Here is a 55,868-nt window from a genome sequence, read left to right as displayed (position 1 = left end):
GGCCCTGATCGACGGGATCGCGACGGCCATCATCGCGACGTCGATGCCCTCAAGGAAGATCGTTCCGCAGAGGACCAGCAACAGCGCCCAGGCGCGGGTGCCCATGAGCACACTCCAGGGACAGAGGGGTGGTCACGCGATCGGGCCGACCTCCCTCCAACGGGATACTTACGAGCCTGCCAGGGATGGCGGGTCCTGGACAGGGTCCCTGACACCGCTGGGCGCGTACAGGACAGAATCTGTCCTACTCGCGGGCTATAAGTGACCCCATGACCCAGATTCCGGAATCCCCGTCGGCTCCCGTCCCGCTGCACTGGAAGCTCGTCGTCGACTGCGCGAACCCGCAGGCGCAGGCCGACTTCTGGGCCGCCGCCCTGCACTACGAGGTCGAGGACAACAACGCGCTCATCGAACGGCTGCTGGAACTCGGGGCGGTGCCGCGCGAGGCGGTCGTCGAGTTCCACGCCCGCCTCGCCTTCCGTGACCTGGTCGCCGTACGGCATCCCGCGGACCCCTACGACCCCGACAGCGGGACCGGGCTCGGGCGGCGGCTGCTGTTCCAGCGGGTGCCTGAGGAGAAGACCGTGAAGAACCGGCTCCACCTCGATCTGCACGCCCCCGAGGGGCGGCGGGAGGCCGAGGTGGAGCGGCTGCGGGCGCTCGGGGCACGGGTGCAGCGGGAGGTGAAGGAGCCCTCCGGGCAGTGGACGGTCATGGAGGACCCGGAGGGGAACGAGTTCTGCGTCCAGTAGGGACCGGAGCCGAAAGGACGGTCAGAGGCGGGCGGCGCGTTCGGTGAGGCGGGTCATCCGGGTGCGGGCCGACTCCAGGCGCCCGGGTTCCTCCGCCGCCGGGCCGCCGTCCTCGGCGAGGGCCGACCACAGGGCGATCAGTTCGTCGCCCAGGCGCAGGCCCAGCTCCGGGTCGCGTACGGCCCGCCAGGCCGTGGCCGCGCTCAGGACGTTGCCGTAGGCGGCCTCGCGGTCGTGGGCGCGGTGGTGGATGCCGGCCACCTCCAGGGCGAGCGCGAACGCCCTGTCCGGTTCTCCTGCCAGGTAGGCGATGTAGGCGGCCAGTTCGCGCAGCCGCAGCACCTCCGGGTGCTCCGGGCCGAGGGTCCGGGACGCCTCGGCGACGGTGCGCTCGGCGAGCCGCGCGGCGTCCTCGGTACGGCCCTCCCGTACGGCCTCGTTGATCGCGGCGACGGGTTCGGCCAGGGGCCCCGCGGGGGACGGCTCGTCTCCCAGTACGGCTTCCGCGACGGCGTCGAAGCCGCGGACTCGGGTCGAGTTCTTGGGGGCCGGGGCCGGCTCCGGGGGCAGGTCGGTGGCCTGGAGGAGGGGGTGCGGCTTCGGCTTCGGCTGGGGGGTGCAGGGGGCGGGCGAGGGCGTCAGAGGGGTGCCGGGCTCGGCCGTGGCGGGCGGGTCCATTACGGGCGGGGGGCCGAAGACGCCGGTGGGCGGAGAGACGGTGCCGAGGGGGATCGGGTGGGCGTCGATGACGCAGGCGGGCGTCGGGGGCTCGGCGGGCACCTCCCACGGCTGTCCCGTCAGCGCGCTGGACCCGTCCAGGTTGATCTGCAGCGGTACGGCGTAACCGATCCGGCCGTCCAGGATCGTGGCCCGGACGGGGTGGCCCTCGGCGAGGGCGAGCCGATGAAGGTGGTTGAGGACGGCCTGCTGGATCTCCTGGCCCGGGGCCGCCGTGACCGTGACACCGCCGACCGAGGCGCCGCCGTGGCCGGTGGCGGGGACATGGACCTGGATCGGGGCCGCCGACGGCCCAGCCTGCTGTACCGGATTCTGCGCGCGGCTGAGTCGAGACATCGCTTCCTCACTGGCTGGCAACACCACCTACGACGAGTCTCTCCGCAGGCCCCCCGTGCACACGTCACCGCGACGTCACAGGCTCGTTCCAGCCTGCGGTCCGGATACCGACCCCGATACATGCGCTCGACAATTTATTGCGTACGCATATAATGCATGTGCAGTTTGTTCGCGCACGCCTGCAATCGTGGGCCTGCGACCGTCCGCGCCCCTGGGGGACCCATGACCCGCCGCTTCCTGTTCGTCCTGGGCAGCAGCCGCTCCGACGGCAACACCGAGCTGCTCGCCCGCCGCGCCGCCGAGCAGCTCCCGGAGGATGTCGAGCAGCAGTGGATCGATCTGTCCGAGCAGCCGCTGCCGGACTTCGAGGACCTGCGCCACGACAGCGACCACGTCCGGCCCACCGAGGGCAATGTCGGGCTGCTGTTCGACGCCACCGTCGCGGCGACCGACATCGTGATCGCCTCCCCGCTGTACTGGTACACGCTCTCCGCGCCCGCCAAGCGCTACCTCGACTACTGGTCCGGCTGGCTGCGCACCCCCGGCGTCGACTTCAAGAAGACGATGGCCGGGCGCACCCTGTGGGGCGTCACCGCGCTCTCCGACCACGAGCCGTCGGTCGCCGACCCGCTGATCGGGGCGCTGAACAACTCCGCCGCGTACATGGGGATGCGCTTCGGCGGGGTGCTGCTCGGCAACGGCAGCAAGCCCGGCGACGTACTGAACGACACCGGGGCGCTGACCCGGGCGAAGACCTTCTTCCAGGGGGAGGCGCCGCTCGCACGGTTCCCGTTCGAGGGTTGACCGGGGCTGCGGGGCTCAGGTGGTGATGTCCTTCGTCGTGAAGCGGGCCCAGGCCGCCGAGCCGAACACGGCCGCGTAGAGGGCCTGCAGGCCGAGGTTCTTCACCAGGTCGTCCCAGTACACCGGCTCGCGCATCAGGTCGGCGAAGGACAGCCAGTGGTGCGAGAACAGATACGGGTGGATGGCGTCGAGCTGGGGGATCTGGTCGAGGATCTGGACCGTGATCAGCAGGCCCACGGTCGTCGCCATCGCCGCGATGCCGCTGTTGGTGAGGGTGGAGACGAACAGGCCCAGTGCCGCCACCCCGGTCAGGGACGCGGCGACGACCAGGGCGATCAGCAGCGCGCGGCCCAGGCCCTCGGTGAAGCTGATCCGGGTGCCGGAGATCGTCGTCAGCTCGCCCAGCGGGAACAGCAGCGCGCCGACCGTGAGCGCCGAGACCGCGACCACCAGCGTGGCCAGCAGACAGAAGGCCATGGTGGTCGCGTACTTGGTGAGCAGCAGCCGGGTGCGGCCCGCGGGGGCGACCAGAAGGTAGCGCAGGGTGCCCGCGCCCGCCTCGCCGGCGATGGCGTCGCCCGCGATGACCCCCACGGCCATCGGCAGGAAGAACGGCAGGGTCGCGGCGAGGGCGGTGAACACCAGGAACAGGCCGTTGTTGGTGATCTGCGAGATGAACGCGGGTCCTTCGCCCGTACCGCCGCCCGCCGAGCCGCCGTCGCCGGTCTCGATCCGCACGGCGATGCCGACGAGGACGGGGACCGCCGCCAGGACGCCGAGGAGCGCCAGGGTGCGCCAGCGGCGGAGAGTGGTGCGGAGTTCGTTGAGCAGGAGGGAGCCGCGGCGGGCCAGGGGGATCCTCTGCTCGGTGCTCTCTTGAGTGGTGCGCGCGGTGCGCCCGGCGCTCTCCTGGGCCGTGCCCCCCGTGCCCTCCTGGGCGGGGTCCAGGTCAGCCCGCGACATCGAAGCCCTCCCCCGTCAGCGCCACGAACGCCTCCTCCAGCGAGGCCCGTTCCACGCCGAAGCCCCGGACGCGGACGCCCGCGGTCACCAGGGCGGCGTTCACCTCGGCGAGGTCGCGCTCCGGAGGTTCGGCGGTCACCCGGTCCTCGGTGACGACGACGTCCGCCGCGCCCTGTTCCTTCAGGACCCGTGCGGCGTCCGCCGGGTCCGGGGTCGTCACCACGAGGCGCCCCCGGGTTCCGGCCGCGAGGTCGGCCACCGCGCCCTGGGTGACGAGCCTGCCCTGCGCCATCACGGCCGCGTGGGTGCACACCTGCTCGATCTCGTCGAGGAGGTGGGAGGAGAGGAAGACGGTCGTGCCGTCGGAGGCCAGCTCCCGTATCAGGGACCGGATCTCGCGCATCCCCTGCGGGTCGAGGCCGTTGGTCGGCTCGTCCAGCACCAGCAGCCGGCGCGGCTGGAGCAGCGCCGCCGCGAGGCCGAGCCGCTGTTTCATGCCGAGCGAGTAGGCCTTGGCCTTCTTGCCCGCGGCGGCCGTCAGGCCCACCCGGTCCAGTGCGGCGGCGACGCGGGCGCGCCGGGTGCGCGGGTCGGCGATCGGGTCGGCGGCGTCGTAGCGCAGGAGGTTGTCGCGGCCGGAGAGGAAGCCGTAGAGCGCGGGGCCCTCGATCAGGGCGCCGACCTGCGGGAGGACGGCGAGGGTGGCGCGCGGCATGGGGCGGCCGAGTACCCGGGCGGTTCCGGAGGTGGGTTCGATCAGGCCCATCAGCATGCGGATGGTGGTGGTCTTGCCGGAGCCGTTGGGCCCGAGGAAGCCGAAGACGCTGCCCGCCGGGACGGTCAGATCGAGTCCGTCCACGGCGAGTTGTCCGCCGCGGTAGCGCTTGGTGAGCCCACGGGTGACGATCGCGCCGTCACCCGGCCCGGGTTCCCGCTCCGCGGCGGACGTGTCGGTCATGCGTGCCTTATTACCCGGCGTTGGCGGCCTTCACCAGCGCGTCCTTGGTGACGGCGCCGACGTAGACCTTGCCGTCGTCGGTGACCAGGGCGTTGACCAGGCGGGTCGTGAAGATCCGGCCCTCGCCGAACTTGCCCTTGGCCTTGTCGCCGAAGGAGTCGATGAAGTCGCCGAACGGGCCGAGGTCACCTTCGAGCTCGTCGCCGGACGGGATGCCCTCGCCGCCGGTCTCCAGGACGGCGACGGCGTTCCAGCCCTCGCCGATCACCCGCGGCTCGCCCTCGGGGAGGTCGCCCTCGGGGGTGTCGTGCCCGGGCGTCTTCCCGGGGGCCCTCCCGGCGCGCCCCTCCTCCACCGCCTCGTCCTCCTCTGTGATCTTCGCGCCCTTGGGCGGGGTGAAGTCGAAGGTCGAGGCGTCCGGCTTGGCGAAGCTGACCTGGGTGAAGCCGGCGTCGATCACCGCGGCGCCGCCGCTGGACGGGGTGAGCGTGAACTTCAGCGGCATACCGGTCCTGGCGTCCACGGCCACGGTGATCGCGCCGACCGTGGTACCGGACTGCTTGGGCTTGATCAGCAGGCGGTAGGCGTCCCGGCCCGCGACATGGGCGGTGCCGTCGACGGTGACGGACGTGGTGTCGTCGACCGCCTTCAGGGCCTCCTCGGCGAAGTCCTTGGGCGTGGCCGGGACCTCTTCCTCGTGCTTGCCGCTCTCCTCGGCGGTGCCGTGGAAGACCTCGTTGGTCTCGCTGTCGTAGCCCCAGACGTCCTTGCCGTTGTGGATGAGGCTGTACTCGCTGGCCTTGCCCAGCAGCGAGATCTTCTGCCGGTCGGGGCCGTCGGCGGCGACCCTGAGGGTGTGCGAGCCGCTGACCAGCTCGGTGAGCTTCGTGGACGGGTCGGCGGACGAACCGCCCTCCCCGGATCCCAGCGCCCCGGACGTCAGCGCGCTCTCCAGCCCGCCGAGGTCCGGCAGCCCCAGGTCGGTGCTGATCTTCACGGTCCCGGAGAGCTGCTCCACGTCGGACTCGGCGATCTTCTCGATGAGCTGTTCTGCGCTGATCTCCGGCAGGTCGGGGTCACCGGAGCTGGCGAGGGCGGGGACGAGACCGATGGTCGCCGCCGCCACTCCCACCACCGCGACCGGCACGACGTACCGCGCGGCCTTGCGCCGTCCGGAGCGCAGGTCGTCGTTCTCGTCCGCGGTGGTGGTGTCGTCGGATCCGTACGGTGCCATGTGTGCCTTACCTCCGTCGTCGGCGGCGGCCTGCCAACTCCCGTGCGTCCAGCCCGTAGCCGCCATTCTCACCCGAATCGGTGAGGAGTGGTGTTTTCCGTTGTCACCATCTGACCAAATCGGCAGCCGTGAATCGTCAGACCGCGGGCTCAACTCCGTGTACACCTGCGGTATGACACGAGAGGGCGGCGTCTCCCCCGACCCGTAGGGGTCGCGGCGGAGACACCGCCCTCATCGGTCCTGCGGGACGGGCGTCAGCCGGGCCGGTGCACCACGTCAGTCGGTCTGTGAGTTCAGTATCTGTGGCGCCGCGTCAGCCCGGCCGGTGCACCACGTCAGTCCGTCTGTACGTCCAGTTCCTGTGGCACCGCGTCAGCCCGCCCGGTGTACCACCGCGTCGCACAGCTCCATCAGCGCGGCCTTCGCGTCGCACTCGGGCAGCGGGGCGAGCGAGGCACGGGCGTCCTGCGCGTAGCGCACGGTGTCGCGCCGGGCCTGCTCCAGGGCCGGGTGGGCGCGCAGCGCGGCCAGCGCCTCCGCGTGCCGCGCGTCGTCGGTCAGGTCGGAGTCGAGCAGCTCGCACAGGGCGATGTCCTCCGCGAGGCCGAGCCGCTCGGCCCGCTCGCGCAGCCGCAGCACCGGCAGCGTGGGGATGCCCTCGCGCAGGTCGGTGCCCGGGGTCTTGCCTGACTCGTGCGAGTCGGAGGCGATGTCCAGCACGTCGTCCGCGAGCTGGAAGGCGACCCCGAGCCGCTCGCCGTACTGCGTGAGCACGTCCACCACGGTCTCGTCGGCGCCGGACATCATCGCGCCGAAGCGGCAGGACACGGCGACCAGGGAGCCCGTCTTGCCGGCCAGCACGTCGAGGTAGTGCTCGACCGGGTCGCGCCCGTCCTGCGGGCCCGCCGTCTCCAGGATCTGCCCGGTGACCAGCCGCTCGAACGCCTCGGCCTGCACCCGGACCGCCTCCGGACCGAGGTCGGCGAGGATGTGGGAGGCGCGGGCGAAGAGGAAGTCACCCGTGAGGACGGCGACGGAGTTGCCCCAGCGGGTGTTGGCACTGTCCACCCCGCGCCTGACCTCGGCCTCGTCCATCACGTCGTCGTGGTACAGCGTCGCCAGGTGGGTGAGCTCCACCACCACGGCCGACGGCACGATCCCCGGCGCGTACTGGTCCCCGAACTGCGCCGCGAGCATCACGAGCAGCGGCCGGAACCGCTTCCCGCCCGCGCGCACGAGGTGCTGGGCGGCCTCCGTGATGAAGGGGACCTCGCTCTTGGTGGCTTCGAGAAGGCCCTCCTCGACAGCCGCCAATCCGGCCTGGACATCGGCTTCCAGAGCCTGGTCCCGCACGCTCAGCCCGAACGGCCCGACGACGGTCACGAGGGGTCTCCTGTCTGCTGGTGTCTACCGGTGATTACGCGGTTTGTCGATAGGTCGCTGCCTTCACTCAAGTCAGCGTATCCGGTCAGGTTTCGATCACCGATGCCGCCCGCCCGTCCACGACGGGCGGTATGGGATCACGCCGGTTATGTTTTTGATCACCTGATAGGGACGGATATTCATCGATTTAGGTGGAAATCGATTTACTCGGCAGTAGTGGAGCACACCTCGAACCGAGGTCGACACGACCCCGCCCCGCGGACGATCACCCTGACAACGACGCGCACCACTCCAGAGGTTCCGCGCAGCGGGTTCCACAAAGCGCGTTCCGCTAACACCCCGCCGATAAAGCCTTATTGGGATTCATCAGCCCTATTGCCCGTTTTGCCCACTCTTGCGATCCGGGGTGACGTGACTCACCCGGGCGTGCTCGCGGGCGGCGCCCCGCAGTGGGCCGAATCCCTTCCCCTGTCGGCGAGTTGATCCTTGGCATACGCAAATCACAGCTCGCCCCAAACCCTCCGGGCGAAGATCAAATCCGTGAATATGTGAATCCGGTACTTGTTTCGGACATGTGCTCTCGCATACGTTCCCGGCCTGTCGGGCGGACGCCGAATCCTGCCGCCGCCCGGCTTCACCCGAGAGAACTTCGTACGGCAGGAGCGGGGGACCCAGGTAAGTCGCCGGGCCGGGCGTCTGCGGACGTGCCGGAACGGCTCGGGGTGAAGTCGCGCGCCTTCAGGGGCGTGCGGCCGGGCAGCTCCCGCCCGAACCCGACAGCTCACCTCGCAGGCGCCGGAGAGGAACTTCGCCATGCCCGCTGCCGCTCAGCGCCGCCCCCGCCGTATCGCCCGCAAGCTCGCCGTCCTCGGCACCGGAGCCGCCGTACTGGCGCTCCCGCTGCTCGGCGCCAACGCCGCCTCCGCGGCCACCCCGACCGCCACCACCGCCGCCTCGCTGGGGTACGCCAACAACCTCGACGGCTGGATCCGCGCGTCCCTGCAGGTCATGGCCGACCACGGGATCCCCGGCAGCTACAACGGCATCTACCGCAACATCATCCGGGAGTCCTCCGGCAACCAGTACGCGATCAACAACTGGGACTCCAACGCCGCCGCCGGCACCCCGTCCAAGGGTCTGCTCCAGGTGATCGACCCGACCTTCATGGCGTACCACGTGCCGGGCACCTCCTACGACCCGTACGACCCGGTCGCGAACATCACCGCCGCCTGCAACTACGCGGCGAAGCGCTACGGTTCGATCGACAACGTCTGGGGCGCGTACTAGCAGCCGCCGGGGGCTCGCCCAGGGGCGCGCTCCTGGGCCTTCTCAGGCCGCGGCCCCTTCCCTGAGCAGTCTTTCGAGGACGACGGCGATGCCGTCGTCCTCGTTCGACAGGGTGATCTCGTCGGCCACCGCCTTGAGTTCGGGGTGCGCGTTGGCCATCGCGACGCCGTGCGCGGCCCAGTCGAACATCGGGATGTCGTTCGGCATGTCACCGAAGGCGATCGTCCGCTCCGGACCCAGGCCGAGGTGGTCCGCGGCCAGCGCGAGCCCCGTCGCCTTGGTGATGCCGCATGGCTGGAGTTCGACGGTCCCCGGCCCCGACATGGTGACGGTCGCCAGCGAACCGACCACCGAACGCGCCGTCGCCGCCAACTCGTCGTCGGACAGCTCGGGATGGCGCAGCAGCACCTTGCTGATCGGCTCGCACCACAGGTCGTCCCGCCGTCCCACCCGCACCGCGGGCAGCGTGGGGTGCGGCATCAGGTACCCCGGCTCGATCAGCGTGAGCCCGTCGACGCCGTCCTGGTCGACCGCCGCGTACACCTCCCCCACCTCTGCCTCGATCTTGCCGAGCGCCGTCTCGGCCAGCTCCCGGTCCAGGGTGACCGACCACAGCAGACGGTCCGCGCCCGCGTCGTACACCTGCGCGCCCTGTCCGCACACCGCGAGCCCCCTGCTGCCCAGGTTGTCGAGGAGCGGGCGCACCCTGGGCGCCGGCCGGCCGGTCACCACCAGATGCCGGGCGCCGACGGCCGCCACGCTCGACAGCACGGCCAGCGTCCGGTCGGAGAGCGTGTCGTCGCCTCGGAGCAGCGTGCCGTCCAGGTCGGTGGCGATGAGTGAATATGCGATGGGTGCGGCCATGATCAGAGAATACGGACACCACGCGCCGCCGACTCAGCGCGAACCGGACGTCCCCGGCGCCCGCACAAGCCCCGCGCGCCCCTCCAACTCCCTTGCTGTCACCGGCATCTGGTGGAATGAGGGGATTACCGGGACGGACGGGGGCGATGGTGTTGGCGGGCCGGGACAGGGACTTCACGGAATATCTCCGTAACGCGGCACTGAATGTTATCCGGCGCTTTCCCGAGCGACTGGTTCCCGAGATCTACGCACTCTCCTTCCGTGTCTGGCGAGTTGACGACAACGGTCGCCGCCCGTACGTCGCCATCGGCTACAACACCGAGTCCCAGTACGAGCGTGAGCGGCGGCCGGAGGACCCCGGCGAGGCCCGCTGGAACTACGCCTGCTGGCTTCTGGACGGCTTCGAGACGCTGGGCAGCGCACCGGAGGACCCCGTGGGCGGTCCGCTGTACGAGGCCGAGGTCAGGCGGCTGGGGCTGTGGTTCGAGGAGGACCAGGAGGGCGAGGAGGTCGAGACCAGGCGCAAGCTGCTCCAGTTGCACTTCGACGACGCCGTCCTCGGCCTCGCCCGGCACCTCCACCAGAGCGGCGCCATCGCCTCCGTCCTCGGTCGTCCGCTGCCCGTCGTGATTTTCGACATGTATCGGCCGGGCTGGGAGGTCGAGGCCACCGAGGCGGCCAACCCGCCCGAGCTGATCGCGGACTTCCTCGCCTGGCAGCGGGCCCAGGAGGACCCCGACGCGTGATCGCCGCGCTCGGTGCGCTCTGCCCAGGACGGGCAACCCGCCCGTAACGTGTGGGGCGACGACACGGACCCGTGGCACGTACGAGAGCGAGGCAGCACCCATGCCCCCCTTTGATGTCCCCGAGGGCGACCCCTTCGGCCCGCACAACCTCCCCTACGGCGTCTTCTCCGTCCCCGGCGAGGACGGCGGCGCCCGCCGGGTCGGCGTACGGCTCGGTGACCATGTCCTCGACGCGGGCGCGGCGGCGCTGGCGCTGGGCTCTCCCTACGCCTCCCTGCTCGCCAGGCCCACCCTGAACCCGCTGCTGGCGGCGGGCCGCACCGCCTGGTCCGACGTGCGCCGCGCGCTGACCGGCTGGGTCACGGTGCCGTCCCACCGCGAGACCATCGAGCCCTTCTTCCACCCTGTGGCCGAGGTGACCCTGCACCTGCCCTTCGAGGTCGCCGACTACGTCGACTTCTACGCCTCCGAGAACCACGCCCGGAACGTCGGCCGGATCTTCCGCCCCGACGCGGAGGACTCCCTCACCCCGAACTGGAAGCACCTGCCCATCGGCTACCACGGCCGCTCGGGCACCGTCGTCGTCTCCGGCACGGACGTCGTACGGCCCTCCGGCCAGCGCAAGGCGCCCTCCGACCCGGCCCCCGTGTTCGGCCCCTCCGTGCGGCTGGACATCGAGGCGGAGGTCGGCTTCGTGGTGGGCGTGCCGACCCCGATGGGCAGCCCGGTCGCGCTCGCCGACTTCCGGGAGCACGTCTTCGGCCTCTGCCTGCTCAACGACTGGTCCGCGCGCGACCTCCAGGCCTGGGAGTACGTCCCGCTCGGCCCCTTCCTCGGCAAGTCCTTCGCTACCTCGGTGTCGGCCTGGATCACCCCGCTGGACGCCCTGGACGCGGCCCGGGTGGCGCCCCCGGAGCGCACCCACCCACTGCTTCCCTACCTGGACGACGCGGACGAGGAGCCCGGCGGCTACGACCTGCGTATCTCCGTCTCGCTCAACGGTCATGTGATCTCCGAGCCCCCCTTCTCGACGATGTACTGGACCGCCGCCCAGCAGCTGGCCCACCTGACGGTCAACGGCGCCTCCCTGCGCACCGGCGACCTCTACGGCTCCGGGACGGTCAGCGGTCCCACGGAGCGCGAGCGCGGCTCCCTGCTGGAGCTCACCTGGAACGGCCGCGACGCCCTGGAACTCCCCGACGGCACGCGCACCTTCCTGGAGGACGGCGACACCGTCACCATGACGGCCTGGGCCCCCGGGGCGGACGGCGCCCGGGTGGGGCTGGGCGAGGTGTCCGGGCGGATCGTGGCGGGCTGAGGTTCCCGGGGTGCCCCGCCCTGTCGGCGCGGCGCGTCAAGATCCCGTAGCCCGTGCGGAGTTCAACGGCCGCAGACATCTGCCGCGCGCCGCCCGTCGCCGTCATACTGTGCGGCGGACGGTGCGTCCGGCGCGTGCTCCGGACCGCCCGTCCACCGCACGCCCCGCGCCCGCCGTTGCCCCGACCAGGATCCGGAGCCCATGGCATGACCTTCTGCCTGCTCCTGCTGAGCGTCGTCGCCGTGACCGCCGCCGTGCCGGTGCCGCGGTCCCTGACCCGGGCGGTGTGGCCCGAGCGGGAACCGGTGGTCGCGCTGTGGGTGTGGCAGTGCCTGGTGGCGACCGTCCTGCTGTGCTGTCTGACCGCCCTGGTGCTGGGCGCCGCCGCCGTCTTCCACACGGTGCGCGACCATGTCTTCGCCCCCGCGCCACCGGCCGTGACCGCCGCGTACGACCTGTCCGCGGCCCCGGTCTGGGCCGTCGTCCTCACCGTGCTGCTGGCCTGCGGCGCCGCCTGGACAACGGCGATGCTCGCCCGCGAACTGGTCGAGGCCCGCCGCAGCCGCGGCCAGACCCGCGCCCACCTGCGCGAGCGCGCCCCGGAGCTGCCCGCCGGCCTGCCCGCCGCGCGGGGCCCGCTGCTGGTGCTGGAGGACGAGTACCCGGACGCCTGGTGGATGCCCGGAAGCCCGCCCCAGCTCATCGTCACCACGGGTGCCCTGCACCGTCTGACCGACCACCAGCTGGACGCCGTCCTCACCCATGAGCGGGGCCACGCCCGAGCCCGCCACGACTGGCTGCTGCACCTCTCCACCGCACTGGCCACCGGTTTCCCCCGAATCCCGCTGTTCGCCCACTTCTGCGACCAGACCCACCGCCTGGTCGAACTGGCCGCCGACGACACGGCCTCCCGCCGCTGCGGTCACCTGACCACGGCGCTGGCCCTGATCGAGCTGAACCAGCACCGGGGCGTCCTCTCCTGCTCCTCCAGCCACCGCCTCCTCGGTGAGCGCGTCGACCGCCTCCTGGCACCCCCGCCCCGCCTGACCCGGCACCGCAGAGCGATGACCACGGCCCTGGCGGCACTGACCCCGCTGGTGCCCCTGCTGATCACCTTCGCACCGGGGCTGACGGCGCTGGGGTAGGCGGCCTTACTGCCTCGGCCCCGCCTCAGGACAGCGGCTCGCGCGGCTCTACGCCCAGTCGTCCGGCTCCGGTTCCACGTCGGGCTCCTCCGGCCACTCCCCGGGGTCGTCCGAGGGCCCGTCCGAGAGCTCAGAGGCGGCAGTGCCCGGCGTCGCGGAGCCGGTCAGGCCCGCCAGGACCCCGATCACACCCTCGCCGTACGTCGCCAGCTTCTTCTCGCCCACCCCGCTGATACCGCCCAGCTCGCCCACGGTGGACGGCCACACGGTCACGATCTCTCTCAGCGTGGCGTCGTGGAAGATCACATAGGCCGGTACGCCCTGTTCCCGCGCCTGCTCCGCGCGCCAGGCGCGCAGTGCCTCGAAGGCCGGGAGCAGGTTCTCCGGCAGCTCCGCCGCGGCGGTCTTCGCCTTGCTCTTCCCGGCGGAACCGGACGAGGCGGACCGGGACGTCACCGGCTTGGGCGGCTCCTTGCGCAGCGGCACCTCCCGCTCGCGCCGCAGCACGGACCCGCTGCCCTCGGTCAGCACCAGGGTGCCGTAGTCCCCCTCGACCGCGAGCAGGCCCTGCGCGAGCAACTGCCGGATCACGCCCCGCCATTCGCCCTCGGTCAGCTCCTCACCGATACCGAAGACGGAGAGCTGGTCGTGGTCGAACTGGATCACCTTCGCGGTGCGCTTGCCGAGCAGGATGTCGACGATCTGCACCGCCCCGAACTTCTGCCCGCGTTCGCGCTGCAGGCGCACGACCGTCGACAGCACCTTCTGCGCGGCGACGGTGCCGTCCCAGGTCTCGGGCGGCGTGAGGCAGGTGTCGCAGTTGCCGCAGCCCGTGGGGTCTGCGTCCTGGCCGAAGTAGGCGAGGAGCTGGCCCCGTCGGCACTGTGCCGTCTCGCACAGCGCGAGCATCGCGTCGAGGTGGGCGGCGGCGCGCCGCCGGAAGGCCTCGTCGCCCTCGCCGGACTGGATCAGCTTGCGCTGCTGTATGACGTCGTTGAGGCCGTAGGCCATCCACGCCGTGGACGGCAGCCCGTCGCGTCCGGCCCGGCCGGTCTCCTGGTAGTAGCCCTCGACCGACTTCGGCAGGTCCAGGTGGGCGACGAACCGCACGTCCGGCTTGTCGATGCCCATGCCGAACGCGATCGTCGCCACGACGACCAGCCCGTCCTCGCGCAGGAAACGGGACTGGTGCGCGGCACGGGTCCCGGCGTCCAGGCCCGCGTGGTACGGCACCGCCTCGACGCCGTTGCGGCTGAGGAACTCCGCTGTCTTCTCGACGGAGTTGCGCGACAGGCAGTAGACGATGCCCGCGTCCCCGGCGTGCTCCTCGCGCAGGAAGGCCAGCAGCTGCTTCTTCGGGTCCGCCTTCGGCACGATCCGGTACTGGATGTTGGGCCGGTCGAAGCTCGCCACGAAGTGCCGGGCCGACGGCATGTTCAGCCGCTGGGTGATCTCCTGGTGCGTGGCCCGGGTGGCGGTCGCGGTGAGCGCGATCCGCGGGACGTCCGGCCAGCGCTCGCCGAGCACCGACAGCATCAGGTAGTCGGGGCGGAAGTCGTGGCCCCACTGGGAGACACAGTGCGCCTCGTCGATGGCGAACACCGAGATCTTGCCGCGCGAGAGCAGGTCCAGGGTGGTGTCCAGGCGCAGCCGCTCCGGGGCGAGGTAGAGCAGGTCCAGCTCCCCGGCCAGGAACTCGGCCTCCATCACGCGTCGCTCTTCGAAGTCCTGCGTGGAGTTGATGAATCCGGCCCGTACACCCAGCGCCCGCAGCGCGTCGACCTGATCCTGCATGAGCGCGATCAGCGGGGAGACCACGATACCCGTGCCGGGTCTGACCAGGGCCGGGATCTGGTAGCACAGCGACTTGCCGCCGCCGGTCGGCATGAGGACGACGGCGTCGCCGCCGGCCACCACATGCTCGATGACCGCCTCCTGCTCCCCCCGGAAGGCCTCGTAGCCGAAGATCTTGTGGAGCGTGGTCAGTGCCTCGCTCCCGGCTGTCGCTGTCATTGCACCGATCCCGCCCGTCCCGCCCATCGTCGTGCCCCCCGTACGTCGCTCCTCGACCACTGCGTCCACGATAGGGGTCCGCACCGACAGCGCCGGAGTTATCCACAGGCTCGTGGAATCACGTTCGGTAGTCATGCCAATGGCCCCTGTCATCTGGCAGCGCCCGGACGGCCGGGACATGCTCGGCGGGCGGGACACGCGCCGGCAGGGCAGGGGAGGTCCGCCCGGTTCCCGCCCTCTTCGTACGGGTGTGCCGTTCGGGCGCGCCCGTCCCCTTCGTGCGGGGTGCGCCGTTCGGGCGCGCCCTCCCCCTCAAGGAGTCACAGCATGGCCTCTCGCTCCCTCAAGGCCGTCCTCACCACCGCGCTGGCCGCGTCCTTCGCCCTGGCCGCCGTGCCCGGTCAGGCCGCCGCGGCGCCCGATCCGTTCGTCTGGACGGATCTGACCCCGACGTACAACGCGACCGGGAAGTACGCCTACGAGCCCTTCGCCGCGTCGGGCGGATACGAGCGGACCGACGAGTGCGTGCCGAACATGGGCTACCACTACGTCAACCCGGCGTACCTCAATTCCCTCGATCCGGCGACGCCCGCGGCGCTGCTGTACGAGGACGGCAAACACGGCAGGGAACTGTTCGCGGTGGAGTGGGTCGTCGAGGACAAGGGCCAGGCGACTCCCGAACTGTTCGGGCGGAAGTTCGACGAGGGCCAGCTGCCCGGTCACTTCACGCTCCACGCCTGGATCTACAAGCACAACCCGGACGGACTGCTGGAAGGCTTCAACCCCAAGGTGAAGTGCCCCAAGGCTTGACGGCCTGAAGGCCTGACCGTCCGAAGGACTGACCGTCCGAAGACCTGGCCGGACACGCATCAGGGCCCCGGCTCCCCTCTCGGGAACCGGGGCCCTGGTGCGACCCGCTCGCGTCAGCGCACGAACACCCCTGCGTCGCTCGCGAGCTCAAGGAAGTACTGCGGCGCCACACCGAGCACCACCGTGACCGCCACGCCGACCCCGATCGCGGTCATCGTCAGCGGCGACGGCACCGCCACGGTCGGGCCCTCGGGCCTCGGCTCGCTGAAGAACATCAGCACGATGACGCGGATGTAGAAGAACGCCGCGATCGCCGACGAGATCACACCGACCACGACCAGCGGGGCCGCCCCGCCCTCCGCCGCCGCCTTGAACACCGCGAACTTGCCCGCGAACCCGGAGGTCAGCGGGATGCCCGCGAAGGCCAGCAGGAAGACCGCGAACACGGCCGCCACCAGCGGCGAACGCCGGCCGAGCCCCGCCCACTTCGACAGGTGCGTCGCCTCGCCGCCCGCGTCCCGGACCAGGGTGACGACCGCGAAGGCGCCGATGGTCACGAAGGAGTAGGCGGCCAGGTAGAAGAGGACCGAGGAGATGCCCTCCGGCGTGGTGGCGATGACACCGGCGAGGATGAAGCCCGCGTGCGCGATCGACGAGTACGCCAGCAGCCGCTTGATGTCGGTCTGCGTGATCGCGACGATGGCGCCGCCCAGCATGGTGATGATCGCGACGGCCCACATCACCGGCCGCCAGTCCCAGCGCAGGCCGGGCAGCACCACGTACAGCACCCGCAGCAGCGCGCCGAACGCGGCCACCTTGGTCGCCGCCGCCATGAAGCCGGTCACCGGGGTCGGCGCACCCTGGTACACGTCCGGCGTCCACATGTGGAAGGGCACCGCGCCGACCTTGAACAGCAGGCCCATGACCAGCATGGCCGTGCCGATCAGGAGCAGCGCGTCATTGCCCATGGTGTCCGCCAGCGCCGGGTCGACGCTGGTCAGGGTGCCGTCGACGACCTGGGCGATGGTCGCGTAGGACACCGAGCCCGCGTAGCCGTACAGCAGCGCGATGCCGAACAGGGTGAACGCGGAGGCGAACGCGCCGAGCAGGAAGTACTTCACGGCCGCTTCCTGCGACATCAGCCGCTTGCGGCGGGCGAGTGCGCACATCAGGTACAGCGGCAGGGAGAAGACCTCCAGCGCGATGAACAGCGTCAGCAGATCGTTGGCCGCCGGGAAGACCAGCATGCCCGCGACCGCGAAGAGCAGCAGCGGGAACACCTCGGTGGTGGTGAACCCGGCCTTCACCGCGGCCTTCTCGCTGTCGCTGCCCGGCACGGAGCCGGCCTGTGCGGCGAAGGAGTCGACCCGGTTGCCGTGCGCCGCCGGATCCAGGCGCCGCTCGGCGAAGGTGAACAGGCCGACCAGACCGGCCAGCAGGATCGTGCCCTGGAGGAAGAGGGCGGGACCGTCGACGGCGATGGCGCCCATCGCCGCGATGCCCGCCTTCGTGGTGCCGTACCCGTCGGCCGCGAGCGCGACCACCGCGGCGAACGCGGCGACGAGCGCGACGGCGGAGACGAACACCTGGGCGTAGTAACGGGACTTGCGCGGGACGAGCGCCTCGATCAGCACGCCGACCACCGCCGCGCCGACGATGATCAGCGTGGGCGACAGCTGTCCGTATTCGATCTTCGGCGCGTCGATCTTCGAGATCGGATCGGCTGCGGTTGTCCACAGGCTGTGGACGGCTGATGCGCTCACTTGGCCGCCTCCACCTCGGGCTGGGGGTCCTTCTTCTGTACGTCGGACATGGTCTGCTCCACCGCCGGGTTGACGATGTCCGTGACGGGCTTCGGGTAGACGCCCAGGAAGATCAGCAGCACGACCAGCGGTGCGACGACCGCCAGCTCCCGCACCCTGAGGTCGGGCATCGCCGAGACCTCGGGCTTGACCGGGCCCGTCATCGTCCGCTGGTACAGCACCAGGGTGTAGAGCGCGGCGAGCACGATGCCGAAGGTGGCGATGATGCCGACCACCGGGTACCGCGTGTAGGTGCCGACCAGCACCAGGAACTCACTGACGAACGGGGCGAGTCCGGGCAGCGACAGCGTCGCCAGACCGCCGATCAGGAAGGTGCCGGCGAGCACCGGGGCGACCTTCTGCACCCCGCCGTAGTCCGCGATGAGCCGCGAGCCGCGCCGGGAGATCAGGAAGCCCGCCACCAGCATCAGCGCGGCCGTGGACAGGCCGTGGTTGACCATGTACAGCGTCGCGCCCGACTGGCCCTGGCTGGTCATCGCGAAGATGCCCATGATGATGAAGCCGAAGTGCGAGATCGACGCGTATGCCACCAGGCGCTTGATGTCGCGCTGGCCAACCGCCAGCAGCGCGCCGTAGATGATGCTGATCAGCGCGAGGACCAGGATGGCGGGCGTCGCCCACTTCGACGCCTCCGGGAACAGCCCGAGGCAGAAGCGGAGCATCGCGAAGGTGCCGACCTTGTCCACGACCGCGGTGATCAGCACGGCGACCGGGGCGGTGGCCTCGCCCATGGCGTTGGGCAGCCAGGTGTGCAGCGGCCACAGGGGCGCCTTCACCGCGAAGGCGAAGAAGAAGCCCAGGAACAGCCAGCGTTCGGTGCTGGTGGCCATGTCCAGCGAGCCGTTGGCGCGGGCCTCGGCGATCTCGGGGAGCGAGAAGTTCCCCGCGACCACGTACAGGCCGATCACCGCGGCCAGCATGATCAGACCGCCGGCCAGGTTGTAGAGGAGGAACTTCACCGCGGCGTACGACCGCTGGGTGGAGGCCGCCTCCTCGCCGTGCTCGTGGGCACGGTCCCCGAAGCCTCCGATGAGGAAGTACATCGGGATGAGCATGGCCTCGAAGAAGATGTAGAAGAGGAAGACGTCGGTGGCCTCGAAGGAGAGGATCACCATCGCCTCGACGGCCAGGATCAGGGCGAAGAAGCCCTGCGTCGGCCGCCACCGCTTGCTGCCGGTCTCCAGCGGGTCGGCGTCGTGCCAGCCCGCGAGGATCACGAACGGCATCAGCACCGCGGTCAGCGCGATCAGGGCGACCCCGATGCCGTCCACGCCGAGGTCGTAGCGGACCCCGAACTCACTGATCCAGGCATGGGATTCGGTGAGCTGGTAACGGTCGCCGTCCGGGTCGAAGCGGACCATGATCACGACGGCGAGCGCGAGCGTGGCGAGGGAGAAGAGCAGCGCCAGCCACTTGGCGGCGGTGCGCCGCGCGGCCGGCACGGCGGCCGTGGCGACCGCCCCGATCGCGGGGAGCGCCGCCGTCGCTGTCAGCAGGGGAAAGGACATCGGTATCAGACCGCCCTCATCAGCAGGGTCGCGGCGACCAGGAGTGCCGCACCGCCGAACATCGAGACCGCGTACGACCGCGCGTAGCCGTTCTGGAGCCTGCGCAGCCGTCCGGAGAGGCCGCCGACCGAGGCCGCCGTGCCGTTGACGACGCCGTCGACCAGGGTGTGGTCGACGTAGACCAGGGAGCGGGTGAGGTGCTCGCCGCCGCGGACCAGGACGACGTGGTTGAAGTCGTCCTGGAGCAGGTCGCGCCGGGCGGCCCGGGTGAGCAGCGACCCGCGCGGGGCGACGGCCGGCACCGGACGGCGCCCGTACTGGACGTACGCGACGGCCACGCCGATGACCATGACGGCCACCGTGGAAGAGGTGACCGCGGCCGCGCTGAGCGGGGAGTGGCCGTGCTCGAAGCCGGTGATGGGCTCCAGCCAGTTCACGAAGCGGTCGCCGATGCTGAACAGGGCGCCCGCGAAGACCGATCCGAAGGCCAGCACGATCATCGGGATGGTCATGGAGCTGGGCGACTCGTGCGGGTGCGGCTCGGCATGCTCGCCCTGGTGCTCGGCGGCCGGTTCCACGTTCGGCTCGGCCGGGGAGGCGGTCTCCCGGTTCCGCCAGCGCTCCTCACCGAAGAACGTCATCAGCATCACGCGCGTCATGTAGTACGCGGTGATCGCGGCGCCCAGCAGGGCGCAGCCGCCGAGGATCCAGCCCTCGGTGCCGCCCTTGGCGAACGCCGCCTCGATGATCTTGTCCTTGGAGAAGAAGCCGGACAGGCCCGGGAAGCCGATGATGGCGAGGTAGCCGAGACCGAAGGTGATGAAGGTGATCGGCATGTACTTGCGCAGGCCGCCGTACTTCCTCATGTCGACCTCGTCGTTCATGCCGTGCATGACCGAACCGGCGCCGAGGAAGAGCCCGGCCTTGAAGAAGCCGTGGGTCACCAGGTGCATGATCGCGAAGGCGTAGCCGATCGGGCCGAGGCCCGCGGCGAGGATCATGTAGCCGATCTGCGACATGGTCGAACCGGCCAGCGCCTTCTTGATGTCGTCCTTCGCGCAACCGACGATCGCACCGAACAGCAGCGTGACCGCGCCGACGATGGTGACGACCAGTTGCGCGTCCGGGGCGGCGTCGAAGATCGCGCCGGAGCGGACGATCAGGTAGACGCCCGCCGTCACCATGGTGGCCGCGTGGATCAGGGCCGAGACCGGGGTCGGGCCCTCCATCGCGTCCCCGAGCCAGGACTGCAGCGGCACTTGGGCGGACTTGCCGCAGGCGGCGAGCAGCAGCATCAGGCCGATGGCGGTGAGCGTGCCCTCGGAGGCGTCGCCCGCCACTCCGGGCGTCTCCTCGCTGCCGAGGAGCGGGCCGAAGGCGAAGGTCCCGAAGGTGGTGAACATGATCATGATCGCGATCGACAGACCCATGTCGCCGACGCGGTTGACCAGGAACGCCTTCTTCGCCGCGGTGGCGGCGCTGGGCTTGTGCTGCCAGAAGCCGATCAGCAGGTAGGAGGCGAGACCGACGCCCTCCCAGCCGACGTACAGCAGCAGGTAGTTGTCGGCGAGGACCAGCAGGAGCATCGCCGCGAGGAACAGGTTCAGATAACCGAAGAAACGGCGGCGGCGCTCGTCGTGCTCCATGTACCCGACCGAGTACAGGTGGATCAGCGAGCCGACACCGGTGATCAGCAGGACGAACGTCATCGACAGCTGGTCGAGGCGGAAGGCGATGTCCGCCTGGAAGCCCTCCACCGGGATCCAGCTGAACAGGTGCTGGGTCAGCGTCCGGTCGGTGGCGTCCTTGCCGAGCAGGTCGAAGAAGAGGACAGCGCCGAACACGAAGGACAGGGACGCCAGCAGCGTGCCGATCCAGTGCCCGACGGCGTCCAGGCGCCGGCCGCCGCACAGCAGGACCGCCGCTCCAAGCAGGGGCGCCGCGATGAGCAGCGCAATCAGGTTCTCCACGATTCAGCGACCCCTTACAGCTTCATCAGGCTGGCGTCGTCGACCGAGGCCGAGTGGCGGGAACGGAACAGCGACACGATGATCGCGAGCCCGACCACGACCTCCGCGGCGGCGACGACCATCGTGAAGAAGGCGATGATCTGGCCGTCGAGGTTGCCGTGCATCCGGGAGAAGGCGACCAGCGAGAGGTTGCAGGCGTTGAGCATCAGCTCGATGCACATGAACACCACGATCGCGTTGCGCCTGATCAGTACGCCGGTGGCGCCGATGGTGAACAACAGGGCCGCGAGATAGAGGTAGTTGACCGGATTCACTTGGCCGCCTCCCCACTGTTGGTGCGCTGCAGGCGTTCCTCGGCGCGCTGTTCCAGGGCCTTGAGGTCGTTGATCGCCTCGGTGGACACGTCCCGGACCTGGCCGCGCTCCCGCAGGGTCTTGCTGACGGTGAGCTCCGACGGGGTGCCGTCGGGCAGCAGGCCCGCGATGTCCACGGCGTTGTGCCGGGCGTAGACACCGGGCGCCGGGAGCGGCGGCAGGTGTGTGCCCTTGCGCACCCGCTCCTCGGCGAGCTCGCGCTGGGTCTTGGCGCGCTCGGTGCGCTCCCGGTGGGTGAGCACCATCGCGCCGACGGCGGCGGTGATGAGCAGGGCGCCGGTGATCTCGAAGGCGAAGACGTACTTGGTGAACAACAGGGCGGCCAGGCCCTCGACATTGCCGTTCGCGTTGGCCTGGGCGAGGCCGTTGAACTCCGACAGGGAGGCGTTGCCGATCCCGGCGAACAGCAGGACCGCGAAGCCGAGGCCGCACAGCAGGGCCAGCCAGCGCTGGCCCTTGATGGTCTCCTTCAGGGAGTCCGCCGCGGTCACGCCGACCAGCATCACCACGAACAGGAACAGCATCATGATCGCGCCGGTGTAGACGACGATCTGCACGATGCCCAGGAAGTAGGCGCCGTTGGCGAGGTAGAACACCGCCAGGATGATCATGGTCCCGGCGAGGCAGAGGGCGCTGTGCACGGCCTTCTTCATGAAGACGGTGCACAGGGCGCCGATCACCGCGATCGTGCCGAGGACCCAGAACTGGAACGCCTCTCCGGTGGAGGTGGAGTAGGCGGCGAGCTGCGCGCTCATGCCTGCACCTCCTCTTCCTCTGGCTTCTCGCCCTTGGAGACGGCCACTTGGCGCTCGGTGCCGGGCGCCGCCTCGGTCACCAGGCCCCGGTAGTAGTCCTGCTCGTCGGTGCCGGGGTAGATCGCGTGCGGCGTGTCCACCATGCCGTCCTCAAGACCGGCGAGCAGCTGCTCCTTGGTGTAGATGAGGTTGGCGCGGCTGGAGTCGGCCAGTTCGAACTCGTTGGTCATCGTGAGCGCGCGCGTGGGGCACGCCTCGATGCACAGGCCGCACAGGATGCAGCGGGCGTAGTTGATTTGGTAGACGCGGCCGTACCGCTCGCCGGGCGAGTAGCGCTCCTCGTCGGTGTTGTCCGCGCCCTCGACGTAGATCGCGTCGGCGGGGCAGGCCCAGGCGCACAGTTCACAGCCGACGCACTTCTCCAGACCGTCCGGATGGCGGTTGAGCTGGTGCCGTCCGTGGAAGCGCGGAGCGGTGGTCTTCTGCTGTTCCGGGTACTGCTCGGTCAGCCGCTTCTTGAACATGGCCTTGAAGGTCACGCCGAAGCCGGCCACCGGGTTCAGGAAACCGGGCTTGGTCTCCTTGGGCTCCTCAGCCATCGGACGCCTCCTTTCCATCCAGAGATCCGTCGTCACTCTGAGTATTCACCCCGCCACTGACAATGAGCTCCCGCTCCCGGCGCGAACGACGCCTGGGCACGGGGGGCAACTCCTGTCCGGGCAGCGGTGGCACGGGGAATCCGCCCGCCATCGGATCGAAGTCGGCGGCCGCGGCGGCCTTCTCCTCCTCCTTCGGCTTGCCGCGGAACATGTCCACGACGAAGGAGAGGACCAGCAGCACCAGGACGCCGCCGCCGATGTAGAGGGCGATGTCGGCGAAGTCGTAGTTCTCGTTGCGCAGTGTCCGCACGGTCGCCACGAGCATCAGCCAGACCACGGAGACCGGGATGAGGACCTTCCAGCCGAGCTTCATCAGCTGGTCGTAGCGGACCCGGGGCAGGGTGCCGCGCAGCCAGATGAAGAAGAACAACAGCAGTTGGACCTTGATCGTGAACCAGAGCAGCGGCCACCAGCCGTGGTTCGCGCCCTCCCAGAAGGTGGAGACGGGCCACGGAGCCCGCCAGCCGCCGAGGAAGAGCGTCACCGACACCGCCGAGACCGTCACCATGTTCACGTACTCGGCGAGCATGAACATCGCGAACTTGATCGACGAGTACTCGGTGTTGAAGCCGCCGACCAGGTCGCCCTCGGACTCCGGCATGTCGAAGGGGGCGCGGTTGGTCTCGCCGACCATCGTGACGACGTAGATGATGAAGGAGACCGGCAGCAGGATGATGTACCAGCGGTCCTGCTGCGCCTCGACGATCGCCGAGGTCGACATCGAGCCGGAGTAGAGGAAGACCGAGGCGAAGGCAGCGCCCATGGCGATCTCGTACGAGATCATCTGCGCGCAGGAGCGCAGGCCGCCGAGCAGCGGGTAGGTCGAGCCGGAGCTCCAGCCCGCCAGCACGATGCCGTAGATGCCGACCGAGGCGACCGCGAGGATGTAGAGCATCGCGATCGGCAGGTCGGTGAGCTGCATCGTGGTGCGGGTGCCGAAGATCGAGATCTCGTTGCCCGCGGGGCCGAAGGGGATCACCGCGATCGCCATGAAGGCCGGGATGGCCGCGACGATCGGCGCGAGGATGTAGACCACCTTGTCCGCGCGCTTGACGATGAGGTCTTCCTTCAGCATCAGCTTGATGCCGTCGGCGAGCGACTGGAGCATGCCCCAGGGGCCATGCCGGTTGGGGCCGATGCGCAGCTGCATCCAGGCGACGACCTTGCGCTCCCACACGATGGAGAACAGCACGGTCACCATCAGGAAGGCGAAGCAGAACACCGCCTTGATGACGACCAGCCACCAGGGGTCCTGGCCGAACATCGAGAGGTCTTCAGCGGCGAGGTACGGGCTCATGCCTCCACCTCCTTCGGGGCCTCGGACGTGGGCGTCGCCGGGCCGATGCGGACGAGGGTGCCGGGCCGCGCCCCGGTGTCGGAGGCGACGCCGCCGCCAGTGGAGTTCATCGGGAGCCACACCACACGGTCGGGCATCGCGGTGATCTGCAGCGGGAGTTCGACCGTCCCGGCGCTGCCGGTGACCGCGAGGACGTCGCCGTCCTTCACGCCCGCCTCGGCGGCGGTGGCGGCCGACACGCGCGCGTGGGCGGCGTGCCGGGTCCCGGCGAGCGCGTCCTCGCCGTCCTGGAGGCGGCCCTGGTCGAGCAGCAGGCGGTGCCCGGCCAGTACGGCCTCCCCGGCGGCGGGCCGCGGCAACGGCACACCGGTCTCCAGGGGTTCACCGGCCCGCGGGCCGTCCCAGGCGCCGAGCCGGTCCAGCTCGGCGCGCAGGGTCCGCAGATCCGGCAGGCCCAGGTGTACGTCCATGGCGTCGGCCAGCATCTGCAGGACGCGGGCGTCGGTCGGGGGCAGGCGGCGGGTCATCTGCTCGGGCTTGAGCGCGGCCTCGAACGGACGCAGCCTGCCCTCCCAGTTGAGGAAGGTGCCCGCCTTCTCCACCACTGCGGCGACCGGCAGGACCACGTCGGCGAGTTCGGTGACCTCGCTGGGCCGCAGCTCCAGCGAGACCAGGAACCCTGCCTCGGTGAGGGCCTCACGCCCGCGTGCCGGGTCGGGCAGGTCGGCGATCTCCACTCCGGCGACCACCAGGGCCTGGATCTCGCCGTTGGCGGCGGCCTCCACGATCTGGCTGGTGTCCCGGCCGAAGCGGTGCGGGAGTTCGGCGACGCCCCAGGCGGCGGCGACCTCCTCACGCGCGCGTGGATCGGTGGCGGGACGGCCGCCCGGCAGCAGCGAGGGCAGCGCCCCCGCTTCGATGGCGCCGCGTTCACCGGCCCGGCGCGGGATCCACACCAGCTGGGCGCCGGTCGCGGACGCGGCCCGTACCGCCGCGGTGAGACCGCCGGCCACCGCGGCCAGCCGTTCGCCGACCACGATGACCGCGCCCTCGGCGCGCAGCGCCTCCGCGGCCCGCGCGCCGTCCTCCTCCAGGCCGACCCCGCTCGCCAGCGCGTCCAGCCACTCGGTCTCGGTGCCGGGGGCGGCGGGGAGCAGCGTGCCGCCCGCCTTCTCCAGACCGCGCGTGGCGTGCGTGGCCAGCGAGAAGACCTTCTGGCCGTGCTTGCGCCAGGCCTTGCGCAGCCGCAGGAAGACGCCGGGCGCCTCCTCCTCGGCCTCGAACCCGGCGAGCAGGACCGCGGGCGCCTTCTCCAGGGCGGTGTAGCTGACGCCCGTGCCGTCCAGGTCGCGTCCGCGTCCGGCGACCCGGGCAGCCAGGAAGTCGGCTTCCTCGCCGCTGTGCACGCGCGCGCGGAAGTCGATGTCGTTCGAGTCGAGCGCCACGCGCGCGAACTTGCTGTACGCGTAGGCGTCCTCGACGGTGAGACGACCACCGGTGAGGACCGCGGCCCGGCCGCGCGAGGCGAGCAGTCCCTGCGCGGCGATCTGGAGGGCCTCCGGCCAGGACGCCGGGACCAGTTCGCCCTCGGGGTTGCGCACCAGCGGCGTCTCCAGCCGGTCGCGCATCTGCGCGTACCGGAAGGCGAAGCGGCCCTTGTCGCAGATCCACTCCTCGTTGACCTGCGGGTCGTTGGCCGCCAGGCGGCGCATGACCTTGCCGCGCCGGTGGTCGGTGCGGGTGGCGCAGCCGCCGGAGCAGTGCTCGCACACGCTCGGCGAGGACACCAGGTCGAAGGGGCGGGAGCGGAACCGGTAGGCGGCCGAGGTGAGCGCGCCGACCGGGCAGATCTGGATGGTGTTGCCGGAGAAGTACGACTCGAAGGGGTCGCCCTCACCGGTACCGACCTGCTGGAGCGCGCCCCGCTCGATCAGTTCGATCATCGGGTCGCCCGCGACCTGGTTGGAGAAGCGGGTGCAGCGGGCGCACAGCACGCACCGCTCGCGGTCGAGCAGCACCTGTGTGGAGATCGGCACGGGCTTCTCGTAGGTCCGCTTGCGTCCGTCGAAGCGGGACTCGGCCTGGCCGTGCGACATCGCCTGGTTCTGCAGCGGGCACTCACCGCCCTTGTCGCAGACCGGGCAGTCCAGCGGGTGGTTGATGAGCAGGAGCTCCATCACACCCTTCTGCGCCTTCTCCGCGACCGGAGAGGTCAGATGGGTCTTGACGACCATGCCGTCGGTGCAGGTGATGGTGCAGGACGCCATCGGCTTGCGCTGGCCCTCGACCTCGACGATGCACTGGCGGCAGGCGCCGGCCGGGTCGAGGAGCGGGTGGTCGCAGAAGCGCGGGATCTCGATGCCGAGCTGTTCGGCGGCCCGGATGACCAGGGTGCCCTTGGGCACGCTGATCTCCACGCCGTCGATGGTCAGCGTGACGAGATCTTCCGGCGGGACCGCCGCCTCGCCGCCTCCGGAGGGAGCGCTGGTGGTCACCGTCATGCGTTCACCTCCGTGTGCTTGTCCGCCCAGGCCGTGGACTTGGCCGGGTCGAAGGGGCAGCCGCGGCCCGTGATGTGCTGCTCGTACTCCTCGCGGAAGTACTTCAGCGAGGAGAAGATCGGCGAGGCGGCACCGTCGCCGAGGGCGCAGAAGGACTTGCCGTTGATGTTGTCGGCGATGTCGTAGAGCTTGTCGAGGTCGTTCATCGTGCCCTTGCCGGCCTCGATGTCCCGCATCAACTGCACCAGCCAGTAGGTGCCTTCACGGCAGGGTGTGCACTTGCCGCAGGACTCGTGGGCGTAGAACTCGGTCCACCGGGTGACGGCGCGTACGACGCAGGTCGTCTCGTCGAAGCACTGCAGCGCCTTGGTGCCGAGCATGGAACCGGCGGCGCCCACTCCCTCGTAGTCCAGCGGGACGTCGAGGTGCTCGTCGGTGAACATCGGCGTGGAGGAGCCGCCCGGCGTCCAGAACTTCAGCCGGTGGCCGGGCCGCATCCCGCCGCTCATGTCGAGCAACTGGCGCAGGGTGATGCCGAGCGGGGCCTCGTACTGGCCGGGGCTGGCGACGTGGCCGCTGAGCGAGTAGAGCGTGAAGCCCGGGGACTTCTCGCTGCCCATCGACCGGAACCAGTCCTTGCCCCGATTCAGGATCGCGGGAACCGACGCGATCGATTCGACGTTGTTCACCACAGTCGGGCAGGCGTAGAGGCCCGCGACAGCAGGGAAAGGAGGACGGAGCCGCGGTTGTCCACGGCGGCCTTCGAGCGAGTCGAGAAGTGCGGTCTCCTCACCGCAGATGTACGCCCCGGCGCCGGCGTGCACGGTGAGTTCGAGATCGAGGCCGCTGCCCAGAATGTTCTTGCCGAGGTAGCCGGCCGCGTAGGCCTCGCTCACGGCCGAGTGCAACCGCCGCAGCACGGGGACGACTTCACCACGCAGATAGATGAAGGCATGCGACGACCTGATGGCATAACACGCGATGACAATGCCCTCGATGAGGCTATGCGGGTTCGCGAACAGGAGCGGGATGTCCTTGCACGTCCCGGGCTCCGATTCGTCGGCGTTGACAACTAGATAGTGCGGTTTTCCATCTCCCTGGGGAATGAACTGCCACTTCATTCCGGTGGGGAATCCCGCGCCGCCGCGCCCGCGCAGTCCGGAGTCCTTCACATAGGCGATGAGGTCGTCCGGCGACATGGCGAGCGCCTTGCGGAGTCCCTCGTACCCCTCGTGCCTTCGGTAGACGTCCAGCGTCCAGGACCTGTCCTCGTCCCAGAAGGCCGACAGCACGGGTGCGAGCAGCTTCTCGGGGCTGGTGTCTTTCAGCTCGGGTGCCAAGGTCATCACTCCCCCTCCTCGGCGGCGGGCCCGGCCGGGTGTGCCGGGTCGGAGGCCGATGTGTCCTGCGGCGCGTCGTGCGAGCTCGTGTGCTCCGTCGGTGACGGCTCGGGCATCGCCCTGTCCTGCGGCTCCTCATGAGGTCCGCCGTCGCGCGGGTGCACCACCCGCGCGGGAGCGGTCTCCCCCTTGGCCAGCTTGAGGCCCACCAGCGAAGCGGGTCCCGCGCTTCCGGTGGCCTCGACTGCCCCGTCCCGCTCGTCGGGAAAGCCCGCCAGGATCCGGGCCGTCTCCTTGAAGGTGCACAGCGGCGCCCCGCGCGTGGGAGTCACCTGCTCTCCCGCGCGCAGGTCGTCGACCAGGCGCTTGGCGCTCTGCACGGTCTGGTTGTCGAAGAACTCCCAGTTGACCATCACGACCGGCGCGAAGTCGCAGGCCGCGTTGCACTCGATGTGCTCCAGGGTGACCTTGCCGTCGTCGGTGGTCCCGCCGTTGCCGACTCCGAGGTGCTCCTGGAGCGCCTCGAAGATCGCGTCGCCGCCCATCACCGCGCAGAGGGTGTTGGTGCAGACGCCGACCTGGTAGTCACCGCTCGGCCGCCGCCGGTACATCGTGTAGAAGGTGGCGACGGCGGTGACCTCGGCCGTGGTCAGGTTCAGCATGTCCGCGCAGAACTGCATTCCGGTGCGCGTGACATGGCCCTCCTCGGACTGCACCAGGTGCAGCATCGGAAGGAGCGCGGACCGGGAGTCGGGGTAGCGGGCGATGATCTCGCGCGCGTCCCGCTCCAGCCGGGCTCGTACGTCGTCCGGGTAGTCGGGCGCGGGCAGTTGGGGCATGCCCAGGCTGACGCCCTGCTCCGAAGAACTGGTGGTCACCGGTCGACGCCTCCCATCACGGGGTCGATGGACGCGACGGCGACGATGACGTCGGCGACCTGGCCGCCCTCGCACATCGCCGCCATGGCCTGAAGGTTGGTGAAGGACGGGTCACGGAAGTGGACCCGGTAGGGACGCGTGCCGCCGTCGGAGACCGCGTGCACGCCGAGTTCGCCCTTGGGGGACTCGACCGCCGCGTACGCCTGTCCCGGCGGAACGCGGAAGCCCTCGGTGACCAGCTTGAAGTGGTGGATCAGGGCCTCCATGGAGGTGCCCATGATCTTCTTGATGTGGTCGAGGGAGTTGCCGAGACCGTCGGGTCCGAGCGCGAGCTGCGCGGGCCAGGCGATCTTCTTGTCGGCGACCATGACCGGCCCGGGCTGCAGCCGGTCCAGGCACTGCTCGACGATCCTGAGCGACTGGCGCATCTCCTCCAGGCGGATCAGGAAGCGGCCGTAGGCGTCGCAGGTGTCCGCGGTCGGGACATCGAAGTCGAAGGTCTCGTAGCCGCAGTAGGGCGAGGTCTTGCGCAGGTCGTGCGGCAGGCCGGTGGAGCGCAGGATCGGGCCCGTCGCGCCGAGGGCCATGCAGCCGGCGAGGTCGAGGTAGCCGATGTCCTGCATGCGGGCCTTGAAGATGGGGTTCCCGGTGGCGAGCTTGTCGTACTCCGGGAGGTTCTTCTTCATCTTCTTCACGAACTCGCGGATCTGGTCCACCGCGCCGGGCGGCAGGTCCTGGGCGAGTCCGCCGGGCCGGATGTACGCGTGGTTCATCCTGAGGCCCGTGACCAGCTCGTAGATGTCGAGAATCATTTCACGATCACGGAATCCGTAGATCATGATCGTGGTCGCGCCGAGCTCCATGCCGCCGGTGGCGATGCAGACCAGGTGCGAGGAGAGGCGGTTGAGCTCCATCAGGAGCACCCGGATGAGGGTGGCGCGGTCGGGGACCTGGTCCTCGATGCCGAGGAGCTTCTCGACGGCGAGACAGTAGGCGGTCTCGTTGAAGAAGGACGTCAGGTAGTCCATGCGCGTCACGAACGTGGTGCCCTGCGTCCAGGTGCGGAATTCGAGGTTCTTCTCGATGCCGGTGTGCAGGTAGCCGATGCCGCAGCGGGCCTCGGTGACCGTCTCGCCCTCGATCTCCAGGATGAGCCGGAGCACCCCGTGGGTGGAGGGGTGCTGCGGGCCCATGTTGACGACGATGCGCTCGTCGTCGGCGCGGGCCGCGGACTGGACGACCTCGTCCCAGTCACCGCCGGTGACCGTGTAGACGGTGCCCTCGGTGGTCTCGCGCCCAGTGGCGTGCTGCGTGCTCATGAGTACGACCTCCGCTGGTCCGGAGCCGGGATCTGGGCGCCCTTGTACTCGACGGGGATGCCGCCGAGGGGGTAGTCCTTGCGCTGCGGATGGCCCTGCCAGTCGTCCGGCATCATGATCCGCGTCAGGGCCGGATGACCGTCGAAGACGATCCCGAAGAAGTCGTAGGTCTCGCGCTCGTGCCAGTCGTTGGTCGGGTACACGGAGACCAGCGACGGGATGCGGCGGTCGCTGTCGGGGGCGCTGACCTCCAGCCGGATCAGCCGGTTGTGGGTGATCGAGCGCAGGTGGTAGACGGCGTGCAGCTCGCGCCCCTTGTCGTGGGGGTAGTGGACGCCGCTCACCCCGGTGCACAGCTCGAAGCGCAGGGCCGGGTCGTCGCGCAGGGTGCGGGCGACGCGCACCAGGTGCTCGCGCTCGATGTGGAAGGTGAGTTCGTCGCGGTCGACGACCGTCTTCTCGATGGCGTTTTCGGGGAGGAGCCCCTGCTCCTCCAGGGCGCCCTCCAGCTCGTCGGCCACCTCGTCGAACCAGCCGCCGTAGGGGCGGCTCGCCGGTCCCGGGAGCCGGACCGAGCGGACGAGGCCGCCGTAGCCGGAGGTGTCGCCGCCGTTGTTGGCGCCGAACATGCCGCGCTGGACGCGGATCTCCTCGCCTCCCTCGCCGCGCTGGCCGGGAAGGTTGGAGGCCGCGAGGTCCTTCTCGGGGTTGACCCCGTTGGCGTCGCTCACCGCAGCAGCCCCTTCATCTCGATGGTGGGCAGGGCCTTGAGCGCCGCTTCCTCCGCCTCGCGGGCCGCTTCCTCCGCGTTCACGCCGAGCTTGGAGGACTGGATCTTCTGGTGGAGCTTGAGGATCGCGTCCATCAGCATCTCGGGGCGGGGCGGGCAGCCGGGCAGATAGATGTCGACGGGGACGATGTGGTCGACGCCCTGGACGATGGCGTAGTTGTTGAACATGCCGCCCGAGGAGGCGCAGACCCCCATGGAGATCACCCACTTGGGGTTCGGCATCTGGTCGTAGACCTGCCGCAGCACCGGCGCCATCTTCTGGCTGACCCGGCCGGCGACGATCATGAGGTCCGCCTGCCGCGGTGAGCCGCGGAAGACCTCCATGCCGAAGCGCGCCAGGTCGTAGCGGCCGGCGCCGGTGGTCATCATCTCGATGGCACAGCAGGCGAGGCCGAAGGTGGCGGGGAAGACCGACGCCTTGCGCACCCAGCCCGCGGCCTGCTCGACGGTGGTCAGCAGGAAGCCGCTCGGCAGCTTTTCTTCGAGTCCCATGAGTTAAAGGCCCCTCAGTCCCATTCCAGGCCGCCGCGCCGCCATACGTACGCGTACGCGACGAAGACGGTGAGCACGAAGAGCAGCATCTCCACGAGCCCGAAAATCCCCAGGGCGTCGAAGGTGACGGCCCAGGGGTAGAGGAAGACGATCTCGATATCGAAGATGATGAAGAGCATCGCCGTCAGGTAGTACTTGATGGGGAAGCGCCCGCCGCCGGCCGGCGTGGGGGTCGGCTCGATTCCGCACTCATAGGCTTCGAGCTTGGCCCGGTTGTACCGCTTCGGACCGATCAGCGTGGCCATGACCACGGAGAAGATCGCAAAGCCTGCCCCGAGGGCTCCCAGTACGAGGATGGGCGCATACGCGTTCACCGCTCCTCGCTCCTCTCAGTCGGCACTGACTGCTGGCGGTTGCATCGGACTCGCCACCTGCGTCCCACCCGTCACTCGAATCCAGCTCGTCCCGACCAAGATCGAGAACATGTGAAGCAGGTCACAAGCCCAACTGCCTCGCATCTTATGCCCGCCGCTCTGTGATCTGCGACACGGGGTATTGCACAAGCTTTGTGATCTCCACCACCTGACGAAGGATCATGAAGTCGGATGAGTGGTGATCTTCGTACGCGAGGCATCCAAGTGATCACCACAGGTGACATTTCCGCTCGTCATCGCAGCTCGGAGGGGTCGTCTCAATATCAAGAGACTTCCTCTGCATGCAAATTGGAGATGGACGCGGGGCCCTGCTAGTGAGCCGCGTTCACACATCAGAGGGAGACCCGGGGTGCGGTGTGGACGCGTGCACGCGTTCACGAGCGGCACGGACCGGTCCGCGCGAATGGGGCGCATCGGTTCACGCGAAAGGGACGCATCGGTTCACACGCGCGGGACGCGGCCGTTCCCGTAACCGTTGCGTGACCTCCGCCACATCCATGAGAGGCCGAGGAGAAGCGGGCTTGGCCACCTGACCCAACCAGTGGTAGGCGCGGGGCAATTCGGGCGAACCGATGAAAGCCCGTGATCACGGGCGGGTTGGCGGGCGTCCGCAATGTCCGTTACGGCGTCAATAAAGGCCGAGACGCGCGGGATTCGAGGGGCCGATTGAACAACTGTGGCGCAGGACACGTTTCTTGAAGGTATGGAGGAGCCCCTGATACCGGTTGTTCTCATGTCCCACACCGCTCACATACGCAGCCACCGGAAGCCCCGCCGCACCGGGTCCACGACCCTCGCGATGCGCGCTGGAGTTGCCGGTGGCGTCCTCAGCATGGCAGCGGCGGGTGCGTCGGCCACCGCGAACGCGGCCGAGCCGGTGACGCAGACCATCGAACTGCCCACCCTGACGGCCGACCTGGCCGCTCAGGTCGCGGAGTCGGCGGACGCCACGCAGCAGGCCGCGGCCGGCTACGAGCTCCAGGCCGAGCGCGACGCGGCCGCCGCGGCGGCCGCGAAGGAGGCCAAGGCGGACCTCGCCGAGGCCAAGAAGAAGGCGGAGGCCAAGAAGAAGGCCGCCGAGGAGGCCCGCAAGGAGGCCGCCGAGCGCGCCACCCGGACCGCGGAGCGGGCCACCCTCTCCACCACCAGCACGACCGCCTCGACCACGACCGCCCCCGCGAGCGGCAGCGTCGGCACGGTCATCGCCTTCCTCAAGGCCCAGCTGGGCGACGCCTACGTCATGGGCGCCACCGGCCCCAACGCGTGGGACTGCTCCTCCCTGGTGCAGGCCGCCTTCAAGCAGGTCGGCGTGGACCTCCCGCGCGTCTCCCAGGACCAGTCGATGGCCGGCACCGAGGTCTCGCTGTCCAACCTCCAGGTCGGCGACATCCTCTACTGGGGTGCCAAGGGCTCGGCGTACCACGTGGGTGTGTACGTGGGGAACGGCCAGTACCTGGACGCCGCCAACCCGTCCAAGGGCGTGGTCATTCAGGACCTTTCCGGCTATCCCGCCACGGGCGCCGTGCGCGTACTCTGACGCACGGCCCATATCGGGCACAACCGTACGGACGGGGCCGCAGCCGCTCGGGGGCAGCGGCCCCGTCCGGCGTTCTCCTGAACGCCCGGTGTTTCCCCGCACGGCAGGCCCGTCCACTTGCCGACGACTGCGAGCTTGCGGCCCATCAGGTCAGGGTCGATTTGCGGCTGTTCGTCTACGACTGTCCGGACGACGACGGCGCCCGGCGCGTCGGGGACATCGTCAATCCGGTGCTGGAACGGCTTGAGGCGCCCCACAGGCGGCCGCTGGACGAGGGTGAGGGGTGTCTGTCGGTCCCGGGCGCCGTCATGCCCGTACCGCGCCCTGACCGCGCCGCGGTGCGGGGCGTGGACACGGGCGACGCCCCCGCTCGTCATCATCGAGGGCACCGGCCAGCGGCCCGGCGGGAGGAGGTGTTCGCCCGCCGGGCCGCCAACATCCGGGCACTGAGCGCCTGAGCAGCAGCCGGTAGCGGGCCAACCTGCTCAGGCCGCTTCAGGCCGTTTCAGGGCACTTCGGGCCGTTTCAGGCCTTCGGGGCCACCTTGCTCAGGCCGTTGATGATCCGGTCCATGGCGTCGCCGCCGGTCGGGTCGGTGAGGTTCGCCAGGAGCTTGAGGGTGAACTTCATCAGCATCGGGTGGGTGAGGCCGCGCTGGGTCGCGATCTTCATGACCTTCGGGTTGCCGATGAGCTTCACGAAGGCGCGGCCCAGCGTGTAGTAGCCGCCGTAGGTGTCCTTGAGCACGCGCGGGTAGCGCTGGAGGGCCAGTTCGCGGCTCGCGGGCGTGGGCCGCGCGTGCGCCTGGACGATGACGTCGGCGGCGATCTGGCCGGACTCCATGGCGTAGGCGATGCCCTCACCGTTGAAGGGGTTCACCAGGCCGCCGGCGTCGCCGACGAGCAGCAGGCCCTTGGTGTAGTGGGGCTGCCGGTTGAAGGCCATGGGGAGGGCGGCGCCGCGGATCGGGCCGGTCATGTGCTCGGGGGTGTAGCCCCACTCCTCCGGCATCGAGGCGCACCAGGCCTTGAGGACCTCGCGCCAGTCCAGCTCCTTGAAGGAGTCGGAGGTGTTGAGCACGCCGAGGCCCACGTTGGAGGTGCCGTCGCCCATGCCGAAGATCCAGCCGTAGCCGGGCAGCAGCCGGTCCTCGCCGGGGCCGCGCCGGTCCCACAGCTCCAGCCAGGACTCCAGGTAGTCGTCGTCGTGGCGCGGGGACTCGAAGTAGGTGCGTACGGCGACGCCCATGGGGCGGTCCTCGCGGCGGTGCAGGCCCATCGCCAGGGACAGGCGCGAGGAGTTGCCGTCGGCGGCGACCACGAGCGGCGCGTGGAAGGTGACCTCACGCTTGTCCTCGCCGAGCTTGGCGTGGACGCCGGTGATGCGGCCGGTGCGCTCGTCCACGATCGGGGCGCCGACGTTGCAGCGCTCGTGGAGGCGGGCGCCCGCCTTCTGGGCCTGGCGGGCGAGTTGCTCGTCGAAGTCGTCGCGCTTGCGGACCAGGCCGTAGTCCGGGAAGGACGCGAGGTCAGGCCAGTCGAGCTGGAGCCGGACACCGCCGCCGATGATCCTGAGGCCCTTGTTGCGCAGCCAGCCGGCCTCCTCGGAGATGTCGATGCCCATCGCGACGAGCTGCTTGACCGCGCGGGGGGTGAGGCCGTCACCGCACACCTTCTCCCGCGGGAACTCGGTCTTCTCCAGCAGGAGCACGTCGAGCCCGGCCTTGGCCAGGTGGTACGCGGTGGTGGAGCCGGCTGGCCCCGCGCCCACGACGATCACATCGGCGGTGTTGTCGGAGAGGAGGGGCTCGGTCACGGCGGGATCTCCCCAGAGTTCGAAATCTGCGTGCCGACCGGCACAGGACATGGGCAGTCTATGAGGCAGTAGTGATCACCGGCTGAAGGGCTGCCCCGTGAACCGAGCTCTCCCCGCAGTACGGCTGCGCGTACCCACCGACGAGGACGCGGTGGTCTGGCACCGGATCTTCGACGACCCGGATGTCATGGAGTTCCACGGCGGCAAGTCCGCGGAACTGTCCGTCTACGAGGAGCTCACCGCCCGTCAGCGGCGGCACGACGCCGAGCGCGGGTTCTGCCTGTGGTCCGTGCTGGACGAGTCCGGTGAGGTCGTCGGCTTCACCGGCGCCCAGCCCTGGGAGCGCGACTGGGGTCCCACGGGCGAGATAGAGATCGGCTGGCGCCTCGCGCGGGCGCACTGGGGCAAGGGGATCGTCACGGCGGCGGCGCAGATGACGCTGGAGCGGGTGCGTGCGGCGGGGGTGCCCGGGGTCGTGGCCATGGTGGACGCGGGCAACAGCCGTTCGATCGCGGTGACCCGGCGCCTGGGCATGCGGCTCGCGGAGGTCTTCACGACCCCGACGGCCGGGCGGCAGGGGCACTGCTACCGGCTGGAGCTGACAAGCGGAGCAGCGTGACCCACTTTCACTACGCACAGTAACTGACTGTCACAGAAAGACACTTGACGCTTCCGGGTGGTACCGGGTGGGGGTTACCCTGCCGGTACCGCTGGGGGTGACGTCTGTGTACAAACCGCCCAAGAATTCACACGTGCGCGTGCCACGGCTCGTGGGGCTGATGGCGGTGGACGCGCGCCAGTCGGCCGAGGCGCAGGGCGTGCTGCTGGCTTCTCCCGACCGGCCCGACGTCCATCTCGCCGTCGTCGACTACGTCGTACGGCAGTACCCCCCGCCCGGCGTCGAGGTCCCGCGCGGGGCCGTGGTCACCGTGTGGTTCGACTTCGGGGAGGGCGAGGGCGGCGGAGGGGTACGCGAGCCGCGTCCCACGCGGCCCCCGCGCGGGGGGCTGCAACGGGAACTCGACGAGCCCGGAGGGCATGCGTACGCGGCGTTCGTGGGGTTCGGCACCCGCTGAACCCCGAGACCGGGCCTCAGCTCTCCTTGAAGCCCCGGTGCAGGGCGACCACGCCGCCGGTCAGGTTCCGCCAGGCCACCTTCGACCAGCCCGCCTTCTGCAGGCGCTCGGCCAGCGCTGGCTGGTCGGGCCAGGCGCGGATGGATTCGGCGAGGTAGACGTACGCCTCCGGGTTGGAGGACACCGCGCGGGCCACCGGCGGCAGGGCGCGCATCAGGTACTCGGTGTAGACGGTCCGGAAGGGCGCCCAGGTCGGGTGGGAGAACTCGCAGATGACCACCCGGCCACCGGGCTTGGTCACCCGGTGCATCTCACGCAGGGCGGCGTCGAAGTCCTGCACATTGCGCAGGCCGAAGGAGATGGTGACGGCGTCGAAGGTGTCGTCGCGGAACGGCAGCTTCGTCGCGTCCCCGGCGGTCAGCGGCAGCCAGGGGTGCTTGCGCTTGCCGACCTGGAGCATGCCGAGGGAGAAGTCGCAGGGCACGACATAGGCGCCGGTGCGCGCGAAGGGCAGGGAGGAGGTGGCGGTGCCGGCGGCGAGGTCGAGGACCTTCTGTGCGGGGCGGGCGTCGACCGCCTTGGCGACCTCCTTGCGCCACACCCGGTCCTGGCCGAGCGACAGCACGTCATTGGTCAGGTCGTACCGTTCCGCGACGTCGTCGAACATCGAGGCGACTTCGTGCGGCTGCTTGTTCAGGGAAGCGCGGGTCACGCGCCCATTCTTGCAGTACGCCGAGCCCGACCCCGCAGGGCCTACCGGCGCCGGTACACCAGTCGGCCGCCCAGCACGGTGGCCACGCAGGTGCCCGCGCCCTCGGCGGTGAGCGCGTCGGCGTCGGGCACGTCGAAGGCGGCGAGGTCGGCCGGGCCGCCCACGGTGAGCGGACCGTGGACGGTGTGGGGAAGGCCGTGGCCGTCGGCGAAGGGGTCCAGGTGCGCCGGGTCCGCCGTCGACGGTCCCGCGGGCACCTCGCGCAGCCCGGACCGTACGACGGACTGCCGTACCGCGTCCGGGAAGGGGCCGCCGACATGGGTGGTGCCGTGGGCGAGCATCCGTTGCAGGCCGCGGCGCACGCTGCCCGCCATCCGGGCGGTGTCCGGGGCGAGTTCGTCCAGCGCGGGCCCGCTGATGGGCGCCGTGCCCAGCTCGTCGGCCTCGCGCGGGTCGGGGTGGTAGCAGCGGGTCAGCAGCCACCGCCCGTGCAACTGCCGCAGCCCGGGAGTGAGCACGCCGGGCCAGCGGCGCGTGCGGGCGCCGGGGTGGGCGGCGGCCAGCTTCTCGTACGGCCCGACGGCGGCGACGCGGTCGCCGTCCACGAGAACCGCCCCGTCCGGCACCGGTTCCGCGCCGACGGGCAGCACCAGGGGCGCCGTGTGCAGGGTGAGCATCTAGTTGGCGGCGAGGATCTTCAGTTCGGGGTGGGCCGTGCCGCCCTCGATCGCGGTCGAGGAGATGTGGGACATCACGCGGGTGTCGACGGGGTCGTTCGCCGGGTCGTCGTGCACCAGGAGGTGCTCGTACGTCGTCGAGCGCTGCGCCGGGACCCGCCCCGCGGAACGGATCATGTCGATCATTTCCTGCAGGTTGGAGCGGTGCTTGGCACCGGCCGCCGAGACGACGTTCTCCTCCAGCATGACCGAGCCGAGGTCGTCGGCGCCGTAGTGCAGCGTCAGCTGGCCCGCGTCCTGGCCGGTGGTCAGCCAGGAGCCCTGGATGTGGGCGATGTTGTCCATGAAGAGCCGGGCGATCGCAATCATCCGCAGGTACTCGAAGATCGTGGCCTGCGTCCGGCCCTTCAGGTGGTTGTTCATGGGCTGGTACAGGTACGGGATGAAGGCCCGGAAGCCGCCCGTGCGGTCCTGCACGTCACGGATCATCCGCAGGTGCTCGATCCGCTCGGCGTTGGTCTCGCCGGTGCCCATCAGCATGGTGGAGGTGGACTCCACGCCCAGGTTGTGGGCGGTCTCCATGATCTCCAGCCAGCGCTCGCCGGACTCCTTCAGCGGCGCGATGGCCTTGCGGGGCCGCTCGGGCAGCAGCTCGGCGCCCGCGCCCGCGAAGGAGTCGAGGCCGGCCGCGTGGATGCGCCGGATCGCCTCCTCGACGCTGACCTTGGAGATCCGGGCCATGTGCTCGACCTCGCTCGCCCCCAGGCTGTGGATGACGAGCTGCGGGAACTCCTTCTTGATGGCCGCGAAGTGCTTCTCGTAGTACTCCACGCCGTAGTCCGGGTGATGCCCGCCCTGGAACATGATCTGAGTGCCGCCGAGTTCGACGGTCTCCGCGCAGCGGCGCAGGATGTCGTCGAGGTCGCGCGTCCAGCCCTTGTCCTTGGCCGTCGGCGGGGCGTAGAAGGCGCAGAACTTGCACGCCGTGACGCACACGTTCGTGTAGTTGATGTTCCGCTCGATGATGTACGTCGCGATGTGCTCGGTGCCCGCGTAGCGACGGCGGCGTACGGCGTCGGCGGCGGCGCCCAGCGCGTGCAGCGGGGCGTCGCGGTAGAGGTCGAGCGCCTCCTCCGGCGTGATGCGCCCGCCCGCGGCGGCTCGGTCGAGGACGGACTGGAGGTCGGCCTTCTCGGTCACCGGCGGCGTCCCTTTCGTCAAGGAATCGAGGGGTGCGCGCGTAGCGCTCTTTATAAGGGTGGTGGTGGGAGACGGGTGGGCGGACTGATCCAGCCTACGCCAGGCGCATCTACGGACCGACGTCAGGCCGTACGGGCCTCCCCTCCAGCCGGACGTCAGGCTGTACAGGCCTCCCCTCCAGCCGGACGTCAGGCCGTGTACGCCCCGATCAGCAGCCCCAGGAAGGCTCCGGAGATCAGGAACGGCCCGAACGGGATCGCCGTCTTGCGCCCCGCCTTGCGTACGACGACCAGCGCACCCCCGTACAGCGCCCCCAGCAGGAAGCCCGCGAAGGTGCCGAGCATCAGCGTGGACCAGCCGTACCAGCCGAGGGCCGCGCCCAGGCCGAGGGCGAGTTTGACGTCGCCGAAGCCCATGCCGGAGGGGTTGATCAGGAAGAGCACGAAGTAGCCGCCGCCGAGCGCGAGGGCCCCGTACAACGCCGTCAGCCACTCCCCCGCGTGCTCCGGGACCAGCACGACCACGCCGAGCAGGGCGAGGGCGGCGGCCGCGAGCGGCAGGGTCAGAGGGTCCGGGAGGCGGTGGACGCGGAAGTCGACGTACGCGAGCAGTACGCCGACGGGGGCGAGGAGCAGCCAGACGCCCAGTTCGGGGCGGGTGCCGGTGGCCGCGGCGAGGGCGGCGCAGACCAGGGCGGCGGCGAGGGAGAGAGGGGCGGCGCCGGGGCCGTAGGACCCCGTGCCGCAGGTGGGGCAGTGCGCGCGGCCGAGCCAGCCGCGTACCGGATGCCCCTGCGGGCAGGCCTCCCGCCAGGGCTCACCGGCCGGTGCCGAGAAGCGGTAGGCGGCGCGGGGCAGGTACGCGCCCGCCGCCGCACCCCACAGTGCGGCGGCGAGAACGAGGAGCAGGTCGGTCATCCCGCGGCGACCGCGCCGTCGCGCCAGGCGGGCAGCAGTTCGTCGAGGAGCGCCTCGGTGCGCGGCGGCAGACCGCGCGCGCCGCTGCGGTGGACGAGGTCGGCGGCCAGCGCCTGGAGGCGGGCGGTGTCGCCGGTGGAGTGGGTGGCGCGCAGCAGTTCGTGCCACAGCCGCTCGTCGGCGGGCGCGGAGTTCAGGGCCGCGTTCAGCGCCTCGATGGCCTTCTCGGCGCGGTCCTTCTCCAGGTGGAACGCGGACAGCGCGAGCCCGATGTCGGCGACCAGCAGGGGGAGTTGGGCGTCGACGATCTCGTGGGTGAGCCAGCGGTAGCGGCCCTCGGGACGGTCGGCGAGCAGCGGTCCGCGTACCAGGACCAGCGCGTCGGTGAGCAGACGCCCGCGCACGGCACGGCTGTTGACGCCCCGGCCCTGCGTGGCCTCGTGGTACAGCGAGCGCAGCACGTCGAGGTCGGAGACGACCGACTTGGCGAGCGTGAGCCGCCCGGTGGCGTCGGTGCGCAGTCGCGGGCTACCGTCCGGGTCGGTGCCGAGCCAGGCGCGCAGCCGCTCCAGCAGCGCGTCGCGCACGTCCGCGGTGACCCCGCGCGGCCACAGCGCGGAGGACAGCACCCGCGGGTGCACGCCCTCGCGGTGCAGCAGGAGCAGCGCGAGGGCCTCGTGCAGCAGCGCGCTGCGCTCGCCGTCCGGGGTGTCGAGGCCGATGATCTCGTACGGGCCGACGAGCCGGGCGTAGACCGCGGGCCGCCCCTGCTCGCTGATGTCGACGAGGAACGGCGGGGTGGTGGTCGGCCCGTCCGGGTCCTGGTCGGGGTCGGCCTGGACGAACAGCTCGACGACGGCCTGCTGTTGCTGGACCGGCAGGAGCTGGGCCTCAAGTTCCAGCCCGAGCAGCGGGGCGAGCAGCTTGCCCTCGCCGGTGATCTCCATCTCCCAGGCGGCGCCGGGCAGATCACCGCTCTCGGTGCCGACGAGGTAGCCGATGCCGAGACGGCTGGCGTCGGCGGCGAGTTCGGCGAGCCTGGTGGCGTCCTCGGATGAGGGCTCGGCGGCGAGCAGGACGAGGTGCGGGGCCCAACGGGTGTGCTGGGCGGGTCCGGTACGGCCGGTCAGCACCGAGTCGTGACCGGCGGCCCCGAGCGCGCCGCGCCGCTGCCGGGTCTCGGCCTCCATGGTCTCGATCAGGTCGTCGATGCCGTCGAGGTGGCGCAGCCGGTTGGGGGCGAGCGGGGTGAGGTCCTGGCCGAAGCCGACGAGGGTGATGGTCATCCGGTCCGACCAGCCGTTGGTGGCGAGTTCGGCGGCGACGGAGGCGAACACGGCCGCCCGGTCGGCCTCACGGCCGGACAGGGAGACGATGCCGGGCACGGACTCCAGGTTCAGCAGCAGCCGGGAGTCGTCCATGGTGCCGAGGCTGACCAGTCCGGGGTACGGGGCGGCGGTGTCGGTGTCCTCGTAGCTCTCGGCGTCGGCGCGGGCCAGCATCCAGAACGTCTGGTCCTGGCCGAGCTGCCAGGGCGCGGGCGGCTTTCCGGCGGGCTGGGCGAGCTGGAGGTGCAGGTCGCCGTTGGTGAGCCAGGCCGCGTACACGGTGGGCAGCGGCCGGGACTCCTCGGCGAGGGACGCGGCGAGCCCGCGCAGGGAACGGTCCAGCAGGCGTACGCCGTCGGGGTCCGCGCCGACCAGGAGGGCGTCCTGGACGTCGGCGGCATCGCCGGTCGGGGTCGGCGGCTCCATGCCGCGCCGCCCGCCGACGGAACCGAGCGCCGACTGCCACAGCGCCTGACGGCGCCTTCGGCCGAGCGCGCCGAGGAGGCCGGCGGCGAGGAGGGGGGCGGTGAGGAGGGCTTCGGGGAGGCCGAAGGAGGACTCGGCGTCGGCCTCGGCGGCCGGGGTGGCGCTGGGGACCGGTCGCTCCAGGTCGGCGTGCCGGTCGGGGCCGGGGCGCTGCTCGGGGAGGGAGACGCGGGCGTCGTCGCCGCCTTGTTCCTGACCGCCCTGTTCCTGACCGCCCTGCTCGTGCGCGTCGCCGTCGTCGGTCTTGGCGTAGTCGTGGATCTGCTGCTGGAGTTCGGGGGAGACGTTGGGTGCCTCGTCGGGCATCTCGACGAGGTCGCCGCCGCGCGCGTCGCCGGGCATCTCCATGATCCAGCCCGGCCGGATGAGGCTGGCCTCGGAGAGCCGTGAACCGTCGGGCTGCACGCGGTCCTTGTTGAGCTCGTAGATCTCCTTGTACCGGCGGCCGTCGCCGAGGTGCCGTTCGGCGATCTCCCACAGGGAGTCGTGGTGGCGGCCCTCGGGCGGCTGGATCCGGTAGTACTTCGTGTCCCCGTCCTTGGCGGTGCTCGGCGCGGCGGCCTCGGCGTGCGCGGCCTGCTCGGCGAGGGCGCTCGCGGAGGCGGCGGCCTGCTCCTGCTGCTGCGCGAACAGCCCGGCGCCCGGAGTCTGCTCGGCGGCGGCGACAGTGCCGCGCTGGTTGCCCTCCAGGCTCTGCCCGAACTGGGACAGCCCCGGCGTGAGGCTGGCCGCCGTGGCGCCGACCAGCAGCAGCGCGGCGACGAGCTGCCGGGCGAGCAACTGGCTGGGCCCGGCCCCGGGCACCCGCCCCGGCACGCCCACGCCGGACAGCGCGGCCTTCATCTCGACGATCACGCAGGCGGTGAACTGGGCCCAGGCCAGCCAGACGAAGAAGGTGAGGATGCGCAGGAAGGTCCCGACGCTCAGCTCACTGGTCAGCCACTCCTGTGGATCCCAGGTGCTGGGCACGGGCCATCCCAGGTACAGCGCCAGCGCGCCCGGCACCCCGACGACCAGCACGACCAGCGCGACGAACGCGAGGAACGCCTTGACGAAGTCCCCGGCCGTACGCCGGGGCAGCCGCACGGGCTGCGGGGTCCGGTTCCGCGGGGTGGCCGGGCTTCCCGTCGAGCTTGAGCGTCGCGCCATGGGAGGTGTCCTGAGGTGTGTGGGCCGTCGGCTTCGTCGGGGTGGAGGTGGGTGAGAGGTACTGAGACTTTCTGAGACTACAGAGATCCTATGAAGTGTCCGGGGGCCGGTCGAAGGGCGGAGCGGGAGTGAGGGCCGGAAGCACTGCGCGGACACCCATCAACCACCGAAAAAGCCGGACTTGCCCGACACTTCGGCAGAGCCCGGCGACACCCCTCACATTCCTCACACATTCCCCTGATGCCACACCGCCGGATCCAGTACGGCGGACACACACCCGTGCCCCTTCGCGACGGTCAGGTCGGGCTGTTCCAGCCGGCGGGTGATGCGCTCCGCGTCGAACTCCCCGAACTCGAAGACGAAGTACTGCTCAATCGCGAGGCGATCCAATGGAAAGCCATCCAAATCCACCGCCGAATTCGCCCGGTCCGCGCCTTGGCAGAGCACCGAGACGAAGAGCGGGAAGTGCTCCGCCTCCAGCAGCCGATCGGCGCCCTCGATGACGACGGCGACCCCCACTCCCCCCGTCACCGCACCACACAGATCGTCCAGGCAGTCCACCATGGCGTCCCAGTTACACCCGAAATATGCGGGGAATTGGAGCAGTTCGGCGAATGTCCCGTACACGCCGATCTCGGTCATGAGGCCGACGGAGTCCACCCGCCGGACCCGCCCGCCCTCGCCTCCAACTCGCCCAAGCGCCGACAGACCTCCGGCGCACCGGAGGGGGCGCACATCACCCAGCCATTCACGTCGTTCACGGTTCCGCCCTCAGTCCAACCCGAGTTCCGCCTTGGCGGACGCATAGAGCCTGTCCAGCTTGCCGATCAGACCGTTTCGCGTGTTCTGCCCCAGGAATCTGGGCCGCCGCCCCCGATGTTCAGCGGTGAACCGGTCCATGCTCCGCATCGCAAGCTGGTGGGTACGGGACAGTTCGGCCAGCGCTGCCGCGCGGGTCGGGTCATCCAGCGGCAGGCCGCCGTCCCGGTGTCGCTCCACGATGCTCCGGAACTGCTTCTTGGCGTCTGCGAGGTTCATCCGTCCAGCGCCTACCGTATGCCTTCGACCAGCTTCTCCAACGCCTCGTGCCCCGAGCCGGCCAGCCACACGACACTGTCCATACCGACGTGGACCGCACCGTTCGGGGCCATGCCCAGATACAGATTGCGGCGGTCGGTCTCCCCGATCGGGTACAGGTCCACTCCCGCCTCTGCGCTCAGTACGTCGAAGATCTCGTCGTCCCACTCGGCGACGGTCGGGTCGAGGGTGAATCCCATCCGAGCCATCGTCCTTCCAGGGCCCCGTTCCACGCTCGCCAGCCCGCCGAACTCGGTGAGGAAGCGGCGGGCCGCCTCATGGATCTCGAAGCCGCCGTGCTCGCGGAGCGCGGCCTCCCAGCCTGCCGTGGACACCGTACGGCCCGGGTACCAGCCCACCTCACGCAGCACACGGTCCGTCTCCGCGGACCATCGCTTCCGGTGGGCCCCTCTGCCGTCGCCCCCGGTCACGAGCGACGCCGTCGGCGCAGTTTCCTCCACGCCTCCTCCGCCGCGTCCATGACGGCCAGCCGCCACCCCTCCAATTTGTCCGTCACCGTCGTGCGGACCCACTGCCACTTGAACCACGGCGGAAGATCCCGGAACGGCACGTACGCCAAGGTGTCCCGAACCGCGTGGTCGGCGAAGCCACCCATGCCCTCCGCGCGCAGGACGGCGTAAAGCTCCGGCGTCAGGCGGCCGTTGAGGCGGGCCACGTGTGCGGCGGCCGTGAACGGAAAGTCGCGTTGGGAGCGGTTCAGTACCTCCAGCGCCCGCACAATCCGCGGTGAGGCCGCCTCTGGGGAGCAGTTGAGCGCCAGCCCGATGACCGCCGCACCCAACGCCCGCTCACCGCGCTCGAACGCCGCGTCGACCTCGGCGGGGTCGTTGACGGCCAGCAGGCCCTCGCCGGTCTCCCAGTCCCACGCCCTGTCGTCAGCCATCAAGCACCAAACTCTCCAGTGCGTGGGCGTAGGCCCGGAGCATCTCCTTGCCTTGCGGCGGTGTCGGGGAGTCCGGCCGCAGGACGCCCGGCACATGGGCGACCCGCCACATCCGAAAGGCATCCCGGACCGCCTGCTCACCGTCGCGGCCCAGCAGCACACCCCCGCCCCGCACAGCGTCCACGATCAAGGTCGGCGCCTTCCCCAAGCCGGGGCCGCGCACCGTGGCCGTACCCACCAACGCGTCCATGAGGGACGTCAATTGCAGGTCCCGCCCATCCGCACCATGCGCCGCAGCACAGCAGGATCACCGGTGTCCGGCGGATAGCTCTCGATACAGCCCGAGTACATCATCAGGTACTCGGGCATCACCTCGCGGCCCTCGTGCCACCCGCCCTGCCGCTCGAAGACGGACATCGTGTCGGCGGAGAAGTCCCCCACGGCGCGGACCGATTCGAGGATGCCGTCCACCTCGGCCCGACGGGCGGCCACGAAGCCCTCCAGCGACACACCTCTCAAGGACCCGGATGCGGTCAGCGCGGCCAGTTCCAGGACGCCCCACAGCGACCCGAAGATGTCGTACGCGAGCCCCTTAACAGAGACCGGCTTATGTACTCCCCTCAAGTCAACAACCGTCCGATCCACCCCCTCCTTCGAGGAGCGTCTCCAGCAACCCGTCGTAATCCCGGAAGCCTGCCTTGCCGCTTTCCGGGGCATCCGACTCAGGTCGGAGGATGCCCGGCAGATGGGCGACCCGCCACATCCGGAAGACGTCCGCCGGGGCACTGCGGCCCGTGGCATCGGCCAGTTCTGAGGCGATGCCAAGAACTTCGGCGACCTTGGGCGCCCCTTGCCTTGGATCCGTTCCCGCGGCGACCGCGGCGGTGATCAGCGCCTGCAAAAAGAGGGTGAGCTGTAGATCAGCCGCCATACGGCACATGCGCCGCACCATCGGTGGTTCCTCAAGCCGCTCCAGGGGTTGCGGCACGCCCGTGATCCCCCCGGACCACAGCAGCAGGAACGCCGCGGGCACTTCGTGGTCCCGGAACCGCCCCAACTCGTCGACGATCCGCATCGCGTCGTCGCTGAATCCGCAGACGGACCGGATGCCTTCCATCAGGAGCTCGACGTCCGTCCGCCGGCGGACCAGATAGTCGCCCACGGAGACATCCGCGAGCCGCCAGGTGCCGGTGGAATTCACTGCCCCCACTTCCACCACCCCGCCGAGCGGCCCGAAGACCGCGCGCGCGTGCATCGTTTCCGACATGGGAGAGACCTGCTCAGGCATACCGTAGAGCCTCATACCTTCTGACTAGAACTGGCCCCATCATGTGCTGCCGCCTGCTCACACATCGCCACCCAGCAGCGCGCCCGCACCCCGCACGGCACGGACGATCAGCGTCGGCGACTCCTTCAGGCCTGGGCCGCGCACGGTGGCGGTTGCCGTCAACGCGTCCATGAGAGCGGTCAGTTGCTGGTCGCCACCCATGCGCACCATGCGCCGCAGCACGATGGGGTCATCGGTGTCGGGTGGGTAGTTCTCGATGCAGCCCGAGTGCACCATCAAGTACTCGGGCGTCACCTCGCGGCTGGTGTTCCACCCGCCCTGGCGCTCGAAGACGGACATCGTGTCGTCGGAGAAGTCGCCCACTCGACGGACCGGCTCAAGGACTTCATCCACCTCGTCCCGGTGAGCAGCAACAAGGTCCGCCACACACGCGTCTTTCAAGGAGCTACCGGATTCCCTCAACCAGCTTCTCCAGCGCCTCGTCCCCCGCGTCCGCCAGCCACGAGACGCTGTCCATCCCGACGTACACAGCGCCGTTGGGAGCCATACCCAGGTACAGATTGCGGCGATCGGCCTCCCCGATCGGGTACAGATCGACTCCGGCTTCCTCACTCAGTACGTCGAAGATCTCGTCGTCCCACTCGGCGACGGTCGGGTCGAGGGTGAACCCCATCCGAGCCATCGTCTTCCCAGGCCCCCGTTCCGCGCTCGCCAGCCCACCGAACTCGGCGAGGAAGGCGCGGGCCGCCTCATGCATCTCGAAACCGCCGTGCTCGCGGAGCGTGGCCTCCCAGCCTGCCGTGGACACCTCTCGGCCCGGGTACCAACCGGCCTCGCGCAGCACCCGATCCGTCTCCGCGGACCATCGCTGCTCGTGCGTCTGAGCCATCGTTACGTCACCGCCCTGATTCCGAATTGATCAAGCACATGCTGGCATGAGGAGCACGGCGCTTTCGGCGTGCCGTGTCGTGGATTGCCGGTTGCGCGCACCTCCACGGCTGCGCTGACACCGCCTCGCGGATCGACTCCCGCGTTCATGGCCCTCGACAGCGCTTCCGGCTCTGCGCAACGCCCGTGCTGGTTGCCCCCCGCGCGGAGGTGCTGCGGAACCCGGTCGTACGCGGCCTGCACATCGGGGTGCAGATTGTGGTTGCCGCCGCCCTTGATGCTCGCACCGGTGAACGTCCCATGTCCTGGCACGGTAAGTCCACTGGCCACCGTCGGTCTCGTCTGCTTGCTCGCCCCGGGTCGGGACTGTTCCAGATCCGCGCGCCATCTCGCGGCGTCACTGGCTTCCTGATCACACGACGGCGCGAGTCCGAACGGGTCGACTGCGGTGAACGGATTCGCCACGTATACGCGGGGGTTCGGTCCCGGCGAAAGACCGAGGGGGTCCAAAGACGCGTACTGGCCGGTTTCCGGGTCGTAGTGCCGTTGATAGTTGTAGTTGAGCGAGGTCTCAGGGTCGTGATACTGGCCCGGGAATCGCAGTGGGCAGCGCTCGTCGGCCGCTCCTGACTCATCAAGTGACGTACCCCAGACGGTCGTTCGAGCCCGCCAGGCAAGTTCACCGTCCTCGGCGACCATCTCGGTAGGAGTTCCCACCAGGTCGGTCACGATGGAGTAGAACGCCTTGTCGATCCACTCTTGCGGTCTGTCCCGGGCAGGAACCCTCTCAATCTGGGTGACCGGGCTGAAGCGGTCCGCTTCCCAGTCCCATACCGTGCACCTGGGGGCCGAGTCGCCAGTCCGCGATATCTGCTCAGCCAGCACAAACCCGTCCCAGACGAACGTCACCTCTTCCGCCACGGTGACGCCGTCGGGCGCCAGACGCTGCTTGGCGATGCGGCGGCCGAACGGGTCGTACTGGTACGTCCATCGAGTGCCGTCGGGGGTTGTGACACCGACGAGCCGGTCCTGACTGTCCCAGCTGTAGCGCCACACATCGGGCTTGCGGGAAAGGCGCTTCATCCGCTTGACCACCACGCGCCCCTGGGCGTCGTGTTCATAGCTGATGCGGCCGACGGCGCTGGCGGAGGCCGCCTGGGGTTCAGCAGCGGGGCCGGGACCCCACTGCCCGTCCGTGATATTGCCGGCGGTGTCGTAGGTGTACCGCTCTGTCCAGGTCTCAGCGCGAACGCCGGTCACTCGTCCCGTACTGTCGCTGTCCACGGAGCGGTGGCCGTTGAGCAGGTCGCTGATCGCCGCGACGGTGCCGTCCTGCTCGTAGTGGTACGCACGGTGCTGAATGTGTCGCGTCACGAGTCCCGTGGGAGCGTCCACGCCCGAGGACCCTGCTGCGACGGTCTGCGACCGCAGCCTGCCGACCTCGTCCCAGCTCTGGTTCAGGACAACAGCGCCGATGCGGCGCTCGACCTCCCGCCCTGAACCGTCGTAGGCGAAGGCCACCGTGCGTCCCGCCGTCCGCAGGAGCACCGGCCTGTCACAGCCGTCGTACTCCCAGACGCTCTCGGCGTTGGAGGAGGTCACGCGACGCGTACGCCTGCCGAGCGCGTCGTAAGTGGAGCGCACGGTACGTCCATTGCAGGTCTCCGCAAGTACGCGCCCCCGGCCGTCCCGCTCGTAAACCAACTCGACGTCTGCACTGCTTACCCGGCGCAGGTGACCAGCGACGTCGTAGGCGTAGCTCGTCACTCCTTCTGGAGTGCGGCACTCAGTGACATTGTCCAGGGCGTCACGGACGTACTCAATGGACTCACCCGCGCCGTTGGTCCGGCCGACGAGACGTCCCACGGCGTCGAACCTGTAACTTTCTATGCGGCCCGTGAAGTCCTGTTCGCGAATGAGGCGGTCGGCGGCGTCGTAGAAGTAGCGCCATGTCTCGCCCCGCTGGTTGGTGACGGAGATGAGTCGGAGCTGGCCGTCGTACCCGAACTCCAGCCGCGACCCGTCAGGGTCGGTGCGGGCCACGAGTTGGTCGAAGGCTCCGTACTCGAATCGCACCGTGCGTCCGCGCCCGTCGATGTGCTCGACGAGGTTCCCTTCCCCGTCGTAGACGCGCCGCTGCCTGGTCCCGTCCGGCAGAGTGCGCCAGCTCGGCCTGCCCTCCGGCGTCCAGCCGAGTCGTGTGACCAGGCCATTCGGGTCCGTGTGCGCGATGACTCTGCCGAAGGCGTCGCGCCGGTACCGGGTGGTCCTGCCCTCGGCGTCGGTAGCCGCCACCGGCAGGCCGGCGCCGTCGGGCTCCAGTCGCGCCGTACGCCCGGCTGCGTCCGTGACCGCCGTGAGCGCGCCGATCTCGTTGTAGGAGTAGGTGATCCGGCCACCCGTCGGATCGGTCTCCGTGACCAGGTTCCCCCGAGCGTCGTACTCCATCCGCCAAACGTGGCCATCGGCCTGAGTCACCGACACGGGTTGTCCGTACGCGTTGTTCCGCGCCTGCTCCCGGGCACCGTCGGGCCGTACGACGGCGGTCGGTGCCCCCTGCTCGTCGTACTCATAGCGCGTTGTCCGCCCCAGCGCGTCCGTGCGCGCGAGCAGCCGGTTGTAGCGGTCCCACTCGAAAGAGGTCGTGTGACCGAGCGGATCGGTCTTGGCGACGAGCTGGAACAGAGTGTTGTATCGGTACACCGTCGTATGCCCGAGTGCGTCCGTGTAGCGCGTTTCGAGGTTCACGTCGGCGTACTCGACCGTGCAGGAGAGGCTGCCGTCGTCGCCCTCGCCCGCGATGCAGCGGTCCAGGGCGTCGTAGGTGAAGCGGTACGAGTATCCGTTGCGGTCGGTCCAGGACGTGATGCGGCCGCGGGCGTCGTACGTCAGGCTCCAGGGCTGCCCGCTCGAATCGCAGATCTCGTTGAGGTTGCCATGGGAGTCGTAACCGAAACGGCGCAGGACCGTGCCGTCGGGGCCATCGTCCGTGTTGCGGAGCCGAAGGCGGACGACACGGCCCTGGTCGGTGTCGACGTGCACGAAGCGCCCCGCCGAGTCACGCACAGCGATCGGGGTGCCGACGTCGTCACGGTCGAAGTCGATGCGCAGGCCGTTCCGGTCGGTGATCGCGGCGAGGGGGAGGGTGAACGCCTCGTCTGCGGCCGCCGGCTTCCGACGGGGGGCGAAGTGGCGGGTGAGGCCGGTGAGAGGGTCGGTGATCCTGATGGGGGCACCCGCGTCCCCATCCCAGTCGAGCTCCAGGCGTGGGCCCTCCAAGGGGAGGACGGAGGTGCCCGGCTTGGGCACTGGATAGAAGAGGATCGTGCCGTCCTCGGCGGCGAAAGCGGCGCCCTCCTCGTCCAGTTCCAAGCGCTCGTCCAGGGTGGAGGCCCAGGACGGTCCGAAGAAGCGGCCGTACGGGTAGGAGGAGAGGTGGGTGCGACGCAGGACAAGGGGCAGCAGGCCCGGCAGATCGACGTCCGACTCCTCCATCAGCATATCGCCGGAGATCATGTCGATGGGGTCGCCGTTCTTGCAGCGGCCCTTGGCAGGCTTGCTGTGCTTGGCGGCGTCGTCAGCCTCTCGACGCAGCCCCTTGCCCAGCCCCTTGCCCATGGCCTTCAGGCCACCCTTGCCGAGCACCTTCGCACCCGCCGCGAGCTTGCCGAGGGTGGTCAGGCCCTTCATACCGGGTATGCAATCCATCGCGGCGAAGGCGACGTCCATGAGACCGGCTTGGCCTTTGGAATATTTATAGAGGGTGTCGGCGAGGACGATTAGCCCGGCAACCACGACAATCGCGACAAGGATCGGTCCACCGATGATCATGGCGATCACGCCGACCACGGCCACGACGACCTTGCAGACCGCGACGATCGTGTCCCAGTTGTCCACGAACCAGTCGCCCACCTCCTCCCACCACGACCGGTTCTGGATGCCCGCGTCCGACGCCTCGTCGATCTTCGACTTCGCCGTGCGCGCGGCCTCCTGGCGCATCTTGCGGGCGTCCTCGGCCATCTTCTTCGCCGCGTCGAGGGCGTCCTTGGCGTCGGATACGTCGCCGCGGGCGTTGGACTGGGCGGTCTCGGCGTGCTGGACGTCACGGGTGGCCGCGCGGACCTTCGCCTCGTCCGGCTTGTCGGTGGACTTGCTGCCCGTGGGGTCGTCCTTGTACTTGTCGGCCTCCTTCGTGGCCCGCCCCACCCACGAATCCGCCTTCGCCAGACGGGACTTGGCCGCCGACAGATCCGCCTGCGCCTCCCGGCCCCGGGCCAGCGCGCGGTCCGCCAGCGCCTGCGCGCGCTCCAGCTTCGGCCAGTAGTCCGCCAGCGCGTCTCCGCACATCTCGTAGGACTTCTTGAGCTTCTTCAGGTTCTTGGGGACGTCGGCGAAGTCCTCCTTGAACACGTCCGCCGACTTGCCAGCCCACTCCGCGAGCGTCGACTCCCCCGCCATCCCCTTGACGATGCGCAGCGCGTCGGAGACGTCGTCGGCGAAGTCGTGGAGTTTCTTGGCCAGTTGGCGCACCTGTTGCGGGTCACCCGGCACCGGGTCCTTGTCCAGATCCAGCACATGCCAGTCCGTAGGCCGATGCCCCGCCATACCGCAACCCCCGTCACGTGTGCATCAACAACAACAGCGTATGCACACGCGAACTTACCAGCGTACGAACGGCGGTTCGGGAAATCGGCTCCCTGTACTCCGCTACGCCATCGCTCCGTTACTCCGTGAAGCGGAACGTCCTACCCCGTGAAGCGGAACGTCGATGTGATCGCGTCGAAGATGTCGAAGAAGGAGTCCGCCAGGTCCAGCACCTGGCTGCTTCCGGCCACCAGCGCCACCTTGCCCGCCTGGCCCGGCACCGGGATGAACGTCTGCATCAGCACCGCCCGGACCGTCCGCTTCAGCGCGTCGTCCGGGATCGTGATGTCCTCGATGCCGTACGTCCGCGCCGCCGGCCCCACGCCCGGAATGTCGACCGTGGTCACCTTCCGCCAGGAGTCGCCCTCCTTCTTCGCCTCCTTCACGGCGAGTTGGCCGGCCATCACCACGGGGTCCGTCGACAGCGGCTCCCCGGAGGACGATCGGCCCGAGACCAGCGACACCGTCACCGAGCCCGTGATCGGGGTGTCACCGCCGAAGCTCTCCGCCATGCAACCGCAGTACAGCGCGCCCGACTTCCACGCGTCCGCCGCCGCCTTGCGCAGGAAGTCCAGGTACGCGTCGCGGTACTTGGCCAGCTCCGGGTGCGCCTGCACGCGTTCGTTCACCATCCGGCGGATCGAGTCGTCCCGGGACTCGGGGCGTACGTCGAACTCCCACCACGACTCCGGAACGTTGATCCGGAAGCCGCCGCGCTCAATGGTGAGCGCCTCCATGTAGCGGGCCATGACGTCGACCTTGCCCCTTCGTCCGAGGTACCGTGCCGATCAGCCTACGAGCAACAGTCGGGGGACGGACACATGGGCAAGGGCAAGAGCGATCTCTCACTGCCGCTGACCGAGCTGGAGGACTACGGGCGGCGCCTGCGGTCCATCAAGACGCGGATGAACCACACCAAGAAGATGTTCGAGTCCTACGAGGACGACATCGGCGACGGCACCGTCAACGGCGCCCTCTCCGACTTCGAGTCCAACTGGGAGGACGGCCGCGAGGACATCGGCCAGCAGCTCGACGCCCTCGCGAGCATGTCCGACGCCGTGGTCCGCGAGTTCAAGAAGCTCGACGACGAACTGGCCAAGCAGGTCAACGACGCCATGAAGACCGAGGACAAGCGGGGGAAGAAGGGGGGCGGGGGCAACAAGGCGTGACAGTCATGAGGGGAGCCGCCAAGGCTCACCCCACGGCTCACCCCACCTCGTTCTCCGCCACCGCCTGGCCCTTCACCACCACGTCCCCGCCGAAGAACATCCCCGTGAACACCGGCGAGTACGTCAGCTGGACCTCCACCTGCACCTGGTTCACGTCCGCCGTCACGCAGTGCGTCGCCGCGATGTCCGGGCCGTTCATGTCCATCTCGGCCGCGAACTCCTTGACCCGCGCGTCGCAGTTCTGGAAGTTGATCGGCGCGGGGCCGCCCTCGTTGTCGTAGAGGGCTTCCTTGTCGATGTCCTGGGCGGCGTAGCGGGCCGCCTGCTCCGCGATGTCGGCGGCGCGTTCGCGCTTGGAGATGGACAGGCCGCCGTCGATCACGAAGGCCGACAGGGAGAGGAAGACCAGCGCGAAGATGATCACTGCGCCGGCGCCGGAGCCCCGGTCGTCCATACGGGCCCGCAGGCCCTTGAGCCAGACCCTCACGCCGACCTCCGGAACGGGTCCAGCGGGGAGCTGAAGGTGGCGTCCATCGTCGGGTCGATGTCCAGGCCCAGCGTGGCCAGACCGCGTACCCGGCAGCTGACCTGCACGCTGAACATGGGGTCCACCTCCGGGTCGAAGCCCGTGCTGGTCTGCGTCACGGTGACCGGCCCCGCGCACACGCCCTCCAGGCTCGCGGCCGCCGCCTTGCGGGCCTCGGTCATCGCCGTGGCGTGGTCCTTCTGGATGGAGCCCGCGCGGGCCGCGTCCCGGGCGGCGCCGTCCAGGGCACCGCGTCCGTCGACGAGCTGGCCGAAGGCCACCAGTACCAGGATGAACAGCATCATCACCGGGGCCAGGATGACCACTTCCACGGTGGACAGACCCCGGTCGTCGGCCGTACGCACGGCGTCCTCCATCACCCCTCCTCCGGCACGAACCGCTCCACCGGCCCCGCCGACTGCGCGTGCACCGTGAGGTTCAGGCCGGGGAACACCGACGGCACCCGGGCCGTGACCTCCACGCCCACCGTGTTCGGCTCCGGCTGGAGCATGGTCACGTTGGGCGAGAGCACCAGGGACGGGCCGAGCTGCTCGATGTAGCTGTCGACGACCGTACGGGCCTCGCCGCGCCAGGCGCCCGGCTGGGCGTCCGCCGTGGCGCGGGCCTTGCGCGCCCCGGCCTGGGCGGCGGCCTGGGCGACGTGGTCGGCGAAGAAGTACAGCGCGAACTGCACCGTTGCGAAGATCATGAAGAACAGCACGGGGGTGAGCAGCACGAACTCGATCGCGGTCATGCCGGAGTCACCGCGGGCGCCGGCCCCGTCCCGGACCGCCCGCCATCGGCTCCGCGCCCATCTGCGCATACGTCCCCGCACCCCCGTACCAGACCCCGGACTCAGCAGGTGCCGGACGCGGTGGCGCCCTCGATGCAGTCCTCCACGTTCTCCGCGCCGGACTCCAGCGCGCGGTTGATGATCGCGGCGACCACGCCGACGATGGCCACCACGACGGCGGAGATGATGACCCACTCCACGGCCGAGGCACCGCGGTCGAGCTCGCCCGAGCGGGCGCGCTGGACGCGGCCCTGGAGGAAGGTGACGAGGAAGTCCACCGCCGGGATCCCGGTGCGGAAGTTCCGTTCGGTCATGGTCAGTTGTCCTTTCGAAGGGTAGGTCGGCGTCAGACCTGGAACACGCGCATGGCGGCCGGATAGATCAGGAACACCAGGAACCCGGCGCACAGCAGCAGCTGCGCGACGAGCATCGACTGGGACTTCTCGCCCGCGCTGCCCTCGATCTCGGCGAGTTCGCGGTGGCGCATGGTCTCGGCGCGGGAGGCCAGGGACTCGCGGACCTTGGCGCCGTCGTCGGCGACCAGGGCGAGCGAGGCGGACAGGTCCTTCAGCTCCTCCACCCCCAGCTCCTCACCGAGCGAGCCCAGCGCCTGCCACTGGCTGATACCGGTGATACGGGCGTCGGCGAGGGCGTTGCGGATGCGCTGGTTGGCCCAGCCGTCCGAGACGTCCGCCGCCGCCATCAGGGCCTCCGGCAGACCGCGTCCGCCGGCCAGGCTCATCGACACCAGGTCCAGGTAGGCACCGATCACCCGGCGCAGGTCGCGCCGCTTCTCGGCGGCGTCCCGGCGTACCTCCACATCGGGGAGGAAGAAGAACAGGACCGCGAAGAGCAGGGCCAGCCAGACCGGGATGATCGGGCTGCTGCCGAAGCCGAGCGTCCACACCACGGCGAACAGGAACGGCCCGAAGAACAGTCCGGTGACACCGAGCAGCACCTTCGTCGCCAGGAACTTCTCCCAGCTGCGCTCCAGCACCGCCAGGTCGGCCCGCAGCGAACGCTGCTCCCAGCCCTGCTGGAGGTACAACTCGGCGACCCGGCGCCCGACTTCGGCACGGGTGGAGGCGAACCGGCCGGTGTTCTCCTGCGTGGTGCGCGCCGACTCGTAGGCGGCGCCCCGGGCGCGCATCGCGTCGATCCGGGCGACCTGCGAGACCGCGCTGCGCTTGGTCGGCATCAGGGCCCGGACCAGGGCGTAGACGCCGAGGCCGAAGACGGCGCCGACGGCGATCGGCAGAGTCACGTCACTCATCGGCGTGCCCCTCCTCCGTCTGGAACGTCACGTCACTCATCGGCGGGCCCTCCGGCCGGAACGTCACGTCACTCATCGGCGTGCCCCTTCCTCCGGCTGGAACGGCGACTGCTGCGGCTCGCCCGCCGCGGGGGTGCGCGGCCGGACGAACTGGACCGACGACTCGTCGCGGACCAGGAAGCGTTCGGGCGTCTCGATGGTGGACAGCTTGCGCAGCCACAGGAAGCCGAGCGCGAACAGGCCGCACACGCATGCAAGAACGAGCTGGCCGACCGGGTCGCCGTACGGTTCGACGAACTCCCGGTTGAAGATGGACAGTCCGAGCACGAAGGCGACGGAGACCGCGACGACGATCTGCACCGAGCGCCGGGTGGAGGCGCGTTGGGCCATCACGCGCTGGCGCATGTCGACCTCCTCGCGGGCCGACTTGGCGAGCGCGCCGAGCACCTGGCGCAGACCGGGGCCGCGCAGACGGGCGTTGAGCATCAGGGCGGCGACGATGATGTCGGCGGAGGCGTCGTCGATCTCGTCGGCGAGCTGTTGCAGCGCCTCGGGCAGCGGGGTGCGCGCCCGCAGCCGGTCCACCAGGGCGTCCAGGTGGGGTCGCAGCACCGGGGCGGCGGCCCGCGCGGAGGCGGGGATGGCCTGCTCCAGGCCGACGGCGCCGGCGATGGTGTCGCGCAGCGACTCCGTCCAGGAGGCCAGCGCCTCGACCCGCTTCATGGCGGCCCGCTCCTCGGCGGCCCCGCCGAAGAGCCGGTCCCAGAAGAAGACGAGAATGCCGGCCGCGATACCGAGCACCGCCCACCGGGTGAGCAGCAGCACGGCCAGTCCCACCACGGCGGCGAGCGAACCGCGCTGACCGGCGAACCGGATCAGTTCGTTGGCGCGCTCGGTCGCCTTCTGCTTCTCGTGCTC

55 protein-coding genes, 2 pseudogenes and 1 riboswitch (2 of these 58 only partly in view) are annotated in these 55,868 nt (G+C 70.0%); of the genes and pseudogenes, 12 read left to right on the top strand and 45 right to left on the bottom strand.

The features are described from left to right. Positions 1–105, bottom strand: a pseudogene (locus GA0115233_RS02935) (MFS transporter) (its annotated part extends 1,236 nt beyond the left edge of the window); the annotation flags it as partial. Between the two features lie 164 nt (positions 106–269). Between GA0115233_RS02935 and GA0115233_RS02930 the strand changes: the two are divergent. Next, positions 270–752 (top strand): VOC family protein, encoded by a 483-nt coding sequence (locus GA0115233_RS02930; RefSeq protein WP_093718445.1) that lies wholly within the window; start codon positions 270–272, stop codon positions 750–752. Between the two features lie 21 nt (positions 753–773). Here GA0115233_RS02930 and GA0115233_RS02925 read toward each other — a convergent pair whose 3' ends face one another. Continuing rightward, positions 774–1,826, bottom strand: coding sequence for an ADP-ribosylglycohydrolase family protein (locus GA0115233_RS02925; protein WP_093718444.1), 1,053 nt, complete (start codon positions 1,824–1,826; stop codon positions 774–776). Between the two features lie 222 nt (positions 1,827–2,048). Between GA0115233_RS02925 and GA0115233_RS02920 the strand changes: the two genes are divergently transcribed. Then, positions 2,049–2,630, top strand: a complete 582-nt coding sequence (locus GA0115233_RS02920) for a flavodoxin family protein (RefSeq protein ID WP_093718443.1) — start codon at positions 2,049–2,051, stop codon at positions 2,628–2,630. A gap of 15 nt (positions 2,631–2,645) precedes the next feature. Here GA0115233_RS02920 and GA0115233_RS02915 read toward each other — a convergent pair whose 3' ends face one another. The 4 genes from GA0115233_RS02915 to GA0115233_RS02900 all read right to left on the bottom strand — a co-directional run bounded on the left by GA0115233_RS02915 (position 2,646) and on the right by GA0115233_RS02900 (position 7,168). After that, positions 2,646–3,593, bottom strand: coding sequence for an ABC transporter permease (locus tag GA0115233_RS02915; protein WP_176711622.1), 948 nt, complete (start codon positions 3,591–3,593; stop codon positions 2,646–2,648). Further along, the gene (locus GA0115233_RS02910; protein WP_093718442.1) at positions 3,580–4,551 is read right to left on the bottom strand and encodes an ABC transporter ATP-binding protein; all 972 of its coding nucleotides are present in this window, start codon (positions 4,549–4,551) and stop codon (positions 3,580–3,582) included. Before GA0115233_RS02910 ends, GA0115233_RS02915 begins: the two co-directional genes overlap by 14 nt. A gap of 10 nt (positions 4,552–4,561) precedes the next feature. Next, a complete protein-coding gene (locus GA0115233_RS02905) occupies positions 4,562–5,785 on the bottom strand; it encodes a LolA family protein (protein WP_093718441.1) in 1,224 nt (407 codons plus the stop codon). 372 nt (positions 5,786–6,157) lie between these two features. Continuing rightward, positions 6,158–7,168 carry a polyprenyl synthetase family protein gene (locus GA0115233_RS02900; RefSeq protein ID WP_093718440.1) on the bottom strand — a complete coding sequence of 337 codons (1,011 nt, stop codon included), beginning with the start codon at positions 7,166–7,168 and terminating at the stop codon, positions 6,158–6,160. A gap of 599 nt (positions 7,169–7,767) precedes the next feature. Then, positions 7,768–7,978: riboswitch (cyclic di-AMP (ydaO/yuaA leader) on the top strand. Positions 7,979–7,981: 3 nt separating this feature from the next. On the opposite strand from GA0115233_RS02900, the gene GA0115233_RS02895 reads away from it, so the two are divergent. Beyond that, positions 7,982–8,455, top strand: a complete 474-nt coding sequence (locus tag GA0115233_RS02895) for a transglycosylase SLT domain-containing protein (RefSeq protein WP_093718439.1) — start codon at positions 7,982–7,984, stop codon at positions 8,453–8,455. A 42-nt stretch (positions 8,456–8,497) separates the two neighbouring features. On the opposite strand, the gene GA0115233_RS02890 is transcribed toward GA0115233_RS02895, so the two are convergent. Continuing rightward, the gene (locus tag GA0115233_RS02890; RefSeq protein ID WP_093718438.1) at positions 8,498–9,319 is read right to left on the bottom strand and encodes an HAD family hydrolase; all 822 of its coding nucleotides are present in this window, start codon (positions 9,317–9,319) and stop codon (positions 8,498–8,500) included. Positions 9,320–9,465: 146 nt separating this feature from the next. On the opposite strand from GA0115233_RS02890, the gene GA0115233_RS02885 reads away from it, so the two are divergent. From GA0115233_RS02885 to GA0115233_RS02875, 3 genes are all read left to right on the top strand, one after another. Continuing rightward, positions 9,466–10,065, top strand: coding sequence for a hypothetical protein (locus GA0115233_RS02885; RefSeq protein ID WP_093718437.1), 600 nt, complete (start codon positions 9,466–9,468; stop codon positions 10,063–10,065). A 100-nt stretch (positions 10,066–10,165) separates the two neighbouring features. Then, complete coding sequence (gene fahA / locus GA0115233_RS02880) at positions 10,166–11,383, top strand: fumarylacetoacetase (RefSeq protein WP_093718436.1); 1,218 nt, start codon at positions 10,166–10,168, stop codon at positions 11,381–11,383. A 206-nt stretch (positions 11,384–11,589) separates the two neighbouring features. Next, the gene (locus GA0115233_RS02875; RefSeq protein WP_093718435.1) at positions 11,590–12,528 is read left to right on the top strand and encodes a M56 family metallopeptidase; all 939 of its coding nucleotides are present in this window, start codon (positions 11,590–11,592) and stop codon (positions 12,526–12,528) included. 48 nt (positions 12,529–12,576) lie between these two features. Here the strand turns inward: GA0115233_RS02875 and recQ are convergent, their stop codons facing one another. Further along, positions 12,577–14,568 (bottom strand): DNA helicase RecQ, encoded by a 1,992-nt coding sequence (recQ, locus tag GA0115233_RS02870; protein WP_093718434.1) that lies wholly within the window; start codon positions 14,566–14,568, stop codon positions 12,577–12,579. Between the two features lie 300 nt (positions 14,569–14,868). On the opposite strand from recQ, the gene GA0115233_RS02865 reads away from it, so the two are divergent. Further along, a complete protein-coding gene (locus tag GA0115233_RS02865) occupies positions 14,869–15,351 on the top strand; it encodes a hypothetical protein (RefSeq protein WP_093718433.1) in 483 nt (160 codons plus the stop codon). 113 nt (positions 15,352–15,464) lie between these two features. Here GA0115233_RS02865 and nuoN read toward each other — a convergent pair whose 3' ends face one another. The 14 genes from nuoN to GA0115233_RS02795 are packed head-to-tail and all read right to left on the bottom strand — an operon-like array spanning position 15,465 to position 31,431. After that, entirely contained in the window at positions 15,465–17,114 is a 1,650-nt protein-coding gene (nuoN, locus tag GA0115233_RS02860) for an NADH-quinone oxidoreductase subunit NuoN (RefSeq protein ID WP_093718432.1), read from the bottom strand. Beyond that, positions 17,111–18,682, bottom strand: coding sequence for an NADH-quinone oxidoreductase subunit M (locus GA0115233_RS02855; protein ID WP_093718431.1), 1,572 nt, complete (start codon positions 18,680–18,682; stop codon positions 17,111–17,113). The genes nuoN and GA0115233_RS02855 overlap by 4 nt, the downstream gene beginning before the upstream one ends. A 5-nt stretch (positions 18,683–18,687) precedes the next feature. Next, positions 18,688–20,652, bottom strand: coding sequence for an NADH-quinone oxidoreductase subunit L (gene nuoL, locus GA0115233_RS02850; protein ID WP_093718430.1), 1,965 nt, complete (start codon positions 20,650–20,652; stop codon positions 18,688–18,690). A gap of 14 nt (positions 20,653–20,666) precedes the next feature. Next, positions 20,667–20,966 carry an NADH-quinone oxidoreductase subunit NuoK gene (gene nuoK / locus GA0115233_RS02845; RefSeq protein ID WP_015658544.1) on the bottom strand — a complete coding sequence of 100 codons (300 nt, stop codon included), beginning with the start codon at positions 20,964–20,966 and terminating at the stop codon, positions 20,667–20,669. Next, positions 20,963–21,781 (bottom strand): NADH-quinone oxidoreductase subunit J, encoded by an 819-nt coding sequence (locus GA0115233_RS02840; protein WP_093718429.1) that lies wholly within the window; start codon positions 21,779–21,781, stop codon positions 20,963–20,965. Before GA0115233_RS02840 ends, nuoK begins: the two co-directional genes overlap by 4 nt. After that, positions 21,778–22,380, bottom strand: a complete 603-nt coding sequence (gene nuoI, locus GA0115233_RS02835; protein WP_093718428.1) for an NADH-quinone oxidoreductase subunit NuoI — start codon at positions 22,378–22,380, stop codon at positions 21,778–21,780. The genes GA0115233_RS02840 and nuoI overlap by 4 nt, the downstream gene beginning before the upstream one ends. Next, positions 22,373–23,737 carry an NADH-quinone oxidoreductase subunit NuoH gene (gene nuoH / locus GA0115233_RS02830; RefSeq protein ID WP_093718427.1) on the bottom strand — a complete coding sequence of 455 codons (1,365 nt, stop codon included), beginning with the start codon at positions 23,735–23,737 and terminating at the stop codon, positions 22,373–22,375. The genes nuoI and nuoH overlap by 8 nt, the downstream gene beginning before the upstream one ends. Beyond that, the gene (locus GA0115233_RS02825) at positions 23,734–26,238 is read right to left on the bottom strand and encodes an NADH-quinone oxidoreductase subunit G (RefSeq protein WP_093718426.1); all 2,505 of its coding nucleotides are present in this window, start codon (positions 26,236–26,238) and stop codon (positions 23,734–23,736) included. Before GA0115233_RS02825 ends, nuoH begins: the two co-directional genes overlap by 4 nt. Then, positions 26,235–27,587 (bottom strand): NADH-quinone oxidoreductase subunit NuoF, encoded by a 1,353-nt coding sequence (nuoF, locus tag GA0115233_RS02820; RefSeq protein WP_176711621.1) that lies wholly within the window; start codon positions 27,585–27,587, stop codon positions 26,235–26,237. The genes GA0115233_RS02825 and nuoF overlap by 4 nt, the downstream gene beginning before the upstream one ends. Continuing rightward, on the bottom strand, positions 27,584–28,456 hold the full coding sequence (gene nuoE, locus GA0115233_RS02815; RefSeq protein WP_093718424.1) for an NADH-quinone oxidoreductase subunit NuoE: 873 nt from the start codon (positions 28,454–28,456) through the stop codon (positions 27,584–27,586). Before nuoE ends, nuoF begins: the two co-directional genes overlap by 4 nt. Further along, entirely contained in the window at positions 28,453–29,775 is a 1,323-nt protein-coding gene (locus tag GA0115233_RS02810; RefSeq protein ID WP_093718423.1) for an NADH-quinone oxidoreductase subunit D, read from the bottom strand. The genes nuoE and GA0115233_RS02810 overlap by 4 nt, the downstream gene beginning before the upstream one ends. Further along, positions 29,772–30,506, bottom strand: coding sequence for an NADH-quinone oxidoreductase subunit C (locus tag GA0115233_RS02805; RefSeq protein WP_093718422.1), 735 nt, complete (start codon positions 30,504–30,506; stop codon positions 29,772–29,774). Before GA0115233_RS02805 ends, GA0115233_RS02810 begins: the two co-directional genes overlap by 4 nt. Continuing rightward, positions 30,503–31,057, bottom strand: coding sequence for a NuoB/complex I 20 kDa subunit family protein (locus GA0115233_RS02800; protein WP_007383964.1), 555 nt, complete (start codon positions 31,055–31,057; stop codon positions 30,503–30,505). The genes GA0115233_RS02805 and GA0115233_RS02800 overlap by 4 nt, the downstream gene beginning before the upstream one ends. A gap of 14 nt (positions 31,058–31,071) precedes the next feature. Then, entirely contained in the window at positions 31,072–31,431 is a 360-nt protein-coding gene (locus tag GA0115233_RS02795) for an NADH-quinone oxidoreductase subunit A (protein WP_003974383.1), read from the bottom strand. A gap of 763 nt (positions 31,432–32,194) precedes the next feature. Between GA0115233_RS02795 and GA0115233_RS02790 the strand changes: the two genes are divergently transcribed. Together GA0115233_RS02790 and GA0115233_RS02785 are read left to right on the top strand one after the other, a co-directional pair. Next, positions 32,195–33,028 carry a C40 family peptidase gene (locus GA0115233_RS02790; RefSeq protein WP_093718421.1) on the top strand — a complete coding sequence of 278 codons (834 nt, stop codon included), beginning with the start codon at positions 32,195–32,197 and terminating at the stop codon, positions 33,026–33,028. Positions 33,029–33,144: 116 nt separating this feature from the next. Beyond that, positions 33,145–33,486 (top strand): annotated as a pseudogene (locus GA0115233_RS02785) (peptide deformylase); the annotation flags it as partial. 67 nt (positions 33,487–33,553) lie between these two features. On the opposite strand, the gene GA0115233_RS02780 reads toward GA0115233_RS02785, so the two are convergent. Beyond that, complete coding sequence (locus GA0115233_RS02780; RefSeq protein ID WP_176711620.1) at positions 33,554–34,843, bottom strand: geranylgeranyl reductase family protein; 1,290 nt, start codon at positions 34,841–34,843, stop codon at positions 33,554–33,556. A gap of 97 nt (positions 34,844–34,940) precedes the next feature. Between GA0115233_RS02780 and GA0115233_RS02775 the strand changes: the two genes are divergently transcribed. Both GA0115233_RS02775 and GA0115233_RS02770 read left to right on the top strand, forming a co-directional pair. Beyond that, the gene (locus tag GA0115233_RS02775) at positions 34,941–35,462 is read left to right on the top strand and encodes a GNAT family N-acetyltransferase (RefSeq protein ID WP_093718419.1); all 522 of its coding nucleotides are present in this window, start codon (positions 34,941–34,943) and stop codon (positions 35,460–35,462) included. Positions 35,463–35,595: 133 nt separating this feature from the next. Beyond that, positions 35,596–35,919: a PASTA domain-containing protein gene (locus GA0115233_RS02770; RefSeq protein WP_093718418.1), complete on the top strand. Its 324-nt coding sequence runs from the start codon at positions 35,596–35,598 to the stop codon at positions 35,917–35,919. A 16-nt stretch (positions 35,920–35,935) separates the two neighbouring features. Here the strand turns inward: GA0115233_RS02770 and GA0115233_RS02765 are convergent, their stop codons facing one another. The 16 genes from GA0115233_RS02765 to GA0115233_RS02690 form a co-directional block, all read right to left on the bottom strand. Next, positions 35,936–36,631, bottom strand: a complete 696-nt coding sequence (locus GA0115233_RS02765) for a demethylmenaquinone methyltransferase (protein ID WP_093718417.1) — start codon at positions 36,629–36,631, stop codon at positions 35,936–35,938. A gap of 41 nt (positions 36,632–36,672) precedes the next feature. After that, positions 36,673–37,308: an amidohydrolase family protein gene (locus tag GA0115233_RS02760; protein WP_093718416.1), complete on the bottom strand. Its 636-nt coding sequence runs from the start codon at positions 37,306–37,308 to the stop codon at positions 36,673–36,675. Next, positions 37,309–38,508 carry a cyclic dehypoxanthinyl futalosine synthase gene (gene mqnC / locus GA0115233_RS02755; protein ID WP_093718415.1) on the bottom strand — a complete coding sequence of 400 codons (1,200 nt, stop codon included), beginning with the start codon at positions 38,506–38,508 and terminating at the stop codon, positions 37,309–37,311. Positions 38,509–38,696: 188 nt separating this feature from the next. Then, positions 38,697–39,425: a prepilin peptidase gene (locus GA0115233_RS02750; protein WP_093718414.1), complete on the bottom strand. Its 729-nt coding sequence runs from the start codon at positions 39,423–39,425 to the stop codon at positions 38,697–38,699. Next, positions 39,422–42,388 (bottom strand): bacterial transcriptional activator domain-containing protein, encoded by a 2,967-nt coding sequence (locus GA0115233_RS02745; protein WP_093718413.1) that lies wholly within the window; start codon positions 42,386–42,388, stop codon positions 39,422–39,424. The genes GA0115233_RS02750 and GA0115233_RS02745 overlap by 4 nt, the downstream gene beginning before the upstream one ends. A 225-nt stretch (positions 42,389–42,613) precedes the next feature. After that, on the bottom strand, positions 42,614–43,030 hold the full coding sequence (locus tag GA0115233_RS02740; RefSeq protein ID WP_250744400.1) for a barstar family protein: 417 nt from the start codon (positions 43,028–43,030) through the stop codon (positions 42,614–42,616). 129 nt (positions 43,031–43,159) lie between these two features. Continuing rightward, positions 43,160–43,426: a hypothetical protein gene (locus tag GA0115233_RS02735; RefSeq protein WP_093718412.1), complete on the bottom strand. Its 267-nt coding sequence runs from the start codon at positions 43,424–43,426 to the stop codon at positions 43,160–43,162. 11 nt (positions 43,427–43,437) lie between these two features. After that, the gene (locus tag GA0115233_RS02730; protein WP_255310031.1) at positions 43,438–43,896 is read right to left on the bottom strand and encodes an SUKH-3 domain-containing protein; all 459 of its coding nucleotides are present in this window, start codon (positions 43,894–43,896) and stop codon (positions 43,438–43,440) included. Then, positions 43,893–44,369, bottom strand: a complete 477-nt coding sequence (locus GA0115233_RS02725; RefSeq protein WP_093718411.1) for a hypothetical protein — start codon at positions 44,367–44,369, stop codon at positions 43,893–43,895. The genes GA0115233_RS02730 and GA0115233_RS02725 overlap by 4 nt, the downstream gene beginning before the upstream one ends. Beyond that, positions 44,362–44,619 carry a hypothetical protein gene (locus GA0115233_RS02720; protein WP_093718410.1) on the bottom strand — a complete coding sequence of 86 codons (258 nt, stop codon included), beginning with the start codon at positions 44,617–44,619 and terminating at the stop codon, positions 44,362–44,364. Before GA0115233_RS02720 ends, GA0115233_RS02725 begins: the two co-directional genes overlap by 8 nt. Positions 44,620–44,627: 8 nt before the next feature. After that, a complete protein-coding gene (locus GA0115233_RS02715; RefSeq protein WP_093718409.1) occupies positions 44,628–44,993 on the bottom strand; it encodes a hypothetical protein in 366 nt (121 codons plus the stop codon). 1 nt (position 44,994) lies between these two features. Next, the gene (locus GA0115233_RS02710; RefSeq protein ID WP_141689472.1) at positions 44,995–45,657 is read right to left on the bottom strand and encodes a hypothetical protein; all 663 of its coding nucleotides are present in this window, start codon (positions 45,655–45,657) and stop codon (positions 44,995–44,997) included. A 57-nt stretch (positions 45,658–45,714) separates the two neighbouring features. Then, the gene (locus GA0115233_RS02705) at positions 45,715–46,050 is read right to left on the bottom strand and encodes a hypothetical protein (RefSeq protein WP_141689471.1); all 336 of its coding nucleotides are present in this window, start codon (positions 46,048–46,050) and stop codon (positions 45,715–45,717) included. Positions 46,051–46,102: 52 nt separating this feature from the next. Next, a complete protein-coding gene (locus GA0115233_RS02700) occupies positions 46,103–46,546 on the bottom strand; it encodes an SUKH-3 domain-containing protein (RefSeq protein ID WP_093718406.1) in 444 nt (147 codons plus the stop codon). Positions 46,547–46,548: 2 nt separating this feature from the next. Then, positions 46,549–51,120, bottom strand: a complete 4,572-nt coding sequence (locus GA0115233_RS02695; protein WP_107406410.1) for a DUF6531 domain-containing protein — start codon at positions 51,118–51,120, stop codon at positions 46,549–46,551. 170 nt (positions 51,121–51,290) lie between these two features. After that, on the bottom strand, positions 51,291–51,938 hold the full coding sequence (locus GA0115233_RS02690; RefSeq protein ID WP_093718404.1) for a hypothetical protein: 648 nt from the start codon (positions 51,936–51,938) through the stop codon (positions 51,291–51,293). A gap of 72 nt (positions 51,939–52,010) precedes the next feature. Here GA0115233_RS02690 and GA0115233_RS02685 point away from each other — a divergent pair, with 72 nt between their 5' ends. Then, positions 52,011–52,358, top strand: coding sequence for a hypothetical protein (locus GA0115233_RS02685; RefSeq protein WP_093718403.1), 348 nt, complete (start codon positions 52,011–52,013; stop codon positions 52,356–52,358). A 37-nt stretch (positions 52,359–52,395) separates the two neighbouring features. Here GA0115233_RS02685 and GA0115233_RS02680 read toward each other — a convergent pair whose 3' ends face one another. From GA0115233_RS02680 to GA0115233_RS02660, 6 genes are all read right to left on the bottom strand, one after another. Further along, positions 52,396–52,812, bottom strand: coding sequence for a TadE/TadG family type IV pilus assembly protein (locus GA0115233_RS02680; RefSeq protein WP_093718468.1), 417 nt, complete (start codon positions 52,810–52,812; stop codon positions 52,396–52,398). A 29-nt stretch (positions 52,813–52,841) separates the two neighbouring features. Then, positions 52,842–53,261 carry a TadE/TadG family type IV pilus assembly protein gene (locus GA0115233_RS02675; RefSeq protein ID WP_093718402.1) on the bottom strand — a complete coding sequence of 140 codons (420 nt, stop codon included), beginning with the start codon at positions 53,259–53,261 and terminating at the stop codon, positions 52,842–52,844. Continuing rightward, complete coding sequence (locus tag GA0115233_RS02670; RefSeq protein WP_176711618.1) at positions 53,261–53,707, bottom strand: TadE family protein; 447 nt, start codon at positions 53,705–53,707, stop codon at positions 53,261–53,263. Before GA0115233_RS02670 ends, GA0115233_RS02675 begins: the two co-directional genes overlap by 1 nt. Before the next feature lie 32 nt (positions 53,708–53,739). Next, positions 53,740–53,991, bottom strand: coding sequence for a hypothetical protein (locus GA0115233_RS40850; protein ID WP_176711617.1), 252 nt, complete (start codon positions 53,989–53,991; stop codon positions 53,740–53,742). Between the two features lie 32 nt (positions 53,992–54,023). Further along, positions 54,024–54,950 carry a type II secretion system F family protein gene (locus GA0115233_RS02665; RefSeq protein ID WP_176711616.1) on the bottom strand — a complete coding sequence of 309 codons (927 nt, stop codon included), beginning with the start codon at positions 54,948–54,950 and terminating at the stop codon, positions 54,024–54,026. A gap of 72 nt (positions 54,951–55,022) precedes the next feature. Beyond that, on the bottom strand, positions 55,023–55,868 hold the 3' portion of the coding sequence (locus tag GA0115233_RS02660; RefSeq protein ID WP_093718400.1) for a type II secretion system F family protein. 129 nt of this gene lie beyond the right edge of the window; 846 of the gene's 975 nt are visible here — the last part of the coding sequence; its start codon lies off the right edge, out of view — the gene reads right to left on this strand; the stop codon is at positions 55,023–55,025.

Source organism: Streptomyces sp. DI166, assembly GCF_900091315.1.
Taxonomy (GTDB): Bacteria; Actinomycetota; Actinomycetes; order Streptomycetales; family Streptomycetaceae; genus Streptomyces; species Streptomyces fuscus.
This window is presented reverse-complemented; position numbering and strand designations above follow the sequence as displayed.

Bases quoted from the DNA above. Each gene is read 5' to 3' on its own strand.
- GA0115233_RS02930 (WP_093718445.1), top strand. From the start codon at position 270: ATGACCCAGATTCCGGAATCCCCGTCGGCTCCCGTCCCGCTGCACTGG.
- GA0115233_RS02925 (WP_093718444.1), bottom strand. From the start codon at position 1,826: ATGTCTCGACTCAGCCGCGCGCAGAATCCGGTACAGCAGGCTGGGCCG.
- GA0115233_RS02920 (WP_093718443.1), top strand. From the start codon at position 2,049: ATGACCCGCCGCTTCCTGTTCGTCCTGGGCAGCAGCCGCTCCGACGGC.
- GA0115233_RS02915 (WP_176711622.1), bottom strand. From the start codon at position 3,593: ATGTCGCGGGCTGACCTGGACCCCGCCCAGGAGGGCACGGGGGGCACG.
- GA0115233_RS02910 (WP_093718442.1), bottom strand. From the start codon at position 4,551: ATGACCGACACGTCCGCCGCGGAGCGGGAACCCGGGCCGGGTGACGGC.
- GA0115233_RS02905 (WP_093718441.1), bottom strand. From the start codon at position 5,785: ATGGCACCGTACGGATCCGACGACACCACCACCGCGGACGAGAACGAC.
- GA0115233_RS02895 (WP_093718439.1), top strand. From the start codon at position 7,982: ATGCCCGCTGCCGCTCAGCGCCGCCCCCGCCGTATCGCCCGCAAGCTC.
- GA0115233_RS02890 (WP_093718438.1), bottom strand. From the start codon at position 9,319: ATGGCCGCACCCATCGCATATTCACTCATCGCCACCGACCTGGACGGC.
- GA0115233_RS02885 (WP_093718437.1), top strand. From the start codon at position 9,466: ATGGTGTTGGCGGGCCGGGACAGGGACTTCACGGAATATCTCCGTAAC.
- fahA (WP_093718436.1), top strand. From the start codon at position 10,166: ATGCCCCCCTTTGATGTCCCCGAGGGCGACCCCTTCGGCCCGCACAAC.
- GA0115233_RS02875 (WP_093718435.1), top strand. From the start codon at position 11,590: ATGACCTTCTGCCTGCTCCTGCTGAGCGTCGTCGCCGTGACCGCCGCC.
- recQ (WP_093718434.1), bottom strand. From the start codon at position 14,568: ATGGGCGGGACGGGCGGGATCGGTGCAATGACAGCGACAGCCGGGAGC.
- GA0115233_RS02865 (WP_093718433.1), top strand. From the start codon at position 14,869: ATGGCCTCTCGCTCCCTCAAGGCCGTCCTCACCACCGCGCTGGCCGCG.
- GA0115233_RS02855 (WP_093718431.1), bottom strand. From the start codon at position 18,682: ATGTCCTTTCCCCTGCTGACAGCGACGGCGGCGCTCCCCGCGATCGGG.
- GA0115233_RS02840 (WP_093718429.1), bottom strand. From the start codon at position 21,781: ATGAGCGCGCAGCTCGCCGCCTACTCCACCTCCACCGGAGAGGCGTTC.
- nuoI (WP_093718428.1), bottom strand. From the start codon at position 22,380: ATGGCTGAGGAGCCCAAGGAGACCAAGCCCGGTTTCCTGAACCCGGTG.
- nuoH (WP_093718427.1), bottom strand. From the start codon at position 23,737: ATGAGCCCGTACCTCGCCGCTGAAGACCTCTCGATGTTCGGCCAGGAC.
- GA0115233_RS02825 (WP_093718426.1), bottom strand. From the start codon at position 26,238: ATGACGGTGACCACCAGCGCTCCCTCCGGAGGCGGCGAGGCGGCGGTC.
- GA0115233_RS02810 (WP_093718423.1), bottom strand. From the start codon at position 29,775: ATGAGCACGCAGCACGCCACTGGGCGCGAGACCACCGAGGGCACCGTC.
- GA0115233_RS02800 (WP_007383964.1), bottom strand. From the start codon at position 31,057: ATGGGACTCGAAGAAAAGCTGCCGAGCGGCTTCCTGCTGACCACCGTC.
- GA0115233_RS02790 (WP_093718421.1), top strand. From the start codon at position 32,195: ATGGAGGAGCCCCTGATACCGGTTGTTCTCATGTCCCACACCGCTCAC.
- GA0115233_RS02760 (WP_093718416.1), bottom strand. From the start codon at position 37,308: ATGCTCACCCTGCACACGGCGCCCCTGGTGCTGCCCGTCGGCGCGGAA.
- GA0115233_RS02750 (WP_093718414.1), bottom strand. From the start codon at position 39,425: ATGACCGACCTGCTCCTCGTTCTCGCCGCCGCACTGTGGGGTGCGGCG.
- GA0115233_RS02745 (WP_093718413.1), bottom strand. From the start codon at position 42,388: ATGGCGCGACGCTCAAGCTCGACGGGAAGCCCGGCCACCCCGCGGAAC.
- GA0115233_RS02740 (WP_250744400.1), bottom strand. From the start codon at position 43,030: ATGACCGAGATCGGCGTGTACGGGACATTCGCCGAACTGCTCCAATTC.
- GA0115233_RS02735 (WP_093718412.1), bottom strand. From the start codon at position 43,426: ATGAACCTCGCAGACGCCAAGAAGCAGTTCCGGAGCATCGTGGAGCGA.
- GA0115233_RS02725 (WP_093718411.1), bottom strand. From the start codon at position 44,369: ATGGCTGACGACAGGGCGTGGGACTGGGAGACCGGCGAGGGCCTGCTG.
- GA0115233_RS02720 (WP_093718410.1), bottom strand. From the start codon at position 44,619: ATGGACGCGTTGGTGGGTACGGCCACGGTGCGCGGCCCCGGCTTGGGG.
- GA0115233_RS02710 (WP_141689472.1), bottom strand. From the start codon at position 45,657: ATGCCTGAGCAGGTCTCTCCCATGTCGGAAACGATGCACGCGCGCGCG.
- GA0115233_RS02700 (WP_093718406.1), bottom strand. From the start codon at position 46,546: ATGGCTCAGACGCACGAGCAGCGATGGTCCGCGGAGACGGATCGGGTG.
- GA0115233_RS02690 (WP_093718404.1), bottom strand. From the start codon at position 51,938: ATGGCCCGCTACATGGAGGCGCTCACCATTGAGCGCGGCGGCTTCCGG.
- GA0115233_RS02685 (WP_093718403.1), top strand. From the start codon at position 52,011: ATGGGCAAGGGCAAGAGCGATCTCTCACTGCCGCTGACCGAGCTGGAG.
- GA0115233_RS02680 (WP_093718468.1), bottom strand. From the start codon at position 52,812: ATGGACGACCGGGGCTCCGGCGCCGGCGCAGTGATCATCTTCGCGCTG.
- GA0115233_RS02675 (WP_093718402.1), bottom strand. From the start codon at position 53,261: ATGGAGGACGCCGTGCGTACGGCCGACGACCGGGGTCTGTCCACCGTG.
- GA0115233_RS02670 (WP_176711618.1), bottom strand. From the start codon at position 53,707: ATGCGCAGATGGGCGCGGAGCCGATGGCGGGCGGTCCGGGACGGGGCC.
- GA0115233_RS40850 (WP_176711617.1), bottom strand. From the start codon at position 53,991: ATGACCGAACGGAACTTCCGCACCGGGATCCCGGCGGTGGACTTCCTC.
- GA0115233_RS02665 (WP_176711616.1), bottom strand. From the start codon at position 54,950: ATGAGTGACGTGACTCTGCCGATCGCCGTCGGCGCCGTCTTCGGCCTC.